The organism is Streptomyces sp. NPDC093221, assembly GCF_044753885.1.
Lineage (GTDB): Bacteria > Actinomycetota > Actinomycetes > Streptomycetales > Streptomycetaceae > Actinacidiphila.
Map to the genome: position 1 here is coordinate 1 of NZ_JBIVOA010000015.1, position 54,633 is coordinate 54,633.

Genomic DNA, 54,633 nt, shown 5'->3' on the forward strand with positions numbered 1-54,633 from the left:
CCGTGAATGTCACCGGGATATCCCGGAACAACACGCAAGAGCGGCGCGACCGGGAGGAATAATCCCCGTCGCGCACAGCGTCCTCGCTGTGTTTTGTTCTTCAAAGGAACCACGCCCCACGAACCACAATCGGTCCGCGAAGACGGGGTATCAACATATCTGGCGTTGACTTTTGGCACGCTGTTGAGTTCTCAAGGAACGGAAGCTTCCTTCAGGCCGTTTCACCGGCCCTCCGGGCTTTCCCTTCGTGTTTCCAACCCTACCAGATCCGCTGTGCGTTTCCGGCCCCTGATTGGATCGGGGTTTGTTTCCCGCCTTTCGGCGTGTCCACTACGTTAGCCCATTTCCCGGGCGACTCATAATCGAGTCCATCGAATTGGATTTTGGCGCACCAAAGTACAGCCCGATGATCGGGAAGACGTAGGTAGTGGGTGGCCGCCCGGTGCGGTAGGGGCTGATGTGAACCATCCCCACCGTTTTGGCGGCTTGGACTACGTTACGCACGAGCGGCGACCGAGTCAAGCTCGGCCGCCGCTCAAACGTAGATTTCCAGCCGTGTCAAGCGAGTTCGACCGCTCCGAGGTTCTTCTTGCCCCGGCGCAGCACCAGCCAACGCCCGTGGATCAGATCGGAGTCGGCGGGAACCGCGTCCTCGCTGGTCACCTTGGTGTTGTTGAGGTACGCGCCGCCCTCCTTGATGGTGCGGCGGGCGGCGGACTTGCTCGGGACCAGCTCGATCAGGGCCAACAGGTCGGCCACCGGGGCCAGTTCACTGACCTGCGCCTTCGGGAGTTCGCTGAGCGCGGCGGCCAGGGTGGCCTCGTCCAGGTCGGCGAGTTCGCCCTGGCCGAAAAGTGCCTTGGAAGCGGCGATCACGGCGGCGCATTGGTCGGCGCCGTGCACCAGCGTCGTCAGCTCCTCGGCGAGGGCGCGCTGGGCCGCGCGGGCCTGCGGGCGTTCCTCGGTCGAGCGCTCCAGCTCCTCGATCTCCGCCCGCGAGGCGAAGCTGAAGATGCGCAGGAAGGTGGCGATGTCACGGTCGTCGGCGTTCAGCCAGAACTGGTAGAAGGCGTACGGCGTGGTCATCTCCGCGTCGAGCCAGATGGCGCCGCCCTCGGTCTTGCCGAACTTGGTGCCGTCCGCCTTGGTGATCAGCGGGGTGGCCAGCGCGTGCACCGAGGCGCCCTCGACGCGGTGGATGAGGTCGATGCCCGCCGTGAGGTTGCCCCACTGGTCGCTGCCGCCGGTCTGGAGCGTGCAGCCGTACCGCCGGTACAGCTCCAGGAAGTCCATGCCCTGGAGGATCTGGTAGCTGAACTCCGTGTAACTGATGCCCTGGTCGGAGTTGAGGCGGCGGGCCACGGCCTCCTTGCTGATCATCTTGTTCACCCGGAAGTGCTTGCCGATGTCGCGCAGGAACTCGATGGCCGACAGGCCCGACGTCCAGTCCAGGTTGTTCACCATGGTCGCGGCGTTGGGCCCCTCGAAGGAGAGGTAGGGCTCGATCTGGGCGCGTACCCGCTCGACCCACTCCGCGACGACCTCGGGCGCGTTCAGCGTGCGCTCGGCCGACGGCTTGGGGTCGCCGATCAGACCGGTGGCGCCGCCGACCAGTCCGAGCGGGCGGTGGCCGGCGAGCTGGAGGCGGCGGATGGTCAGGATCTGGACCAGGTTGCCGAGGTGCAGGCTGGGCGCGGTCGGGTCGAAGCCGCAATAGACCGTGACAGGGCCGTCCGCGAACGCCTTGCGCAGTGCGTCCTCGTCAGTGGAAACGGCGATCAGCCCTCGCCACCGCAGCTCGTCGACGATGTCCGTCACGGGTCTCGTGTCTCCCTCTTGTGGGTGCTGGGGGTCGGATACGGCTTCGCGTACCCGGTGCGTGAAGCGTGTCCGAGGGTACGCGGTTCCGGCCAGTCGTTTATCGACGCTTGCGCGGGGCGTGGGCGCGGTAGGGGCTGACGGTGGGGTCGCCGTCGATCCAGTAGCGCCAGGGGTGGTCGGCGCCCGCGCCGCCGACGCCGGTGCGCGGGCCGGTGCGGACGAGGGCGGGCGGGGGCGGGGTCCCGGTGAGGACGCGCAGCGGTCCGCCGGGGCCGCAGGCGTCGGCTCCGTTGAGCGAGCGGTCGACGGACAGTGCGGTGGCGAGCCGGGCGGGGCCCTGGGCGAGGTCGCTGTCCTTGCGGGAGGTGGGGCGGTGGGCGCGGGCGAGGTCGGCGCCGGTGGTGATCTCGCCGCCGCGCAGCAGGACTCCGCTGGGGGTGCCTTCGGGGCCGCAGACCAGGTTGAGGCAGAACCACATGCCGTAGGTGAAGTAGACGTAGGTGTGTCCGGGTGGGCCGAACATCACGGCGTTGCGGTCGGTGCGGCCCCGGTAGGCGTGGGAGCCGGGGTCGTTGGGGCCGTCGTACGCCTCGACTTCGGTGAGGCGCAGGGTGACCGGTCCTTGGTCGGTGGTGCGGACCAGGGTGCGGCCGAGCAGGTCGGGGGCGATGTCCAGGACCGGCCGGTCGAAGAACGCCCTGTCGAGCGGGACCTGTTCGGGTGGCGTGATCACGGTTCAGGAGCGTAGTGGAACCGGACGGGGCGTCCCGGCGTTCGTAGAGTTCGCACAGCGTGAGCCAGTGGATGCGGTCAGGGAGAGTGCGTATGGGGTTCAGGAAGATGATGGCGAGTCTCGGGGCCGGCGGGGCGTCGGTGGAGACGGAGCTGCACCAGGCCGATGTGGTGCCCGGCGGGGTGGTCGAGGGTTCGGTGCGGGTGCAGGGCGGTTCGGTCGAGCAGCGGATACAGGGGCTGACGGTCGGGTTGCAGGCGCGCGTCGAGGTGGAGCGCAGGGACGCGCAGGGCAATGAGACGGAGTCCTTGCAGAACATCGAGTTCCATACGCAGCAGATCGCCGGCGAGTTCATGGTGCGGGCGGGGGCGGTGCACGATGTGCCGTTCTCGTTGGAGGTGCCGTGGGAGACGCCGGTGACGATGTTCATGGGGCGGCAGCTCACGGGGATGAACGTGGGGGTGACGACGGAGTTGCAGATCGCCCGCGCGGTGGACAAGGGGGATCTGGACCCGGTGAACGTCCACCCGCTGCCCGCGCAGGAGGCGCTGCTCGACGCGTTCGGGCGGCTGGGGTTCGCCTTCAAGAGCGCGGATCTGGAGAAGGGGACGATGCGGAACACGCGGCAGCGGCTGCCGTTCTACCAGGAGATCGAGTTCCGTACGCCGGAGCAGTACCGGGGGCTCAAGGAGGTGGAGCTGACGTTCGTCGCGGACGGCGAGGAGATGGATGTCGTCCTGGAGATGGACAAGAAGCCGGGGCTGTTCGGCGGCGGCAGTGACACGTACCGCTCCTTCACGATGAGCATGCACTCCTTCGAGGAGACGGACTGGGCGGCCTATCTGCACCAGTGGCTCGCCGAGGTGGGCGGCAAGCGGAACTGGTTCTGACCGGGGCCCTAGGCTCGGGGCGGAATCAATCGTGTGCGATCAGGAGGTGTCGAGGTGACCGAGCAAGCGCGACGGCCGCTCCCCCATGACTTCCACCCGCAGGTGCCGGAGTTCACCGTGGTGAGCGACGACGTGGAACCGGGCGGGGTACTCAAGGACGATCAGGTGTACGCGGCGGGCAATGTCTCGCCGCAGCTTCGGTGGGAGGGGTTCCCGGCCGGGACGAAGAGCTTCGCCGTCACGTGCTACGACCCGGACGCGCCGACCGGCAGCGGTTTCTGGCACTGGGTGCTGTTCGACATCCCCGCGTCGGTGACGGAGCTGCCGCGCGGTGCGGGTTCCAGTGCTTTCCCGGGGCTGCCCGCGGGCGCGACGCACGCGCGGAACGACTACGGGACGCGGGATTTCGGTGGCGCGGCGCCGCCGCCCGGTGACGGGTCGCACCGGTATGTGTTCACGGTCTACGCGGTGGACACCGAGAAGCTGGGCCCGGACGCGGACGCCTCGCCCGCGTTCGTCGGGTTCAATCTGCGCTTCCACACGCTGGGCAGGGCGCAGTTGATCGGTGAGTACGAGGTGCGGGCCGGAGGCTGAGCCCGCCGGTCTGTCGCGCTGAGCGCTCGGGATATTACGTTGCGCTCCGCCGTTCCCCGTCGCACAGTGGTGCGTGCCTGACGACGTGACCACCGTCCTCAGGCTGTCGGCACCGCGGTGGCGGGGGCGGCCGGGCGTCTGCGTCCGCCGTCTGCCGGAGTTCGGTCTGCGGGCCGGGCGTCCACGCCGACGGACGCGCTCCGGGTGCCTGTTCTACACGGGGGACGGCACCCGGAGCGCAGACCTTTCCCCGGGACGAGCCCCCGGCCGAGCCCGGAGGGACGCGGGGACGTGCCCCGGCGCGGAATCCGGGATGAACAGGACCTTTCCACCTGCCGATCTTCCGGTTGCGGCCGTGAAATTGCGTTGTCGGCGGCCGTGTCCCGGGGTCACAGTGGATCCACTTCGCCATGGGGGCGGGGCAGGGCCCGGGAGGTGGGCGGGATGCGTGAGACGCTGGTGCTGAATGCGAGCTTCGAGCCGCTGTCGACGGTGTCGCTGCGGCGTGCTGTCGTGCTGGTGATGCAGGACAAGGCCGTCGTGGAGCAGGCGCATCCCGGGCTGCGCATCCGTGCCGCCGCGGTGGAGGTTCCGGTGCCGCAGGTGATCAGGCTCTGCCGGTACGTGCGGGTGCCGTTCCGACAACGGGCCCCGTGGTCGCGGCGCGGTGTGCTGGTACGTGACCGGCACCGGTGCGCGTACTGCGGGCGCAGGGCCACCACGGTCGACCACGTGCAGCCGAAGTCGCGCGGGGGCGGTGACACCTGGCTGAACACGGTGGCCGCGTGCGGCGAGGACAATCAGCGCAAGGCGGACCGTACTCCCGAGCAGGCGGGGATGCGGCTGCTGGTCCGGCCGTTCGAGCCGACGCCGGCGGACACGCTGCTGTTGGCGCTGGGGGTGCGGGACGGGTTCGGGCTGCCGGAGTGGCTGCCCGTTCCGGCGTCGGCCTGAGCGCCCCTTCGCGTGCGGGGAATCGAGGTCGTGGGGCCGTGAGGTCCCGACGGGGCGGGGCCCTTCCCTTCGGGGAGGGGCCCTATTTCAGCAGGAGTTGGACGATCGCGGCGGTGCCGACGACGACGATGAGTCCGCGCAGGGCGGCGGGCGGGAGGCGGCGGCCGACGCGGGCGCCGATCAGGCCGCCGATGACGGCGCCGCCCGCGATGAGGCCGACGGCGGTCCAGTTCATGTGGGCGACGATGATGAAGAAGAGGGCCGCGACGCCGTTGACGACGGCGGCGAGAACGTTCTTCATGCCGTTGACGCGTTGCAGGGACTCGTTGAGCACCAGGCCCATCAGGGAGAGGTACAGCACGCCCTGGGCGGCGCCGAAGTAGCCGCCGTACATGCTGGCGAGCAGCATGCCGACGACGAGGGCGGTGCCGCCGTGGGCGGGGGCCTGGGTGCCGGTACGGTCGCGGCGGGCCTGGACGGCGCGGGCCAGGCGGGGTTGCAGCACGACCAGGACGAGCGCGATGGCGATGAGGACGGGGACGATCGCCTTGAACGCCGTGGACGGCAGGGTGACGAGCAGGACGGCGCCGATGAGTCCGCCGACGAGGGCGACGGCGCCGAGCCGCAGCAGGCGCGGTCGCTGGCCCTGGAGTTCACCGCGGTAGCCGATGGCGCCGGTGATCGAACCGGGCACCAGGCCCAGTGAGTTGGACACGTTGGCCGTGACGGGCGGCAGTCCGACGGCGAGCAGGACGGGGAAGGTGATCAGCGTCCCCGAGCCGACGATGGTGTTGATGGTGCCCGCGCCGATTCCGGCCGCGAACACGGCGAGGGCTTCCGGCAGAGTCATGCGTCGTCTCCATGATCTTCGCGCGTCCTCCCCGCCGTCGAGGTCGAGGGGTGCGCGGCGATCATGTCATAGGGGGCTGCGGCGGGCTTCCGGGCCGGGGCGGTCCTCGTCAGTGCTGGTCAGTGCTGGTCAGCGCTCGTCAGTCCTTGTCGAAGGGCGGGGACTCGCGGCGCGGGGCGGGCGCGGTGGCGGGCTCGCGTGAGCCGTTGCCGGGAGCGCCGGGGGCGCCCGGGAGGTTGACGATGCCGCCGAGGCCCTTGAGCGCGTCGTTCAGCTCGCTGGGGATGATCCACAGCTTGTTGGCGTCGCCCTCGGCTATCTTCGGCAGCATCTGGAGGTACTGGTAGGCGAGGAGCTTCTGGTCGGGGTCGCCCGCGTGGATCGACTCGAAGACCGTGCGGATCGCCTGGGCCTCACCTTCGGCGCGCAGCGCGGCGGCCTTGGCGTCACCTTCCGCGCGCAGGATCGAGGACTGCTTCTCGCCCTCCGCGGTGAGGATCTGGGACTGCCGGATGCCCTCCGCGGTGAGGATCGCGGCGCGCTTGTCACGGTCGGCGCGCATCTGCTTCTCCATCGAGTCCTGGATGGAGGTGGGCGGTTCGATCGCCTTCAGCTCGACGCGGTTGACGCGGATGCCCCACTTGCCGGTGGCCTCGTCCAGGACGCCGCGCAGTGCCGCGTTGATCTCCTCGCGGGAGGTCAGGGTCCGCTCCAGGTCCATGCCGCCGATGATGTTGCGGAGCGTGGTGACGGTGAGCTGCTCGATGGCCTGGATGTAGCTGGCGACCTCGTACGTCGCGGCGCGGGCGTCGGTCACCTGGTAGTAGATGACGGTGTCGATGTTGACCACCAGGTTGTCCTGGGTGATCACCGGCTGCGGCGGGAACGGCACGACCTGCTCGCGCAGGTCGATGCGGTTGCGGATGGTGTCGATGAACGGCACCACGATGTTGAGGCCGGCGCTGAGGGTCCGGGTGTAGCGGCCGAAGCGCTCGACGATGGCGGCGCTGGCCTGCGGAATCACCTGGACCGTCTTGATCAGCGCGATGAAGACGAGCACCACCAGGATGATCAGGACGATGATGATGGGCTGCATGTCCACTCCCCGCGCGGGTCGGCTGCGGGAGTACGACGTACTCCGGCATGATCAATTCTGGCAGAACGGCCGCTTGTCGCGGGCGGGTTCGGTGATTTCCCGGCCCTCGTCGGCGACGTTCGGATGTTCGGATGTCGGATGTTCGGATGTCGGGTGTTCAGGTGTCCGGAGGCCGGGTGTTCAGATGACGACGGCGGTCGCTCCGTCGATCTCCACCACGTCCACCTGCTGCCCCGGGTCGTAGACCCGGCCGTGCTCCAGGGCGCGGGCCGACCAGACCTCTCCGCCGAGTTTGATCCGTCCGTTGGCACCGCCGTCGACACGTTCCAGGACGACGGCCTGCTTGCCCTTGAGGGCGTCGACACCGCTGCGCTGTTCCGGGCGTTGCCGATTGCGGTACGCGATGGGCCGTACGAAGACCAGCAGCGCGACCGAGACGACGACGAAGACGATCACCTGGGCGACGATCCCGCCGCCCATTCCGGCCGTGACCGACCCGGCCACCGCTCCGACGGCGAACATCCCGAATTCGGGCATCGCCGTGATCACCAGCGGTATCCCGAGACCCACTGCCGCTATCAGCCACCACACCCATGCGTCCACGTCGCCAATCGTAGGCGTGCGGAGGGCAGTTGCGGCAGTACGCAATGGAAACCCGGACGAAAACCCTTCAGGACAGCGGCAGTCCGGCGGCCGTCCAGCGGTCGCCGCGGCGCTCGACGACCAGTGGGAGGCCGAAGCAGCGGGACAGGTTGCGGGAGGTGAGTTCGAGGTCGATCGGTCCCGCGGCGACGACCTTGCCCTGCTGGATCATCAGGACGTGGGTGAAGCCGGGGGCGATCTCCTCGACGTGGTGGGTGACCATGATCATCGAGGGGGCGATGGGGTCGCGGGCCAGCCGGCCGAGGCGGCGGACCAGGTCCTCGCGTCCGCCGAGGTCGAGGCCGGCGGCGGGCTCGTCGAGCAGCAGCAGTTCGGGGTCGGTCATCATCGCGCGGGCGATCAGGGTGCGCTTGCGCTCGCCCTCGGACAGGGTGCCGAACTTGCGGCCGAGGTACTCGCTCATCCCGAGCCGGTCGAGGAACGCGCGGGCGCGGTCCTCGTCGACCTGCTCGTACCCCTCGTTCCAGGTGGCGGTCATGCCGTACGCGGCGGTGAGGACGGTCTCCAGGACCGTCTGCCTGCGCGGCATCTTCTCGGCCATGGCGGCGCCCGCCATGCCGATCCGCGGCCGGAGTTCGAACACGTCCACGTTGCCGAGCTTGTCGCCGAGGATCTGGACGGTGCCGGTGGTGGGGAAGAGATAGCTGGACGCGACATTGAGCAGGGTGGTCTTGCCCGCCCCGTTGGGTCCGAGGATGACCCAGCGTTCCCCCTCGGCGACCGACCACGACACGTGGTCCACCAGAGCCCGTCCGTCGCGGACCACGGATACGTCCACCAGCTCCAGCACATCGCTCATGAGCGCGTTGTCTCCCATTGCAGTCTCGGCTGTCTGCCGTGTGCGCGGGTAGGCACCGGCAGAAGGATCCCCCGGGGAAAACTTACGCCACCGCGCGACGGGTCCGTTCCATAGGCTGGGGGCATGCTTGATGAACCTCGCTCAGGGCGGCTGACCGCGTGGGGAAATGCCCTGCTTGCCGGACTTGCCGCCCCCGATGACGTCGCACAGGAGATCACGGCGGACGACGCCGTGCACCGGATCTCGGGGCTGCCGGGTGAGCATGTCCCGGTGGGGCTGACGCTGGGGCTCGGCAGGCTGCGCGCGCTGGGCGTGACGGGGCTGCGGCTCGCGCTGCCGGTGGCCGGGCATCCGCTGGGGCTGAGCGGGCCGCCGGAGTTCAACGCGCGGGCGCTGGCCGCGGGCGAGGCGGTGGTCACCGTCGGCGGCGCGGCGCTCGGTCTGGTGCCCGAGGTCCGCGAGGCGGGCCCGGCCGGCGATGTGCACGTCGAGGTCGAGTGGCGGTGCCTGCCGGTACGGGACGCGCCGCCCGCCGACGTACCGTCGCTGAGCGAGGCCGAGCGGGAGCTGGCCGAGGCGCTGCGGGACGCCACGAACGCGCTGGCGCGGCTGGACGTGGCGGGCGCGGGTCCGTCCGCGCACGCGGCGCTCGAGGCGTACCGGGCGCGCGCCGAGCGCGGCGGCGAGGTGCTCGCGCCGGGGTATCCGCCGCGCGCGGTACGGGTGCTGGCGCTGGCGCAGCGGGTCGCGGCGCTGGTGGCGATCGCCTCCGACGGGCACGGCGCGGCGGTGAGCGCCTCGCAGATCGCGGCGCGGGCGGAGCTGCTGCGGCCGGTGGAGCGTACGGCGCGCAGGGCGCAGGTGGCGGCGTACAACGCGTATGTCGAGGAGGCGGAGCGGCGCAGGACCTGACATCCCACGCGAGGCGCGGCACGGGCCTGACGTCCCCGCGCGGGGCGCGGCGCGGGACCTTACATTCCACGGCGCGGCGGCGCGTGGGGAGGCCCCGCGGCTACGGGGAGGGATCCCGTGCCGCGGGGCCTTCGGCGAGGCGGGCCGGAAGTCCGCGTCGTCCGTGGTTACTTGTTGACGGCGACGTTGCCGAACGCCGGGTTCAGCAGGCCGATCACATTCACCGAGTTGCCGCTGAGGTTGACCGGGATGTGCACCGGAACCTGCACCAGGTTGCCGGAGCCCACGCCCGGGGACTTCACGGCGGTGCCGCACGCGTCGGCGCCGCTGGCGGCGGAGGCCACACCGGTACCGGCGACGGCCAGGCCGCCCGCCACGAGGGTGACGGTCGCGGCCTTCTTGAGGTTCATCACTTCGAACTTCCTCTTTGCTGGGGGCACCTCCCAGCCGTGGCTGGGGGTGCACCGCGGCAATCCGCCGCGGTACGCCCTGCAGAACGGGCCACCGTGGATCAGGTTGCGCCGTTCGGACGACATACACCCGACAGTATGAATCTCACTCCGCCGAACGGATGCCCGCACGGACAGGTGGACGGTGGCCCGCACGGGCACGTGGTGGTCGGCCCGCACGGGCACGCGGTGGTCGGCCCGCACGGACAGGTGGACACGGTGGCACCGCGAGCGGTCCCGTCAGTTCCCCACGCCGTTGCGCACCGCCCACAGCGCGGCCTGGGTGCGGTCGGCGAGGTCGAGCTTCATGAGGATGTTGGAGACGTGGGTCTTGACCGTCTTCTCGGAGAGCACCAGCGCGCGGGCGATCTCCCGGTTCGAGCGGCCGTCGGCGATCAGGCCGAGGACTTCGCGCTCCCGCTCGGTCAGCGCGTTGCCCCGGCCCTGGCCGGTGCCGCCCTGCTCCTGGGAGAGCAGCGCGCCCGCGACCTCGGGCTGGAGCAGGACGTGCCCGGCGTGCACGGAGCGGATGGCGTCGGCGAGCGCGACCGGGTCCACGTCCTTGTAGACGTATCCGGCGGCGCCCGCCCGCAGCGCGGGCACGACGGTGCGCTGTTCGGTGAAGCTGGTCACGATCAGCACCCGTGCCGGGTTCTCGGCGTCGCGCAGCAGCCGCAGCGCCTCGATGCCGTCGACACCGGGCATCTTGACGTCCATGAGGATCACGTCGGGCCGCAGTTCCTGGGCGCGGGCCACGCCTTCCTCGCCGTCGCCCGCCTCGCCGACCACCTCGATGTCGCCCTGCACCTCGAGGAAGGTGCGCAGCCCCCTGCGGACGACCTGGTGGTCGTCGACCAGCAGCACGCGGATGGTGTTCTCAGCCACCGGGCACCTCCATCTCGATGACGGTGCCCTTGCCGGGCTCCGATTGCACGGTGAGCCGGCCGCCGACGCCGCCGGCCCGGTCCCGCATGGAGACCAGTCCGAGGTGCCGTCCGGCCCGGCGGACCGCGGTGGGGTCGAAGCCGCGGCCGTCGTCGCGGATCCGCAGCAGCGCGCCCTTGCCGTGGCCTTCCAGGATGACGTCCACGGCGTCGGCGTGCGCGTGCCGCAGGGCGTTGTGCATCGCTTCCTGGGCGACCCGCAGCAGCGCCTCCTCCTGCGCGGCGGGCAGCGCCCGCACCCGGACGGCGTGGAAGGTGACGTCGGCGGAGTGGACGCGGTCCAGGACGTCGGCCTGGGTGCGCAGGGTGGCGACGAGGCCGTCCTCGTCCAGGGCGGCCGGGCGCAGTTCCACCACGACGGCGCGCAGTTCGTCGGCGGCCTCGGCGGCGAGCGCCGCGACCTGCTTCAGCTCGCCCTTGGCGCGCGCCGGGTCGCAGTCGACCAGCGCGGCGGCGGCCTGGGCGGTCAGCCGCAGCGAGAAGAGTTTCTGCGAGACGGCGTCGTGCAGTTCGTGCGCGATCCTGGCCCGCTCCCCCGCCAGCGTCAGCTCGCGGCTGCGCTCGTAGAGCCGGGCGTTGGTCAGGGCGATCGCGGCGTGGTCGGCGAGAATCCGCAGCAGGTCCTCGTCGTCCTCGGTGAAGCCGCAGGTGCCGTCGGCGCCGCGGGTCCCGCCGGGGCCGCACTTCTTGTTGGCGAGGAAGAGCGCGCCGAGGATCTCGTCGCCGTCGACCACCGGCATGCCGATGAAGTCGCGCATGTCGGGGTGGTGCTTGGGCCAGCCCTGGAAGTCCTCGAAGGTGCGGACGTCGGCGAGCCGCAGCGGGGTCGCCTCGTGCAGGATCGCGGCGAGGATGCCGTGCTGCCGGGGCAGCGGGCCGATGGCCTTCCACTCCTCGTCGCTGACGCCGTCGACCACGAACTGCGCGAAGCCGCCGTGGTCGTCGGGCACGCCCAGGGCCGCGTATTCGGCGTCGAGCAGCTCGCGGGCGGACGCGACGATCGTCTGGAGGACGTCGCGCACCTCCACCTGGCGGCTCATCGCCAGGACCGCGGCGCTGACCGCTTCGATTCCGCCTCGTGGCGGCCGGATGGGCATGTCTCCACCGTACCGGCGCCGGGTGACGGTCCGTATGCGCCGCCGGACCGACCGTCCTCGGTCGTGTGGCCTAGTTCCAAGTGACCGTGAGGCGTGCGGCGGCCGGCCGAGGCGTGTGCGGCCGGGGCGTTCCTACGGTGAGGGCACGAGGTGGTCCGGCGGACGGCCGGGCCCCGGTGCGGAGGGCTGGATCATGCCGGTAGCGATCATCACGGGAGCGTCGCGCGGACTGGGGCGGGCGCTGGCCGCCGAGCTGGCGGGGCGCGGCTGGGACCTCGTACTGGACGGGCGGAACGCGGACGCGCTGCGGTCGGCCGCGGCGGACCTGGAACGGTACGGCCCGGATCACGCCGGGGGCGCGGCGGTACGGCCACGGGTGCGGGCGGTGCCGGGCGACGTGACGGCGGCGGGGCACCGGGCGGAGCTGGTGGCGGCGGCGCGCGAGCTGGGCGGGGTGGATCTGCTGGTGAACAACGCGAGCGCGCTGGGCGCTGAGCCGCTGGTGCCGCTGGCCGAGCTGCCGGTGGCGGGGCTGCGGGAGGCGCTGGAGACGAATGTGACGGCGCCGTTCGCGCTGGTGCGGGAGGCGCTGCCGCTGCTGCGGGCGGCGGCCGGCGCGGTGCTGAACGTCAGCTCGGACGCGGCGGTGGAGGCGTATCCGACCTGGGGCGGGTACGGGGCGAGCAAGGCGGCGCTCGACCACTTGTCGGCGGTGCTGGCCGAGGAGGAACCGGGGCTGCGGGTGTGGTGGGTGGACCCGGGCGATCTGCGGACCGGGCTGTACGCGGCGGCCGTGCCCGACGACGCGGACTTCGCCGCCCGGCCGCTGCCGGAGTCGGTGGTCCCGGCCTTCCTGCGGCTGCTCGACGAGGCCGCGCCCAGCGGGCGCTACAGCGCCCCGGTCCTGCTGGAGGCGCGATGAGTGCGGTACGGGAGGGCGCGCAGGCGGCGCGGCCCGCGAAGGACTCCGGGCGGGGGGCCGCGAAGGACCCCTATATAAAGAGGACAGGAGCGGGCAATAAGGACATCGGGCGGGGCAGGGGCCCGGCCGGGGCTCCGCGGGCCGGGCTGGCGGGGCTGCGCGTCCCGGACTCGCTGCTCGCGACGGCCCCGGCCGCCCGCCGGGACGCGGTACGGCTGCTGGTCGGCGAGCAGCGCACCGGCGCGGTCACCCACCACGGCTTCCGCGACCTGCCGAAGCTGCTGCGGGCCGGTGACGTCCTGGTGGTGAACACCTCGCGGACGCTGCCCGCGGCCGTGGACGGGCGACTCGACGGACAGCCGGTGGTGGTGCACTGGTCCACCCGCCGGGACGACGGCCGCTGGGTGGTGGAGGTCCGCGACCCGGACGGGCACGGCTCGACGGTCCGCAGGGCCGGCGGTCCCGCGGGCGCGGTGGTCGAGTTGCGCGCCGGGGCCCGGCTGGTGCTGGAGGAGCCGCTCGACCCGGCCGGGGACCGGCTGTGGGTGGCCGCGCCCTCGCTGCCGGACCCGGTCGCGTACATGCGGCGGTACGGGCGGCCGATCCGGTACGGCTACACCGACCGGGACCAGCCGCTGGCGGCGTACCAGACGGTGTTCTCCGCCCGGTCGACGGACAGCCTCGGCTCCGCGGAGATGCCGAGCGCCGGGCGGCCCTTCACCACGGCGCTGGTGACGGAGCTGGTCTGCCGGGGCGTGCAGGTCGCGCCGATCACGCTGCACACCGGGGTGGCGTCGGTCGAGGCGCACGAGCCGCCGTACGCCGAGCCGTACACCGTGTCGGCGGCGACGGCCTGGCAGGTGAACGCGGCGCGCGCGGCGGGCGGCCGGGTGGTGGCGGTGGGGACGACGGCGGTACGGGCGCTGGAGTCGGTGGCGGACGAGCGCGGTGTGGTGCGGCCGGGCGGCGGCTGGACGGAGCTGGTGGTCACCCCGGAGCGCGGGGTGCGCGCGGTGGACGGGCTGCTGACCGGACTGCACGAGCCGGAGGCCACGCACCTGTTGATGCTGCGGGCGCTGTCGGGCGACCGGCTGCTGGAGCGGGTCTACGCCGAGGCGCTGCGCGGCGGTTACCTCTGGCACGAATTCGGCGACGTCAATCTCCTGCTGCCATAAACGTCACATAAAGCACCCCCTCCGTCACCTTGGGCGACGGAGGGGGCGACGGCGTGTGAGGTGACCTATAGGACGTACGTCACATACTAAGTCGCCTAGTGGAAAGGGCGCCTCACGCCACTGTCCGGGGGAATGCCGATTCCGATTTGTCCCTCGACCGTCTACGAAAGGAGTTCGTAGGAAGGCTCGTTGACCTCCGTTTTCCGACCCTCTAAGAATTCTCGGGTCCGCAAACGGAAGAGGTTAATTCCTATGCAGCTCCCCACGATCCCGAAGATCGGCCGGCTTACCAAGACCCACAAGATCACGGCGGCCGGCGCCGTCGCCGCGACCGCTGTCGTCCTGGCCGTCACCGGTCTCCAGGGGACCGGCGGGACTGCCTCCGCCGCGGTCGGTGACCCCACCGGCTTCCAGGTCTCCACCGGCGACCAGGTCAAGAGCATCGAAGCGCAGGCCGGCATCGCCTCGGAGCGCGCGATCACCGAGGCCGCGGCGAAGAAGAAGGCCGCGGACGAGGCGGCCAAGAAGAAGGCGGCCGACGAGGCCGCCGCGAAGAAGAAGGCCGCGGCCGACGCCGCGGCGCGGAAGAAGGCGGCAGCGGACGCCGCCGCCAAGAAGGCCGCCGCCGACGCGGCCGCCAAGAAGAAGGCCGCGGCCGACGCCGCCGCGCAGCGCGCCAAGGACACGGCCGCCGCGAACCGTTCCACGACGCGTACCGCCGTGCAGGCCGCCCCGCAGGCCAGCACCGCCGCCACGACCACGTACACCAACGACCTGGACGGCTGGATCAAGCAGTCGCTGGCGATCATGGCCCAGAAGGGCATCCCCGGCAGCTACGACGGCATCTACCGCAACATCATGCGCGAGTCGAGCGGCAACCCGCAGGCGATCAACCTGTACGACTCCAACGCCGCCGCCGGCATTCCGTCCAAGGGCCTGCTCCAGGTCATCGACCCGACCTTCCAGGCGTACCACGTCGACGGAACCTCGTGGGACATCTACGACCCGGTCGCGAACATCACCGCCGCCTGCAACTACGCCGCGGCGAACTACGGCTCCATGGACAACGTGAACTCCGCGTACTGATCCGCGCGTTCGGCTCCCACAGCCGCAGCGTGAAAGGGCGGCGGGACCTTTCGGGCCCGCCGCCCTTTCGGCGTATTCGGATTCGCTACTTCCGTTTCACTACTTCCGCATGACTTCCGGCTCGTGGCGGCGCAGCAGCCGCGAGACCACGATGCCGCACACGACGCCGAGCAGCACCAGGACGACCATGTCGATCGTCCACTGGCTCGCGGTGTGCTTCCACAGCGCGTCGGGGTTGCCCGGGTCCCACGGCATGATCACGTTGAGATTCGCCGTCGTGCCGAGCGCGGCCACCGCCCACCTGGCGGGCATCAGCCAGGCGAACTGCTCGATGCCGGGCGAGTCGTAGAGCTGGAAGAGCACGCCGGTGAACACCACCTGGACGATGGCGAACATGACCAGCAGCGGCATCGTCTTCTCCGCGGTCTTCACCAGCGAGGAGATGATCAGGCCGAACATCATCGAGGTGAAGCCGAGGCCGATGATGGCCAGGGTCATCTCGACCGCGGGCTGGCTCTTCATGATGACGCCCTCGGTGGGCATCGCGCGCGGCGCGAACCCGATGCCGCAGATGACGGCGCCCTGCACCGCGGTGATCAGGCCGAGCACGATGACCTTGGACATCAGATACGCCGAACGCGACAGGCCGGTGGCCCGTTCTCGTTCGTAGATGACCCGTTCCTTGATCAGCTCGCGGACGGAGTTGGCGGCGCCGGAGAAGCAGGCGCCCACCGCGAGGATCAGCAGGATCGTGCCCGCGTCCTTGTTGACGCCGTGCGCCTTGGCCGGTCCTGGGCCCAGGCCGCTGGCCGCCGGGATGACGATGCTGACCACACCGAGCACCGCGGGCAGGATGAACATCAGGGCGATGAAGCCCCGGTCGGAGGCGATCACCGACATGTAGCGGCGGATCAGGGTGACGAGCTGCGGCAGCCACGCCTGCGGCTTGGGCGGCCTGGCCACCTGGTGCGGGATGACCGGCGCCTGCTGCGGGGCCGCCTGGTCCAGGTCCGCGGCGTACATCTGGTAGTGCTGCGAGCCGTGCCAGCGGCCCGACCAGTCGTAGTCGCGGTAGTTCTCGAAGGCGGAGAAGACATCGGCCCAGGTTTCGTAGCCGAAGAAGTTCAGCGCCTCGTCCGGCGGGCCGAAGTAGGCGACCGAGCCGCCGGGGGCCATCACCAGCAGCTTGTCGCAGAGCGCCAGTTCGGCGACGGAGTGGGTGACGACCAGCACCGTACGGCCGTCGTCGGCCAGGCCGCGCAGCAGCTTCATGACGTCGCGGTCCATGCCCGGGTCGAGGCCGGAGGTCGGCTCGTCCAGGAATATCAGCGAGGGTTTGGTGAGCAGTTCGAGGGCGACCGAGACGCGCTTGCGCTGGCCGCCGGAGAGCGAGGTGATGCGCTTGTCGGCGTGGATGTCGAGCTTCAGCTCGCGCAGTACCTCGTTGATCCGCGCCTCGCGCTCCGCGGACGCGGTGTCACCGGGGAAGCGGAGCTTGGCCGCGTACCGCAGTGCCGTCCTGACCTGGAGTTCCTTGTGCAGGATGTCGTCCTGCGGGACCAGGCCGATGCGCTGCCGCAGCTCAGCGAACTGCTTGTACAGATTGCGGTTGTCGTACAGCACCTCGCCCTGGTCGGCGGGGCGGTAGCCGGTGAGCGCGCGCAGCAGCGTGGACTTGCCGGAGCCGGACGGGCCGATCACGCCGATCAGCGACTTCTCCGGTACGCCGAAGGAGACGTCCTTGAGGATCTGCTTGGTCACCTTGCCGTGCGGCACGGTGACGGTCAGGCGGCGGGCGGAGAAGGAGACCTCGCCGGTGTCGACGAACTCCTCGAGGCGGTCGCCGACCAGCCGGAAGGTGGAGTGGCCGACGCCGACGATGTCGTTGGGGCCGAGCAGATGGCGCTGGATCGGCTGGCCGTTGACGTACGTGCCGTTGTGGCTGCCGAGGTCGACGATCTCGTAGCGGCCGTCGGGGTGCGCGCGGAACTCCGCGTGGTACCGGGAGACCTGGAGGTCGGAGACGACCAGTTCGTTCTCCAGCGCGCGGCCGATCTTCATGACCCGGCCGAGGGCGAGCTGGTGGAAGGTGGTGGGGCTGCGGACGCCCTGCGGGTGTCCGCCCGCGGGCTGCTGGGGCTGCGCGCGCGGGGCGGGCGGCTGCTGGACCGGCGGCTGACCCCAGCCGCCCTGGCCGCCCTGGCCCTGCTGGGGAGGCTGCGGCTGCCGCGCGTACTGCTGCGGCGGCACCTGCGCGGGCGGCTGTCCCCAGCCGCCGGGCTGCTGCTGACGCGGCGGGGCGGCGGGCGCCTGCGCGTGCATCTGCGCCTGGGCGGGCGGCTGGGCGTGCTGCGGGGCCGGGGCCTGCGGTGCCCCGGCCTGTCCGACGGGTGCCGCGGCCCGCGCCTGCGGGTAGCGCTGCTGCGGCGTCGCGTGCGCGGTCTCCGCGCTGTACACATCGGCGCCGGCCTGCGCGCCCGCGGTGAAGTTCAGCCGGGGTCCGTCCGTGGCGTTGCCGAGGTGGACGGTCGAGCCGGCCCCCACCTCGGTCTGCTGGACCCGCTGCCCCTGTACATAGGTGCCGTTGGTGCTGCCGAGGTCCTCGATCACCCAACCGCGTTCCGCACGGCGGATGGTGGCGTGCCGCCACGACACCCTGGCGTCGTCGAGTACCAGATCCCCCGACGGATCGCGCCCCAGGCTGTACGAGCGGGACGCGTCCAGCGTCCAGGTCCGTCCGTTCAATTCGAGTACGAGTTCAGGCACCCCAAGCCCCATGTGTTGTCCCCCGAGTAGTCCCCCATGGGGGGAGTCTAGAGATAGCGAAGTTCGGGAGGAACTATTGCAGGCTCCTGTCTCGTAACAGAAAACAAGCCCGATGTACGTGTTCCGCAACGGACGTTGACGCGGCACCCGTCCGCGCCCGAGAGTGGGGCGCATTGGGTGCATGGGGGGACGAACGGCCTCGGGGGTCGGGATGAGTGCACGGACCACGCCCTGGACGAGCGTCATGCTCGCCGCTGTGGCGTCGGTGAGTTGGGCGTTCCTGGCGATGGCGGGCACCGCCGCTCTCGCCTTACATCTATTGGGCGCGGACACCGCCGGATCACTGGGGCCGATGACGGCAGCCGTGGTCGCGATGGCGGTGGGCGGCAAGGTGCGGCCGGGCGGTGACGTCGGCGCGTTCGGACTGAGCGGATCGCAGACCCAGGGCGCGATCGGTATCGCGCCGCTGGGTGTGGCACTGGTCGGCGCGCTGCTGCTGTCGTGGGTGTTCCTGCGCTCGCTGCGCAGGGCCGGTCCGACGGTCGGTGTCGGCGAACTGGCGGCGCGGGTCGTGACGACCGCCGTGCTGTTCCTGGCGGTCCTCGGCGGTCTCGCCTGGGCGGGGCAGGACACGGTGGCCATCGACGGCGCCGCGCTCGGCCCGTCCAAGGGCACCACGGACGACCTGCTGAGCAAGCTGCCCGGCGTGGGCAAGATCAGCGGCGGCCTCACCGACGGGTTGCAGGGGCTGATCCAGACCAAGGCGTCGATCACCTTCGAGGTCGCCACCGGGCGGACCCTGGCGGGCGGCCTGGTGTGGGTGCTCGGCGTGCTGCTGATCGCGCTGCTCGCCTCGCGCAGGACACCGCTGCCGGCCGGATGGGAGGGCGTGCACCGCGCGGTGCGGCCCGCCGTGTCCGCGCTGACCGTCGTCATGGTGGTCGCGGTGCTCGCGGGTGACGCGGCGGCCTGTTACGCGGCGCTGACCGGCGACGAACCGGGCCGGATCATGGGCGCGGCGCTGATCGGCGCGCCCAACGGCGTATGGCTCGCGGTACCGCTCGGCCTGTTCGTGCCGTGGAAGGGACAGGCGTCGGGGCCGCTGACGTCGTTCCTGCCCGATCCCGTCGACAAGCTGCTGGCGGGCGGTTCCGGCAAGACGATCACACCGGGCGCGCTGGCCGAACTCGACAGCCGGGTCTGGCTGCTGCCGGTCGCCATCGCGGTGATGATGCTGCTCGCGGGCGCGCTCACCGCCACCCGCACTCCGCTCGACGGTGCCGCCAAGGGCGGTTTCGTCGCACGGTGCGCGGTGCGGCTCGGCCTGGTCACGGCCGTGGCGCTGCCGCTGCTGTCGCATCTGAGCAAGGTGAAGGTCAACGCGAATCTGTCGGTCTTCGGCTTCGACGCCGTCGGCGCCGGGGTCGACCTGCACGGCAGCCTCCCGCTGGGACTGCTGCTCGGCGCCGTCTGGGGCGCGGGCATGGGCGCGGTGGGCGCGCTGCTCGCGCTGGCCACCGGGGCGGCGGGACAGCAGGTCGCGGCGCTGGCCCGGCCGGGCGGGGGCGCGCTTCCCGATACGGGGGACGGCGCCTACGACAGCGGCGGTCCGGCGCCGGGCGCCGAGGAGGGCGTGCACGTGTCCGGCTCCGCCGGGGGCGACGACGCGGGCCGTACGTATCCGGAGCTGGCCTATCGGGCGGGACCGTATCTGCCGAGCCCGGTCTACCGTCCGGAGGACGGTGAGGAGCCCAACCCGTACGCCGGGGGCGGCGGCGAGGCCAATCCCTACGCGGGCGGCGGTGCCGAGACCAATCCGTACGCGGGGGGTGGCGGCGAGCCCAATCCTTACGCCGTGCCGCGGCCCGGTGACGAGCCGAATCCGTACAAGGCCCCGGAGGCTGGCGGGGTGGACGCCGCGCCGACCATCGCGGGGCCGCCGCCGCCCGGTTTCCGTCGGCCGCGAGGCGGCTCCGGCGGGGCCGGGGCTTCGGGCCGGGCCGGGGCTTCGGGTCGGCCGGAGGAGAAGTGGCCGGAGCCGCCGCCTCCCCCGCCGCCTGCCGCGCCGCGCGGGCCCCGCTGAGCCGGCGTCCGCCGGGGGTGCGGGGATCTGCGGGGCCCCGCACGCCTCGGGCTCACGGCCCGAACGCGAACATCGTCTGCCCCATGAGGGCGGTGTTCACAGCTCGCCACCGCGAGCGCTGGTCGCGCAGTTCCCCGCGCCCCTGAAAAGCCTGGTCCCGCGCAGCCGCACCGCGCCGCCCCCCCCGCTCCTGAAGGCGAGCCTCGCGCCCCCCTGAAAAACCCGGTCCCGCGCAGCCGCACCGCGCCGCACCCCTGCTCCTGAAGGCGAGCCCCGCGGTCTTAGGGCGGTCCGCCAACCGAGACGGCCGATCATCGGGCCGGGCGGGGCGGCTACGGTGGGAGCACCATGAACGACGTCTCGCAGACCGCGCCTGTCGCCGCCGTTCCGCCGGCGGACGCGCCCACCATTCTGGTCAAGATCTTCGGCAAGGACCGTCCCGGCATCACCGCGGGGCTCTTCGACACGCTCGCCGCCTTCCGGGTGGACGTGGTGGACATCGAGCAGGTCGTCACGCGGGGCCGGATAGTGCTGTGCGCCCTGGTGACGGCGCCCTCCCCCGGCCTCGAAGGCGAACTGCGCTCCACCGTGCACAGTTGGGCCGAGTCCATCGGCATGGAGGCGGAGATCATCTCCGGCACCGGCGACAACAGGCCGCGCGGCGAGGGCCGTTCGCATGTCACCGTGCTCGGCCGCCCGCTGACCGCCGAGTCGACCGCGGCCACCGCCGCCCTGATCACCAACGCGGGCGGCAACATCGACCGCATCTTCCGGCTGGCCAAGTACCCGGTGACAGCGGTGGAGTTCGCCGTCTCCGGCGCCGAGCCCGGTGTGCTGCGCTCGGTGCTCTCGGTCGAGGCGGCGGCGCTCGGCATCGACGTGGCCGTGGTCCCCGCCGGTCTCCAGCGCAGGGCGCAGCGGCTGGTCGTGATGGACGTGGACTCCACCGTCATCCAGGACGAGGTGATCGAGCTCTTCGCCGCCCACGCGGGCTGCGAGGCCGAGGTCGCCGCGGTGACGGCCGCCGCGATGCGCGGCGAGCTGGACTTCGAACAGTCGCTGCACGCCCGGGTGGCGCTGCTGGCCGGTCTCGACGTGTCCGTGGTCGACAAGGTCCGCTCCGAGGTGCGGCTCACGCCCGGCGCGCGCACCCTGATCCGTACGCTCAAGCGGCTCGGCTACCAGGTCGGCGTGGTCTCCGGCGGCTTCACCCAGGTCACCGACGACCTGAAGGTGCGGCTCGGCCTGGACTTCGCGGCGGCCAACACCCTCGAAGTGGTGGACGGCCGCTTCACCGGCAAGGTCGTCGGCCCGATCGTGGACCGGGCGGGCAAGGCGCGCCTGCTGCGCAGCTTCGCCGAGCAGGCCGGGGTGCCGCTCAGCCAGACCGTCGCGATCGGCGACGGCGCGAACGACCTGGACATGCTGAACGCGGCCGGGCTCGGCGTCGCCTTCAACGCCAAGCCCGTCGTACGCCAGGCGGCCGACACCGCCGTGACCGTACCTTTCCTCGACACCGTGCTGTATCTGCTGGGCATCACCCGCGAGGAGATCGAGGCCGCCGACGCGCTGGACGGCGTGCCGACGCTCTGACCGCGACAATTCCCGCGCCGGGCCGGGCGCCGATACGTATCCGTACGCACGCGCACCGGTTCGCGCCGTCCCGTAGCGGCTACGGCGCCCGTACCGGCCGCGCGGGCGTCGTACCGGTCAGTCGTGCGGCGCCCAGAAGGCGGTCAGGCGGCCGACGCCGTGTTCGACGGACTTCCAGGAGCCCGAGAAGGTGACGACGGCGAAGGCGGCGGTGGGGAAGCCGCGGGTCATCCGGGCCGCGGTGTCGCCTTCGGCGGTGCCCGCGAGCGCGTCGGCGAGGGCGTGCATGCCGGGGTTGTGGCCGATCAGCAGCAGCGAGCCGACCTCGTCCGAGGTCTCGGTGAGCAGCGCGAGCAGATCGCCGAGCGAGGCTTCGTAGAGCCGCTCCTCGTAGACGGTCTTGGGGCGGTGCGGCATTTCGTGGGCGGCGAGCTTCCAGGTCTCGCGGGTGCGGACCGAGGTGGAGCACAGCGCCACGTCGGGGGTGATGCCGTCGTCGGCGAAACGGAGGCCCGCCGCAGCGGCGTCCAGCCGGCCGCGGTCGGCCAGTGGCCGCTCGTGGTCGGCGACCGACGGCCAGTCGGCCTTGGCGTGGCGGAGAAGGACGATCGTGCGGGTCGAATCGACGGTCATGTCCTTCAGCTTTCCAGAAAACCCGCTGTCAGGCGCGGGATGGCGCATCTCCACCGCCGCGGGGGCCGCCGGGGGCGCAGGTCAGAGGCCGTACGGGGGGCGGCGGGGCGGGGACGGCGGGAGGTCAGGGGTGAGGCTCACAGCAAGCGCTGGACGAGGTCCGGCAGCGAGGAGGCGATGTGGCCGAGCAGGTCGCCGGAGGAGGCCGCGGTCGAGGCGTCCGCGGTGCCTCCGCTGAGGAGGGCGAGCAGCGCGGCGAAGGCGAGCGCGGGCAGGGCGACGGCCCACCACGGCAGGCTCGTCTGCACGTTCCCGGACGACGCGTTCCCGGACGACGCGTTTCCGCGTCCGGGCTTCCCGGCCCCGGCGGACCCCGCGGCCGTGGCGGACTCGACGGTGGGCCGGGACTGCCGGGACTGCCGGGAGTAGAGGTGCGGGGACTGCGTGGTCACGGTGACCGCCTCCGTGGAAAACCGTCGAAGTGCCGTTGTCTGCTTGCACTTCGACGCTACGGGCGGGCGCCGTGCGGTCCCATCCGGCCGTCCACCCACTTGACCCTGACCCTGGCCCCCTAGGGAAGGTGGGGTTGTCCCCACCTCCGGACTCGGGGTCGTGGCCCGAACGGGCCGGTGGGCGGGGGCGGTCAGCCCATCCGGGCGGCGAAGGTGGCGACGATGGCGACCAGCGCGGGCACGCCGAGCATGAGGCCGAAGACGATCAGCAGGCGCCGCTGGCTCTGCGGGGGATTCGGTTCGAGTACGGGCATGCGTTCAGTCTCGCACCGGGCCGCGGTGCCGCCGCACCGGGGTCACAGTTCGTCCTCGATGTGTCGCCGCCGCCCGGCGAGCACCCCGCAGACGATCTGCGGCACCATCAGCGCGATCATGAAGGCGATCGGCAGCCCCCAGCCGCCGCTGGCCTGGTTGAGGGTGCCGACGAGGATCGGTCCGGGGATCGAGATCAGATAGCCGGTGCTCTGCGCGAAGGCGGACAGCCGGACGACTCCCGCGCCGGTCCGCGACCGCATCCCGATCATCGTCAGCGCCAGCGGGAAGGCGCAGTTGGCGATGCCGAGCAGCAGCGCCCACACCCACGGCGTGGCGGCCGGGGCGGCCCACAGGCCCGCGTAGCCGACCAGTCCGAAGGCGCCGAGCAGGACGACCAGCGGGCCCTGCGCCCGCATCCGGGCGGCGAGCGGCGGCAGCACGAAGGACAGCGGCACGCCCATCACCATGGTGACCGCGAGCAGCAGCCCCGCCTTGCCCGCGGACAGTCCGGCGTCCCGGAAGATCTGCGGCATCCAGCCCATGGTGATGTACGCGGCGGTGGCCTGGAGTCCGAAGAAGCAGGCGAGCGCCCAGGCGGTACGGCTGCCGGTGATACGGCCGTGGCCGCCGTCCGCGGCGCGCGCCGCGTCACTCTTCCGGGCCGCGTCGGTGTTGACGGCCGCGGCGTCCTTCCGGGCGCCGGTGGCGGGCGGCGCGCCCGTACGGTCGCGGACCAGCGCGAGCCAGGGCACCACGGCGACGGCGGCCAGCGCGGCCCACACGCCGAGGCCGAGCCGCCAGCCGTGGCCCATGGCGTGGGTCATGGGGACGGTGACGGCGGCGGCGAGGGCGGTGCCGAGGGAGAGGGCCATGGAGTACAGGCCGGTCATCGCGCCGACCCGGTCGGGGAAGTAGCGCTTGACGATCACCGGCATCAGCACGTTGGAGACGGCGATGCCGCCGAGGGCGAGGGCGCTGAGGGCCAGGAAGACCGCGGTGTTCCCGGCCAGCGGGCGCAGCGCGAGCCCGGCGGTGATGGCGGCCATGCCGACGCAGATCACGGCGCCGGGGCCGTGGCGGCGGGCCAGCCTCGGGGCGGCGAAGCCGAAGAGCGCGAAGCACGCGGAGGGCACGGAGGTGAGCAGGCCCGCCATGGTGCCGCTCATGCCGAGGCCGTCGCGGACCTCCTTGAGCAGGGCGCCGAGGCTGGTGATGCCGGGGCGGAGGTTGAGCGCGGCCAGGACGAGACCGGCGACGACGAGGCGGCGCAGCCAGGGGTTCCCGGCGAGACCGGCGGCGGGCGCGGCGGCGGATGCGGCGGCGGATGCGGTGCCGGTACGGTCCCGGGCCGGGGCGGCGGTCGGGCCGGTGGCCGGGACCAGGCCGGAGCCCGTGTCCGGTACGGGTTCCGCGGCCGTCACGGGGGCCGTCGTTCGTGCCGTCGGCGGGGCCGTCTGCGGCGTCCGGGCGGGGTCGAGGGCGAGGGATTCGTCGTCACGCATTTCCCCATCATAGAATGATGGGATGAATCTCGGTCCAGTGCCCAGGCACACCACGCTCGCCGACCGTACGATCGGCAGCCTCCGCGCCCAGATCACCTCGGGCGCCTGGCCCGTCGGCTCCCGTATCCCCACAGAACCGGAGCTGGTGGAGCAACTGGGGGTGGCGCGCAACACCGTCCGCGAGGCGGTGCGGGCGCTCGCCCACAACGGTCTGCTCGACATCCGGCAGGGCTCCGGCACCTATGTGGTGGCCACCAGCGAACTGGCCGGGGTGATGCGGGCGCGCTTCGCCGACTCCGACCCGCTGCACGTGGCCGAGCTGCGCGGCTCGCTGGAGGGGACGGCCGCGGGTCTGGCGGCGCAGCGCCGTACCGACGCCGACCTGGCGCAGCTCGACGCGGCGCTCGACCGGCGCGAACGGGCCTGGGAGTCGGGCGACGCGGAGTCCTTCGTCGAGGCCGACGCGACCATGCACCTGGCGGTGGTGGCCGCCTCGCACAACGACGTGCTCACCGCGCTCTACGCCGACCTCGGCGAGGTGCTGCGGGACTTCCTGCGGGCCGACGTCGGCACCGACCTGCGGCCCGAGGACCATCTCGACCACGCGCGGCTGGTCGACGCGATCCGCGCGGCCGACCCGGAGCGCGCCGCGGCCGAGGCCCGTGACCACGCCTTCCACTGCCGCTTCGGCACGACGCTGGCCTGACCCGCCTGGCCTTCGTGAGCTGCCTGACCTGGCGGGGCCGTACACGGCGGAGCCCCCGCACCGGTCGGTACGGGGGCCCTGCCACAGTCCTCGGGGAGGTCAGCCGCCGACGGCGTGCAGGCCGCCGTCCACGTGGATGATCTCGCCGGTCGTCTTCGGGAACCAGTCGGAGAGCAGCGCCACGACACCGCGCCCGGCGGGCTCGGGGTCGGCGGTGTTCCACTCCAGCGGGGAGAGGTGGTTCCAGGTGTCCGACAGCTCGCCGAAGCTCGGGATGGACTTGGCGGCCATCGAGCCGATCGGACCGGCCGAGACCAGATTGCAGCGCACATTGCGCGGGCCGAGGTCACGGGCGAGGTAGCGGGAGGTGGCCTCGAGTGCCGCCTTGGCCGGGCCCATCCAGTCGTAACCGGTCCAGGTGTACTGCGCGTCGAAGGTGAGGCCGACGACCGAGCCGCCGCCCGCGCCGGTGGCGCTGTCGTACGCGGGCATGAGCGGCATGCACGCCATGGTGAGCGACTTCAGCGAGAACGCGGAGACGTGCATGGCCGTCGCGACGGACTCGAACGAGGTGTTGAGGAAGTTGCCGCCCATGGCGTCCTGGGGGGCGAACCCGATGGAGTGCACGACACCGTCGAGGCCGCCCAGCTCCTCGCGGACCACCTTCTCAAGACGCTCCAGGTGCTCGGTGTTGGTGACGTCCAGCTCGATGACCTTGACCGGCTTGGGCAGCTTCTTGGCGACGCGCTCGGTGAGGGTGGGCCGGGGGAAGGCGGTCAGGATGATCTCGGCACCCTGCTCCTGGGCCAGCTTGGCGGCGTGGAAGGCGATGGAGGACTCCATCAGCACACCCGTGATGAGGATGCGCTTACCGTCGAGGATTCCGCTCATGTTCTCAGTGACCCATGCCCAATCCGCCGTCAACGGGGATGACGGCTCCAGTGATGTACGAGGCGTCGTCCGAGGTGAGGAACCGCACCGTCGCGGCGATCTCCTCGGGCTTCGCGTAGCGGCCGAGGGGCACCTGCGCCACGATGCCCTCGCGCTGCTCGTCGGTGAGCGCCTGGGTCATGTCGGTGTCGACGAAACCGGGCGCCACGACGTTGAAGGTGATGTTGCGCGAGCCCAGTTCACGGGCGAGCGAGCGGGCGAAGCCGACCAGCCCCGCCTTGGAGGCCGCGTAGTTGGCCTGCCCCGCGGAGCCCAGCAGCCCGACCACGGAGGAGATCAGGACGACGCGGCCCTTCTTGGCCCGCAGCATGCCGCGGTTCGCGCGCTTCACGACCCGGAAGGTTCCGGTGAGGTTGGTGTCGAGGACGGACGTGAAGTCTTCCTCCGACATCCGCATGAGGAGCTGGTCCTTGGTGATGCCGGCGTTGGCGACCAGCACCTCCACGTTCCCGTGCTTCTCCTCGATCTCCTTGTAAGCCTGTTCCACCTGCTCGGGGTCGGTGATGTCGCAGCGGACGGCCAGGCAGCCGAGCGCCACCAGTTCGGCGGGCGGCTCACCCGAGCGGTAGGTGATGGCGACCTTGTCGCCCGCGTCGGCGAAGGCACGCGCGATGGCGAGGCCGATGCCCCGGTTGCCTCCGGTGACGAGAACCGAGCGGCTCAACGGATCACTCCCTCAGTCGTGAGTTTCTCCGTGAAAAGCTATCGGTCCTCGCACCGATCCGGGGAATCGGCCCCGACAGGCTGCTCCCGTGGTCCCTGTGGGTTTCCTACAGAACCATGGGTCAGCCGTTCGCGCGGGCGGCGGCCCTGCGGCGGCTCCAGAGCAGCAGTCCCACGGCGCCCGACGCCAGAACGGCGCTGCCGGACAGGGCGGTCTCCAGGGTGCCGGTGGCCGCGCGGTTGTCGGTCACGTCGCTGGTCGCGAGCTTCGCCGTGGTGGATGTCACGGCGACGTCGCCGCCGTGACCGTGGTGGCTGACGGTGGACTTGGACGCGCCGGCCGCGATCTGCCGGTCGGTCGGCGCCTGGGGCGCGGCGACCGCCGCCGCTTGTACCCCCTGGCCGAAGACGACATCGGAGCAGCCGTAGAAGGCCTCGGGGCTGTCACTGCGCTGCCACACCTGGTAGATGAGCTGCCTGCCGGTGCGGCTGGGCAGGGTGGCGTTGAAGGTGTAGTAGCCGTTCGTCGCGGAGGCGACGGTGTTGTAGACGGCGATCGGGGTGGCGTCCAGGTCGGACCACTTGAGCGGCTTGGTCGGGTCGTATCCGGCCTTGGTGATGTAGAGCGTCATCGTGCCCTTGTGCGGCGCGGTGACACGGAAGTTGACGGTGGTGGTGCCCGCCGAGACCGCGGTGGCGGGCCAGTCGGTGCGGGCCCAGTCCAGCGCCCGGTACTTGTCGCGGTTGGCCGAGCAGAGGTGGCCGTCGGGGATGATCGTGCGGCTCTGGCCGTTGGCGTTGGCGATGTTCACCTCGTTCCAGTCGTACAGCGGCTGGGTGCCGCTGTCGGCGACCAGGTCCTTGCAGACCTGCGACTGGGGGTGTTCGGGGCCTTCGGCGAAGCAGCCGGAGATCCGGCTGACCGGTGCGCTGAGCGCGCCGTGGGCGCTGGCGGTCACCGGCGTGAGCGCGGCGATCGTCAAGGCGGCGGCGCCGACCGCGCCGACCGCGGCGGCATTACGGCGTACTGACATGTGGGGGGCTCCTCGTCGTGCGGAGTGTGGTGCAGCGGACAGGAGTGAGGGCGGCGTCATGAGCATAGAGATTGGTCTGGACCAACCTCAAGGTCTCGGCACGGATTGGCATCTGACGATTCGCCGGCCGCCCGCCCCGGCACACGCCGCGTCCTGCGGAAAAGCACGCGCTGGCGGTCGGCGGGACATGATTCACTGCGGATACCTGTCGAACGGTCGAAGGGGAAGTTCGTCGTGCCTCATGAGGTCGATCAGTCATTCCTGGCGCTGCCCCTGCGGGCACTCGCCGACGCCGCACTGGCCCGCGCCCGCGCGCTGGGCGCGGACCACGCCGATTTCCGGCTGGAGCGGGTGCGCGGCGCGACCTGGCGGCTGCGCGACGCGCGCCCGTCGGGCACCTCCGACACCACCGATCTGGGGTACGCGGTACGGGTGGTGCACGGCGGCGCCTGGGGCTTCGCCTCCGGGGTCGACCTGACGATGGACGCGGCGGCCAAGGTCGCCTCGCAGGCGGTCGCGATGGCCAAGCTGTCCGCGAAGGTGATCGCGGCGGCGGGGTCGCGGGAGCGGGTGGAGCTGGCCGACGAGCCGGTGCACGCGGACCGGGTGTGGGTGTCGGCGTACGACATCAACCCGTTCGACGTGCCGGACGCGGAGAAGACGGCGCTGCTCGCGGAGTGGAGCGCCCGGCTGCTGGCGGCCGACGGGGTCGACCACGCGGACGCCTCGCTGATGACCGTGCAGGAGAACAAGTTCTACGCGGACACCGCGGGCACCACGACCACGCAGCAGCGCGTCCGCCTCCATTCGCAGCTCACCGCGGTCGCCGTCGACGGCGACAGCGGCGACTTCGACTCGATGCGCACGCTCGCGCCGCCGGTCGGCCGCGGCTGGGAGTATCTGACCGGCGCGGACCACGGCTGGGACTGGGACGCGGAGCTGGCCCGTATCCCGGAGCTGCTGGCCGAGAAGATGCGCGCGCCCTCGGTCGAGGCGGGCGCGTACGACCTGGTGGTCGACCCGTCCAACCTGTGGCTGACGATCCACGAATCGATCGGCCACGCCACGGAGTTGGACCGCGCGCTGGGGTACGAGGCGGCGTACGCGGGCACCTCCTTCGCCACCTTCGACCAGCTCGGCACGCTCAAGTACGGCTCGCCGCTGATGAATGTGACCGGTGACCGTACGGCGGAGCACGGCCTGGCCACCGTCGGCTTCGACGACGAGGGCGTGGCGGGACAGTCCTGGGACCTGATCAAGGACGGCACGCTCGTCGGCTACCAGCTCGACCGGCGGATCGCGAAGCTCACCGGCTTCGAGCGGTCCAACGGCTGCGCGTACGCCGACTCCCCCGGCCATGTCCCGGTGCAGCGGATGGCGAACGTCTCGCTGCGGCCCGCGCCCGACGGTCCTTCGACCGAGGAGCTGATCGGCGGCGTCGAACGCGGCATCTACGTGGTCGGCGACCGCTCGTGGTCCATCGACATGCAGCGCTACAACTTCCAGTTCACCGGGCAGCGGTTCTTCCGGATCGAGAACGGGCGGCTCGCGGGCCAGCTCAAGGACGTCGCCTACCAGGCCACCACCACCGACTTCTGGGGCTCGATGGACGCCGTCGGCGGCCCGCAGACGTATGTGCTCGGCGGTGCCTTCAACTGCGGCAAGGCCCAGCCGGGCCAGGTCGCGGCCGTCAGCCACGGCTGCCCGGCCGCCCTCTTCCGGGGCGTCAGCATTCTCAACACCACCCAGGAGGCCGGACGATGAGCAGCGTGACGACCAAGCCGCACGAGATCGTCGAACGGGCGCTTGAGCTGTCGAACGCGGACGGCTGCGTGGTGATCGCCCAAGAGGAGTCCAGCGCGAATCTGCGCTGGGCGGCCAACTCCCTGACCACCAACGGCGTCACGCGCGGCCGTACCCTCACCGTGATCGCCACCGTGGACGGCGCCGAGGGCACCGCGTCCGGTGTGGTGTCCCGCTCGGCCGTGACCGCCGACGAGCTGGAGCCGCTGGTACGGGCGGCCGAGGCGGCGGCCCGCGAGGCCGGTCCCGCCGAGGACGCGCAGCCGCTGGTGACGGGCGTGCCGCACTCGGCGGCCTTCACCGACGGGCCCGCCGAGACCAACTCCGATGTCTTCGCGTCCTTCGCGCCCGCGCTCGGCGAGGCGTTCGCGACGGCGCGGGCGGGCGGCCGTGAGCTGTACGGCTTCGCCTTCCACTCGGTGACGTCGACGTATCTGGGCACCTCGGCCGGGCTGCGGCTGCGGCACGACCAGCCGACCGGCACCCTTGAGGTGAACGCGAAGTCCCCCGACCGCAGGCGCTCGGCGTGGGCGGGCGCGGCCACCCGCGACTTCACCGACTTGGACCCGCTGGCGATGGACGCCGACCTGGCCCGCCGGCTGGTCTGGGCCGAGCGCCGGATCGACCTGCCCGCGGGCCGGTACGAGACGCTGCTGCCGCCGTCGGCCGTCGCGGACCTGATGATCTACCAGTTCTGGTCGGCCGCCGCCCGGGACGCCGCCGAGGGCCGTACGGTCTTCAGCAAGCCCGGCGGCGGGACCCGGGTCGGCGAGAAGCTGTCGCCGCTGCCGCTGACCCTGCGCAGCGACCCGGCGGAGCCCGGCCTGGAGGCGGCGCCGTTCGTGATCGCGCACTCCTCGGGCGACGACACCTCGGTGTTCGACAACGGGCTGCCGGTGGAGCCGGTGAACTGGATCCACGAGGGCTCGCTCGCCCGGCTCACCACCACCCGGCACAGCGCCGGGCTGACCGGCCTGCCGGTCGCGCCCGCCGCCGACAACCTGGTGCTGGACGGCGGCGGCGAGCGGTCGCTGGACGAGATGGTCGCGGCCACCGAGCGCGGTCTGCTGCTGACCTGCCTGTGGTACATCCGCGAGGTCGATCCGGCCACGCTGCTGCTGACCGGCCTCACCCGCGACGGCGTCTACCTGGTGGAGAACGGCGAGGTGACCGGCGAGGTCAACAACTTCCGTTTCAACGAGTCCCCGGTGGACCTGCTCGGCCGCGCCGCCGAGGCGGGCCGCACCGAGCGGACGCTGCCGCGCGAGTGGAGCGACTACTTCACCAGGGCCGCCGCCCCGGCCCTGCGGATTCCGGACTTCAACATGAGTTCGGTCAGCCAGGGGGTCTGACGCCCGTGCCCGACGAGAAGAAGACGGTCAGGATCTCCAGGTTCCTGTCGATGGTGCTGCGGCACCGGCCCGACAGCGTCGGCCTCACTCTCGACGAGGCCGGATGGGTGGACGGGACGCGGAGACGGCCGTGCGCGTGGGATCACGGCACGGCCGTCCTGTGGTGCTCGCGGTGGACGCCAGGGGGCTGGCCGCCGAGGGCCATGTCTTCCGGATCAGCGCCAACGGCATGTGGCTGACCGACCGGGTGCCGCCGCGGTGGCTGCGGCGGCACCCCACGGGCTGAGCGTCACCGCGGTGCGGGCGTCACCGCGGTGCGGCGGTCTTGCGCGTGCCCTTGAACATCGACCACAGGGCGTCGCCGATCGCCACGACGACGACGGCGCCGATGAGTTGCAGCACGTGCCGGGTCCAGTCGATGCCCTTGGTGTCGTTGACGCCGATCCAGGTCGACACGGCGTTGCCGAGAATGCTGCCGCCCATACCGCAGATCACGGTGAGCCACAGCGGCAGGGACTGCTTGCCGGGGAGGATCGCCTTGGCGATCAGACCCAGCACCAGACCGACGATGATCGCCCACAACCAACCCATGTCACTCGCCTCCTCGCGTCCGGACGGCGTACGCCCGGAACTCGTCCGGCCAGTCTGTGCCCGCTCCGGCTACGCCGCATGTCGAGTGGGCCGTCCGCCGTACGGCCCGACAGCGGCGCCGCACGGATGGTGCCCCCGCTATCGAAGGCGGGCGGTACGCGGCGTACCGTGGTGAGGCCGGGCCGGGCGCCGACCCGTGCTCAGGAGAGTCCGGCGGAGCGAGCGGGTGGTGGAGCGCGATGCGGAAGCAGGGCGGGCCTGAGGTCTTCCAGATCACGGGAGCGCGTACCGGTCTGACCGAGGACGTGGCCGGACGGCAGCGCAGGTACATCATCTCGATGTCGATCCGTACTCTCTCGGTGATCCTCACCGTGGTGCTCTGGGACGTGGAGCGGGTACTGGCCTGGGGGATGCTCGTGGTCGGGCTGCTGCTGCCGTACGTGGCGGTGGTGTTCGCGAACGCGGGCCGGGAGAACGTGCCCTCACTGCCGTCGTCGTTCGTCCTTCCGCAGGCCAGGCCGATGCTCGAAATGGGCGATCCGTCCGATCCTGAGGGCTACGGCGAGCCGGTGCCGGTACCCGTGCCGCCGAACCTCAAGAAAAGCTCAGATCAATCGTGAAGTTCCACTCCACGGACGGTTGAGCGCGTGACATACTTCGTACGCGCTCCGCATCCCCCGTCGGAGCGACGGACCGACGCCGGGCGGCTCCCCCCGTGGCTGCCCGGCGTCGCCATGTCCAGCGGCGGTTCTGTTTACTGGGCGTCGTGAGCGATGCCGGGAACACTGTGAACGAGAACGAGAAGCCGATCTGCTCGGCCAAGGACTGCCGTACCCCCGCCGCGTGGGTGCTGGCCTGGAACAACCCCAAGATCCACACGCCTGAGCGGCGCAAGACGTGGCTGGCGTGCGACGAGCACCGCGAGCACCTGTCGCAGTTCCTGGGGATGCGCGGGTTCCTGAAGGACGTCGTGCCGCTGGCGGAGTGGGAGCGGGGAGAGCGGGAGCGGTAGCGGCGGGACGGGGCTCCGGGGGCGGCGGTTCTCCGAGGAGCCTCAGGGTGCGGCGGTTCTCCGAGCGGCCTCAGGGAGCGGTGGTTCAGCCGCCGATGGCCGACATGGGGCGGTCGGGCTGGAGGAAGGCCGGGTCGTCGAGGCCCGAGCCCGCCTTCTTGCCCCACATCGCCGCCCGCCACAGCTCCGCCATCCGCTCGTCGTCGGCGCCGGAGCGCAGCGGGCCGCGCAGGTCGGACTCCTCGCGGGCGAACAGGCAGTTGCGGACCTGGCCGTCGGCGGTGAGCCGGGTGCGGTCGCAGGCGCGGCAGAACGGCCGGGTGACCGAGCCGATGACGCCGACCGTGGCCGGGCCGCCGTCGACCAGCCAGCGCTCGGCGGGCGCGGAGCCGCGGACCGTCTCGCCCTCGGGGGTCAGGGTGAAGCGGGTCCGCAGGCGGTCGAGTATCTCGTCGGCGGTGACCATGTCGGTGCGCTGCCAGCCGTGCTGCGCGTCCAGCGGCATCTGCTCGATGAACCGCAGCTCGTAACCCCGCTCGACGGCCCAGGCCAGCAGGTCGGGCGCCTCGTCGTCGTTGACACCGCGCATCAGCACCGTGTTGATCTTCACCGGGGTCAGGCCCGCGTCGGCCGCCGCCGCCATGCCCGCGACGACGTCGTGGTGCCGGTCGCGGCGGGTGAGGGTGTGGAAGACCTCGGGGCGCAGGGTGTCGAGGGAGACATTGACCCGGTCGAGACCCGCGGCGCGCAGCGCGTCGGCGGTGCGGCGCAGGCCGATGCCGTTGGTGGTCAGCGACAGCCGGGGGCGCGGCTCCAGGGCGGCGCAGCGCTCGACGATGCCGACCAGGCCGGGCCGCAGCAGCGGCTCGCCGCCGGTGAAGCGGACGTCGGTGACGCCCAGCTCGTGGACCGCGATCCCGACCATCCGGACGATCTCGTCGTCCGTGAGCAGGTCGGGCTTGGCCAGCCACTGGAGGCCCTCTTCCGGCATGCAGTAGGTGCAGCGCAGATTGCAGCGGTCGGTGAGGGAGACGCGCAGGTCGGTCGCCACTCGGCCGTAGGTGTCGATCAGCACGGGCTCCGCCTCCCTCCTGGACGCTTGTGCGCGCCGTCGCTCCTGCGGCGGGCGCTCGGCGCGCCGCCGTTCCTCCACCCTATGACGTCGCACGGACAACCCGGCGGGGCCGATGGGCGGGTGGGGGCCTGTCGGTGCAGCGTACGCGACGGGCGCCAAATTACAACAGTTTGTTGAAACGGCTGCTCGGCGTCCGGTCCCGTCGGCTCGGCGTCCGGTCCCGTCGGCTCACCGTCCGGCCCGGCGTCCGCCCGCCCGGCCGGGGCGCCCGTGTCCTGCGACCAGGTCACCGGGCGCCGCACACCGACACCGCGGCGCGGCCGGTTCGTTGGACAGCCCGGCGGCGCCCACCACGCCGTCACCGTCCCCCGCCGCTCCGCGGGCCGGGGACCGCCGCCCAGGACCGCCGAGGACTCGCCGCGATGACCCCACCCACGCCCCCGCCCCCTCCTCCCCCGTCGCACCGGCCGCAGCTCCCGGCCCGCAGGCCATACGGGAGCGTACGGCTGCCCGCCGACCTGCCCGCCGACCTGTTCACGGGACCTGCCGCCGCCCGGCCGGGAACCGGCGCCGCCGCGCCCACCGGCTGGTACGCGCGGCGGGTCCGACTGCCGCCGCTGAGCATCGCCGCGCTGCGATCCGGCCGCCGGTATGGCTGAACCGCCGTCGGCGACGGGGAAATTCCGACCGATCCATGGAATTGCGCTTCTTTGACCGGCCGTTGGGCACTAGTTTCCTTCGTCATGCACACGTCGGACGGCAGACCCTGCCGTCCCACGGCTGATGGACGATTGGAGATCCCATGGTTCCGCTTCCCGGCCTCCCCCGGCGCCGCCGCGCGCTCGCGGCCGGTCTCGGTCTGGTGACGGCAGCCGCCCTCGCCGTACTCCCCGGAGCCGCCCCGGCCTCCGCTTCCTCCGCTTCCTCCGCTTCCTCCGCCTCCGGCGCCTCCTCCGCCGCGCACGGCTCTCAACCGCCGCGCACGGACGGCCCGTTGCTGTCGTACGTCGTCAACATCGACGGCGGGCGCGGCACGCAGCGGTCGGTGGAGCGCGCGATAGAGCGGGCGGGCGGCCAGGTGGTGATCGCGTACGACCGGATAGGCGTCATCGTCGTGCACTCGGCCAACCCGGACTTCGGCGCGACGCTGCGGCGCGTCCACGGCGTACGGAGCGCGGGCGCGACCAGGACCGCCGCCATCGAGCCGTCCGCGACGACGCAGGCGGGCGGGGTACGGACGCTGACCGCGGCCGAGGTGGCCGCCGCCTCGACGCACCAGGCGCCCGGCCAGGAGCCGCTTGAGGCGGACCAGTGGGACCTGCGGGCGATCCGGGCCGACAAGGCGGCCGGGGTCAATCCGGGCAGTTCCAAGGTGACCGTCGGCATCATCGACACCGGCGTGGACGACACCCACCCCGACCTGGCGGCGAACTTCTCCGCCAAGCAGTCCGCGAGCTGTGTGGGCGGCGTCGCCGACACCTCACCGGGCGCCTGGCACCCCTGGGACCCGGCGGCCGACTACCACGGCACCCACGTGGCCGGTGAGATCGCCGCCGCGCGCAACGGGATCGGCGTGGCCGGGGTCGCGCCCGGCGTGAAGATCGCGGCGATCAAGGTCAGCGAGCCGGGCACCGCGCTGTTCTACCCGGAGAGCGTGGTCTGCGCCTTCGTCTTCGCCGCCGACCACGGCATCGCGGTCACCAACAACAGCTACTACATCGACCCGTGGCTCTACAACTGCCCGAGCGACCCCGACCAGCGGGCCATCGTGGACGCCGTGCGACGCGCCGCCGCGTACTCCGAGCGCAAGGGCGTACTGAACGTCGCCGCCGCGGGCAACAGCGACGACGACCTCAACTCCCACGCCCTGACCGACACATCGAGCCCGGACGACTCCACCGCGGTCACCCGCACCGTCGACCCGCACGTGTGCCTCGACCTCCCGACCCAACTGCCCGGCGTCGTCACGGTCTCCGCGACCGGCGCCCAGAACCTCAAGTCGTACTACTCCAGTTACGGCCTGACCGTGATCGACGTGGCCGCGCCCGGCGGCGACGGCAGGCAGATCCCCGACACCCCGTCCGGCAACGGCCGCATCCTGTCGACGCTGCCCGGCGGCACGTACGGCTACCTCCAGGGCACTTCGATGGCCAGCCCGCACGTGGCGGCGGTCGCGGCGCTGATCAAGAGCCGTCACCCGCACGCCTCGCCCGCGCAGCTCCAGGCGCTGCTCAAGATCGAGGCGAACAACCCCGGCTGCCCGACCGGGCCCGCGCAGGACGCCACCTGCACCGGGCCGAAGGCGTACAACAGCTTCTACGGTCACGGCATCGTGGACGCGCTGAACGCCGTCACCCGGTAACGCCCGCCAAGACGGCCCGCACGCACGGCCGTTACCGGCCGCGTACCGCCCTCAGGGCTTCACCAGCACCTTGAGGGCGGTGCGCTCGTCCATCGCGCGGTAGCCCTTCGGCACGTCCTCGAGACCGACCGTCAGGTCGAAGACCGGGGACGGGTCGACGGTGCCGTTCAGCACGTCGGGGAGCAGTTCCGGGATGTACGTGCGGACGGGCGCGACGCCGCCGCGCAGGGTGATGTTGCGGTCGAACATCTCGCCGAGGTCGAGACCGGTGCCGCTGCCGTGCGGGACGCCGACGTAGCCGATCGCGCCGCCGTCGCGGGTGATGCCGACGGCGGTGCGCATCGACTGCTCGGTGCCGACCGCCTCGATCACCGCGTGCGCGCCCTGGCCGCCGGTCAGTTGACGTACCGCCGCCACGGCCTCGTCGCCGCGCTCGGCGACCACGTCGGTGGCGCCGAAGTCCCGCGCGATGTCGGTGCGCGACGTGTGCCGTCCGAGCGCGATGATCCGCTCGGCGCCCAGCCGCTTCGCGGCCAGGACCCCGCACAGGCCGACCGCGCCGTCCCCGACCACCGCCACCGTCGCGCCGGGCCGCACGCCCGCGCCGACCGCCGCGTGGTGGCCGGTGCCCAGCACGTCGGACAGCGACAGCAGGGCGGTCAGCAGCCGCTCGTCGCTGAGCGCCGCCGCGGGCAGCTTCACCAGCGTGGCGTCGGCGTACGGCACCCGGACGGCCTCGCCCTGGCCGCCGTCGGACTGCCCCTCCTCGCCGATCGAGCCCCAGAAGCCGCCGTGCGCGCACGACGTGGTCAGGCCCTCGACGCAGTACGCGCACACGCCGTCCGACCACACGAAGGGCGCCACCACCAGGTCGCCGGGGCGCAGCCCCGCCACCTCGGCGCCGGTCTCCTCGACCACCCCGAGGAATTCGTGGCCGATCCGCTGGCCGGGCTTGCGCGCCGACTCGCCGCGGTACGCCCACAGGTCGCTTCCGCAGATGCAGGCGCGCACCACGCGGACCACCGCGTCGCCGGGCCGCCGGATCCTCGCGTCCGGCACCTCCTCCACCCTGAGGTCGTGGGGTGCCTGGATCACGGTGGCGCGCATGGCGGTGTCCTCGCTGGTCAGCTCGTTGTCGGTGGGGCGTCTCCACGGTACGCCAGGGGCCCGCGGTCCTCACATCCCGGACGGGCTGGACGCGAGGTCGGGCGCGGCGGGCGTCAGGGCCGGCCCGGCCGCGTCCGCGGGGCGCCAGCCGGGGCCGCGGAAGAGGTAGCCGGCGCGGGCGCGCCAGGTGGGGGCGGCGCGGAGGTCGCGGGCGAGGGCGGCGTACTCGTGGGTGGCGACCCGCAGCGGGTTGTAGGTGGCGATGTTCTTGGTGAGGCCGTAGACGGGGGCGTCGGTCTCGGGGGTGAAGGAGCGGAAGAGGCGGTCCCAGACGATGAGGATGCCGCCGAAGTTGCGGTCGAGGTAGCCGCCCTGCGAGGCGTGATGGACGCGGTGGTGCGAGGGGGTGTTGAGGGTGAACTCCAGCGGGGCGGGCAGCTTGCCGACGCGTTCGGTGTGGATCCAGAACTGGTAGACGAGACTGACGGCGGTGCAGAACGCGAGGGCGGCCGGGTGCACGCCGAGGGCGATCAGCGGGAGGTAGAACGGCCAGGAGGTGAGGCTGGTCCAGGGCTGCCGCAGCGCCGTGGAGAGGTTGAACTTCCGGCTGGAGTGGTGCACGACGTGGCAGGCCCACAGGACGCGGATCATGTGGTGGCCGCGGTGCGACCAGTAGTAGAAGAAGTCCTGCGCGAGCAGTATCAGGGGCAGCGTCCACCACTCGACGGGCACCCGCAGCGGGGTCACCGCGTAGAGCCCGGAGTAGACCGCCACGATCGGGATCTTCCACAGCGCGTCGGTGACCAGACTGCCGAGACCCATCGACAGGCTCGCGGCGGTGTCCTTGGTGCCGTATCCGGCGGAGACCTCGTCGGGGTGAAAGCGGTAGCTCACCATCTCGACGACGGTGAGCAGTACGAAGGCGGGTATCGACCACAGCACGACATCGGGGAGTTGGGGCATGAGCGCACCATAAAGGCGCGTACAGGGCACCCGCCAGACCTTGTTACCGACAAGTAAGGAAAGCGGGTGGCGGTAGCTGTCAGTGGCGAGCCGTATTCTCTGTGACCATGCTCGACAACCTGGCCGCCCAGACACCGCCGCCGTCCCCGTGGCCTCCCGCCTATCCGGACGGTTACGCCGTGGTCGACGTCGAGACCACGGGGCTCGGCCGGGACGACCGGATAGTGTCCGCGGCGGTGTACCGGCTGGACGCCCGCGGCGAGGTGCAGGACCACTGGTATTCGCCCGTCAACCCGCTGCGCGACCCCGGCCCGGTGTGGATCCACGGACTCACCAGCGCGATGCTCGCCGACGCCCCGCTCTTCCCCGAGATCGCCGACCAGCTCGCCGAACGCCTCGCGGGGCGCGTCCTGGTGGCGCACAACGCGGTCTTCGACTGGTCGATGCTCGCCCGCGAGTACGCGCGCGCCCGGTCCGTCGCACCCGTCGAGCAGCGGCTGTGCACCATCGTCCTGGCCAAGGAGCTGCGGCTGCCCCTGGCCAACCACAAGCTGGAGTCGCTGGCCGCGCACTACGGGGTCGAGCAGCGCCGCGCCCACCACGCCCTCGACGACGCGCGCGTCCTGGCCGAGGCGTTCCGCCCGAGCCTGCACCTGGCCGCCGCGGCCGGTCTCCCCCTGCCGCTGCACACCTGCCGCCCGCTGACCGAGTGGGTCGACGGCTCCGACACGGTCCCCTCGCCGCGCCCCGGCGCCTCCTACGGGCCCGGCTCGTACCGCGCCACCGGCTGGCGCCCGGCCCGCAAACGGCCCGCGTGCCCGTATCCCAACCCCGGCCGCCTCGCTCCCGACGGGCCCCTGGTCCAGGGAATGCGGGTCGCCTTCTCCGGTGACACCGGCATCGACCGCGAGCTGCTGGAGGACCGCGCCACCGACGCCGGGCTCCACGTCGCCTCCAGCGTCAGCCGCCTCACCAGCCTGCTGGTCACGAACGACCCGGACTCCCCCACCTCGAAGGCCGTCAAGGCCCGCCAGTTCGCCACCCCGGTCATCGACGAGGCCCGCTTCACCGAACTCCTGAAGGCCGTCACCCCCGCGGCGGGCGTGCACGGCTAGGGCGTCGGACCGGGCGGACCGGGCGAGCGCGGCTAGCGGGCCGGGCGGGCCGTGCGGGGCTCCATCCAGGTGACTCTCGCGCGACGCAGGGCCTCCCGCGTTGCCCCGGCGCGCTCAGGGCAGCAGCCTGGGCACATGGCCCGATGCGAGGTTTGCGGAAACGACTACGTCATGAGCTTCGAGGTGCACGCCCAAGGCGCGGTGCACGTCTTCGACAGCTTCGAGTGCGCCATCCACCGTATGGCGCCGATCTGCGAGCACTGCCGGGTGCGGATCGTCGGCCACGGCGTGGAGGTGGACGGCCACTGGTACTGCGGCGGGCACTGCGCGAAGGCGGAGGGCGCGGCCGGGATCGTGGACAAGGTCGGCTCGATCGCCTGAGCCCGGCCGGCCGCTCCGCACCCCGTCCGACCACGGCCGCCCCCGCCTGAGGCCCCCCTCCGGAAGCCCCGCCCCGGCCGAGTTGTACCGTCGTGGGGTGTACCGCTTCCTCTGGTCCCGCCAATGGGTGATCCTCACCCTCCTCGGTCTGGTCATGATGCCCACCATGGTCAGACTGGGCTTCTGGCAGCTCCATCGGCACGAGCACCGGGTGGCGAACAACAAGATCATCGCGGCGAGCCTGAAGGCCGCCCCGGTCGAGGTCGAGTCGGTGACACATCCGGGTGCCGTGCTGCCGAAGACCGATCTGTACAAGTCGGTGACGGCGACCGGGCACTTCGACACGGCGCACGAGGTGGTGGCCCGGCACCGGACGGCGGGCAACGACGGCTCGGACGACACGTCGGGCGGCGGCCAGGAGGTCGGCTACCACGTGATCACCCCGCTGGTGCTGGCCGACGGCCGCGCGGTGCTAGTGAACCGGGGCTGGATCTCGCCGGGCAACGACCCGACCGCGTTCCCGAAGATCACGCCGCCGCCGTCCGGCGAAGTGACGGTCACCGGGCGGCTGCGCCCCGACGAGACGACGTCGTCGACGGGCATCCGCAACCGCTCGGGCCTGCCGGACCGGCAGATCATGCTGATCAGCAGCACCGTGGACGCGAAGTACATGCCGCAGACGCTGCTTTCGGGCTACATGGAGCTGGTGTCCATCACGCCGAAGCCGGGTCCGCACCAGCCCGCGCTCATCCCCGAGCCCGACCACAGCAGCATCGGCCCGCACATGGCGTACGCGATCCAGTGGTGGCTGTTCACGGGCATGGTGCCGGTCGGCTGGGTGGTGCTGCTGCGCCGCGAGCGCGCCGAACGGCTCGCGGCCCGCGAGAAGCAGGACAATCCGGAGAGCCCGCAGGAACCCGAGGGCAGCGTTCCGGTAGCGGTCTGACGCTCCGCCCCCGCACGCTACGGAGACGAGGGCCCGGCGCACACCGTGTCCGGGCGAGGCGAGGACCACCGGAAGGCGGCGAGGCGGCACCGTGCCAGGACGTATCGAGGATTACGCGCTCATCGGCGATCTCCAGACCGCCGCGCTGGTGGGCAGGGACGGTTCCATCGACTGGCTGTGCCTGCCCCGCTTCGACTCGGCCGCCTGCTTCGCCGCGCTGCTCGGCGACGAGGGCAACGGCCGCTGGCTGCTGGCGCCGACGGGCGCGCGGACCTGTTCGCACCGCTCGTACCGGGGCGACACGCTGGTGCTCGACACCTTCTGGGAGACCCCGACCGGGACCGTCAAGGTCACCGACTTCATGCCGCAGCGCGACCGGGCGCCCGATGTGATCAGGATCGTCGAGGGCGTGTCGGGCCAGGTCGACATGCGGGCCGAGCTGACGCTGCGGTTCGACTACGGCGCGGTCGTGCCGTGGATGCGGCGCGCCGACGGGCACCGGGTGGCCGTCGCGGGCCCCGACTCGGTCTGGCTGCGCAGCGACCCGCCGGTCCGGGCGTACGGCAAGGACATGCGCACGTACTCCGACTTCACCGTCGCCGAGGGCGACCGGGTCGCGTTCATACTGACCTGGCACCCCTCGCACGAGAAGCGCCCGCGCCGGTTCGACCCGTACGAGGCGCTGGACCACAGCCTGGCCGACTGGGACGAGTGGTCGGCCCGCTGCCGTTACCAGGGGCCGTGGCGGTCGGCCGTGGTGCGGTCGCTGATCACGCTCAAGGCGCTGACGTACGCGCCCACCGGTGGCATCGCCGCCGCCGCGACCACGTCGCTGCCCGAGGAGATCGGCGGGGTCCGCAACTGGGACTACCGCTACTGCTGGCTGCGTGACGCGGCGCTGACCCTCAACGCCCTGGTGGAGGGCGGCTATCTCCAGGAGGCGGGCGCCTGGCGCGACTGGCTGCTGCGCGCGGTGGCGGGCAACCCGGCCGACCTCCAGATCATGTACGGCATCGGCGGCGAGCGGCGGCTGACGGAGTACGAGGTGCCGTGGCTGCGCGGCTACGAGGGCTCGGCGCCGGTCCGGATCGGCAACGCCGCCGCGGGACAGCTCCAACTCGACGTGTACGGCGAGGTGTTGGACTCGCTGTTCCTGGCACGGGCGGCCGGGATGCGCGACGAGCCGCACGCCTGGAATCTGCAACGCGCCCTGATGGACTTCCTGGAGTCCGCGTGGCACCAGCCGGACGAGGGCATCTGGGAAGTCCGCGGCCCGCGCCGCCACTTCGTGCACTCCAAGGTGATGGCCTGGGTCGCCGCCGACCGCGCGGTGCGGACCGTGGAGGCGCTGCCGCGGCTCAAGGGCGATGTGGGGCTGTGGCGTTCGATGCGCGCCCAGGTGCACGCGGAGGTCTGCGAGAAGGGCTACGACGCGCGGCGCAACACCTTCACGCAGTCCTACGGCTCCGAGGAGCTGGACGCGGCGACGCTGCTCATCCCGCAGGTGGGATTCCTGCCGCCCACCGACCGCCGCGTGATCGGCACGGTGGAGGCGGTCCGCCGCGAACTGGACCTCGGCGGCTTCGTCCGCCGCTACACCCCGGACGCGGTCGGCGTGGACGGGCTGCCCGGCTCCGAAGGGGCCTTCCTGGCCTGCTCGTTCTGGCTCGCGGACGCGCTGTACGCGATCGGCCGCCAGGACGAGGCGACCGAGCTGTTCGAGCGGCTGCTGACGTTGCGCAACGACGTCGGGCTGCTCGCCGAGGAGTGGGACCCGGTCGCCGGGCGGCTGCTGGGCAACTTCCCGCAGGCGTTCAGCCACGTCGGACTCGTCAACACCGCGCTCGCCCTGTCGGGCGTGCCTGCCATAAGGGACTGCTGACCATGGATCTCGGACTCGACGGACGGGTGTACGTCCTCACCGGCGCCAGCCGCGGCCTGGGCTTCGCCACGGCCCGCGAACTGGTCGCCGACGGCGCGAAGGTGGTGGTCTCCGGGCGCACCGCCGAGGCGGTGGCCGCCGCGGCCGGGCAACTGGGCGGCCAGGACACGGCGTTGGGCGTCGCGGCCGACAACTCCGCCCCGGACACGGCGCAGCGGCTGCTGACGGCGGCCCGCGAGCGCTTCGGCCGGGTCGACGGGGTGCTGATCAGCGTCGGCGGACCGCCGGCCGGCGCCGCCGCCGACAGCACCGACGAGCAGTGGCTGCGGTCCTTCGAGACGGTGTTCCTGGGCGCGGTGCGGCTGGCCCGCGCCGCCGCGGCCGAGCTGTCGGACGGCGGTGTCATCGGCTTCGTGCTCTCCGGTTCGGTCCGCGAGCCGATCCCCGGCCTCGCCATGTCGAACGGTCTGCGGCCCGGCCTCGCGGGCTTCGCCAAGACCCTCGCCGCCGAGCTGGGGCCGCGCGGCATCCGGGTGGTCGGCCTGCTGCCGTCGCGGATCGACACCGACCGGGTACGGGAGCTGGACGCGCTCGGCGGCGACGAGGCGGCGGCCAGGGCCAGGGCGAGCGCGACGATCCCGCTGCGGCGCTACGGCACGCCCGAGGAGTTCGGCCGGGCCGCGGCCTTCCTGCTCTCGCCCGCCGCGTCGTATCTGACCGGTGTGCTGCTGCCGGTGGACGGCGGCGCCCAGCGCGCCCTGTGACGGGACGCGAAGAGCCCCCACCGACGGCTCGGTGGGGGCTCCGCGAGAGCGGGGCGGGCGGGCGGGTCAGCTGACCCGCGCCGCGCGGTGCCTGACCGCGCGCAGCCGCGCCTCGGCGGGCAGCTTGTCCAGACCGGCCGACGTACGGGCGCGGTGGAGCACCGCGCTGTCGAGACCGGCGACCACCTCGTCCGGGGTGGCGTCGGCCGCCAGGCCCAGCACTATCCGGGCGACCGGTGCGCCGCGCTTGCCGCGCAGCGCCGCTCTGGCCCACTCCACGCCGTCGTACGCCTCGGTCTCCGAGGTCAGCACGTTCTCCACGGCCCGGCCGCGCAGCAGCGCGCCCTGTCCGTCGCCGCTGTCGACCCGGAGCTGGCGCAGCCGCCGGGTGCGGGCCTGGGCGAGCAGCCACCACAGGGCGGCGAGCACGAGCACGCCGAGCACGGCGATGACCACCGGCCACCACCAGCCGTCCGAGCGGTAGCGGGTCCTGTCGTGCGCGGTGAGCAGCACGTCCTTGGGGCCGGTGAAGGGCCACCAGTGCGGCATCGTGAAATTCCACCGGCGTTGCAGGTCGAGCCCGCCGAGCAGCACGGACAGGCCCACGACCAGCAGGACGAGTCCGGTCAGCGCGAGCAGGACCCGGTTCAGTACGGTACGCATCCGCCCGGTCACCCCTTCTTCTCTGCGCGCTGGACATGGACGTGGAGCTGTGGCGGTTTGGCGAGGCCGAGCTGGCGTACGGCGTTGCCCAGCGCGGTCGTCAGGTCCGTGCGCACCGCATCGAGTTCGCGGAAGTGCGAGGAGCCGTGCGCCGTGATCCGGCGGCGGCCGACCTTGACCCGTACCCAGCGGATGCCCGGTACCTCCATCGCCCGGTCGCGCAGCACCAGTTCGGCCGCGTGCCGGTCGAGTCCGGCGCGGACGCCGTTCTCGCCGCGCCGGGTCATCGGCAGCAGTCCGCGCTCGCCCGGTGTGAGGGCGAGCAGGATCAGCCAGAGGCCGAGCACGGCGGCCACGGCGGCGCCGACGATCACCCAGACGTTGTCCAGGTGGCGGGTGGCCAGCTCGTCGGCGAGCCGGGTCCGCCAGGCCATCGCGCGCCGGTCGGCGCGGACGGCGGCGATGTCGTACAGGAAGAGACCGGCGATCCCGAGGAGCACCGCGGCGGTGATCGCCGCGGGCACCCGGCGTCCGGCCCAGAACCGGCGCGCCTTGACCGGGGTCTGATCCGCGGTCAGGGCGTACGGCTCAAGGGTGCGGGTGGCGGGGTCCGTGAGCGTGTCGCCTCCGGCGAGGACGCCGGGGGTACCGCCCGCGGGGGTCGATCCCGGACCGGACGCCGGACCGTACCCCGCGCCCGGCCCCTGCTCGGCCGCCGCGTATCCGGACTCCGAGCCGTGTTCGGCGCCGCCGTCGTCCCCTTCGGAAGCCTGCTCGTAAGCCTGCTCGGAGCCGTACTCGGAGGCCCCGTATTCCTGGTCCTGAGCGTGTTCCGAGCCGTGCTCGGGAGTCCGCCGGGAGCGGTCGTCGTCGGGACCCTGCTCGGGGCCCCGCCGCTCCCCCTGCCCCGGCTCAGCGCCGGCGTTCGGCTTCTTCCAGGGACTCTCGCTGTCGCTCACTGGACCCTTCCCTCGTCCTTGCGGCGGTCGGCGGCCGAGTGCAACCGCTCCACCTCGACCGCGACCTCGGGAACCGACATGCCGGTCAACGCCTCGACGCGGGAGGTGACATGGCTGCGCACCGAGCCGCACACCGAGCCGATGTCGGTGGGGTAGCCCAGTTCAAGGGTGAGCCGCAGCCGCGCGCTGTCCTTGCGGACCGAGACCGAGGCGTGCGGGGAGTGGTCCTTCGGCACCAGTGCGGCGCCCGGCGCGTCCGTCAGGACCTCGCCGGCCGCCTGGGCGGCGATCTTCGCGACCACCCGGTCCGCGATCCGCAGTGCCCCGCGGTCGGCCGCGGGCAGCGGTGCGGGGACGGCTGTCCCCATCAGCGCCGCCGGTCGCGGTCGCGGCCACGGTCACGCGAGCGGAAGAACTCCCCAGGTTCCAGGTCGCCGTCGAGGAATTTGCCCGCCACGAAACCGACCGCGCCGAGCGCCGCCACCAGCAGAAAAGCACCGAACCCGCCGAAATAGCCGGCGAATCCGAGCGCCATTCCGACGGCCAGGCCGATCACCGCCATGCTCATCGTCCGCACTCCGTCCCATTGGTCGTGTTGACCATCTCCGTCTGCACTGGCTTGGACCCTTACTGGACCCGTTGCTCACGCTCGTCGTCGTCATCTTCGTCGGGAAGTTTCACGTCGCCCACGGCGACGTTGACCTCGACGACCTCGAGACCGGTCATCCGCTCCACGGCGTTGACCACGTTCTCCCGTACGGCGCGGGCCACTTCGACGATCGACACGCCGTATTCGACGACGATGTCCAGGTCGAGCGCGGTCTGCACCTCGCCGACCTCGGCCTTCACGCCGCGCGACACCGACTTGGTGCCGCCGGGCACGCGGTCGCGGACCGCGCCGAAGGTGCGCGACAGGCCGGTGCCCATCGCGTGCACGCCGACCACGTCACGGGCGGCGAGTCCGGCGATCTTCTCCACCACGCCGTCGGCGATCGTCGTGCGGCCGCGCGTGGCCGGGTCGCCGAGCGCTTTGCGCCCGCCCGCGCTGCCCTTGTCCAGGGTCCTGCCCTCGGCCGCTGACGAGCCCTCGGGCTCCGGCCGGTCGTACTGTGCGGTGTCCGTCATCGCGAGTCGTCCCTTCGTATGGGCTGCTCCGTGCCCCACACTATGTGCGCATGCCCCCGCGCGCTGCGGGGAACCGGCGAGAGGGCTGTTCCGACCCCCCAAGAGAGTGGTCGGCCTGCGGAAGGCGATATCTGGTGACCATGGACCGACTGGCCCGGACCGTACGGGAGCAGGTCGCGCTGGGCCGCCTGCTCCCGCTCGGCACCCCCGACGACAACGCCTGGATGACCGAGCGCGCGGCCGTACGCGCGCTGCGGTGGACGACCGCGGGGCTGTCCGGGGTACGGCTGGGCGGGGTGTCCCTGGCGCTGGCCGAAAGCGGGGGCGAGGCGCCGGAGTCCGGTCCGGTGGGCGCGCTGCCGCACCTGCCGGTACGGATCGAGGCGTCGTTCGAGGCGACCGCCGACGAGCCGCTGCCGCAGGCCGCCGACCGGCTGCGCGACGTGCTGTGGACGACCGCGCGCGACGGGCTCGGCATCGCCGTGACGGAGGTTGACCTCCAGGTCACCGGGTTGCTGGACGGTGACGACGCGCCCGTGAGCGAGCTGGCGGGCGCCGAGGACGCGGAGCCGGACGGCGACGAGGCTCCCGTACCGCTCGACCCCAGTGGCCTCGCGGAAGCCGTGGCAACCGCGGCGCTGACCGTGCCCGGTGTCGTACGGCTGAGCAGGCGGCCGGTCGGCCTCGGCTCCGGTGTGCGGATCCAGGACACGGCGGCGGACCCGGCCGGGGATTCGGCGGGCTCCGACGAGGCGCCGGGCCGCCGCGTCCAGGTGCAGATCGCGGTGTCGCCGGGCCACCGGCCGCTGGAGGTGGCCCGGTCGGTGGCCGCCGCCGTCGCGGTCGCGGCGGCCGAGGGCGCGCCCGGTCCGGTGCGTACCGCCATCGTGGTGACGGACGCGGGCTGATTCCTCCCGGACCCCGCGAAACGTCCGGCGCGGACGGGCGGCTACTCGCCCACGCCCGCCAGATCGCGCAGGCGGCGGCCCTGGGCGGCGCGTTCGGCCGCGTACTGCTCCTTCTCGGTATGGGAGGCGGCGCCGCGCAGCAGGCCCTTGGTCTCGACGACCGCGTCGCGCGGCGGCGCGAGCAGGGCGCCGACCAGGTCGGTGACGGCGGCGTCGAGTTCGGCGGCGGGCACGACGAGGTTGGCCAGGCCGGTGCGCTCGGCCTCGTCGGCGTGCACGAAGCGGCCGGTGGCGCAGATCTCCAGGGCGCGGCCGTATCCGACCAGTTCGACCAGCGGCTTGGTGCCGGTGAGGTCGGGGACCAGGCCCAGACCGGTCTCGCGCATGGCGAACTGCGCGTCGTCCGCGCAGACGCGCAGATCGCAGGCGAGGGCGAGCTGGAAGCCCGCGCCGATGGCGTGGCCCTGGACCGCGGCGACCGTGATCACGTCGGTCCGCCGCCACCAGGTGAAGGCGTCCTGGTACGTGGCGATGGCAGCGTCGAGTCCGGCCTCCGAGCCACGCGCGAGGTCGAGGAACGACGGCTCACCGTCGAAGCCCTCGGGCGTGAACGCCTGGCGGTCGAGGCCCGCGGAGAAGGACACGCCCTCACCGCGCAGCACGACGACGCGTACCTGTCCCGGCAGCAACTGGCCCGCCTCGGTCAGGGCACGCCACAGGGCGGGCGACTGAGCGTTGCGCTTGGCCGGATTGCACAGGGTGATGTGCGCGACGGAGTCGTCGACGGCTAGCCGGACTCCGTCACGTTCGAGCAGGATCTTGGCGTCGGGCACTGGGCACCTCCGAGCGGACCGGACTGGATTACCGAAGAGTAACCAACCGGACCCGCCGGACCGCCCCCGGCCCTTGATACTCGCGGAGCCCTCAGGCCGTGGCGGCCTTCTTGCCCCGTGTGGCACCGCCGCGACCGCGCAGGGTCACGCCGGACTCGCTGAGCATCCGGTGCACGAATCCATAGGAGCGGCCGGTCTCTTCGGCCAGCGCCCGGATGCTCGCACCGGAGTCGTACTTCTTCTTCAGGTCTGCCGCGAGCTTCTCGCGCGCGGCGCCGGTCACCCGGCTGCCCTTCTTCAGAGTCTCGGCCACCCGTGCCTCCTCCAGGGAAGTGCGCTATGGACTCTCATGATCACCCCTAAGGGCGTTCCTGGCCACCCATTCGACAAGGTCCATCACGGGACATTCACCGGAGGAATGCCTGGATACGCCGGTGCGAAGGGGCCGGGAGCGGCTTTTCCGGGGCGGCAATTCCGTACGGAGAAGGGTGTGCGGGCAATAGCGGCAGGTCAGCCGTGGTCGGTAAGGAGTTCTCCGACGTCACACCACTGATCACGGCGGCGGTCGCCCGTACCGCGCCCCGTGGGCGCGCGGTACGAGCCGGACTCACGCAGATGAAGGATGATCAGTGGGCCGAATGATCGAATCGACATGATCACTTCGTGCGGGTGCGGGCCTCTGAGCCGCCCGCGCCCCGCGCGGGGCGGCGCCCGGCCGGGCGCCGCCGGGGCTCAGGCCAGCGAGACCAGGTCCTTGTAGTCCTGGCCCCACAGGTCCTCCACGCCGTCCGGCAGCAGGATGATCCGCTCCGGCTGGAGCGCGTCCACGGCGCCCTCGTCGTGGGTGACCAGGACGACCGCGCCGGTGAAGGTGTGCAGCGCGCCCAGGATCTCCTCGCGGCTGGCGGGGTCGAGGTTGTTGGTGGGCTCGTCGAGCAGCAGCACATTGGCGCTGGAGACGACGAGCGAGGCGAGCGCGAGCCGGGTCTTCTCGCCGCCGGAGAGCACCCCGGCGGGCTTGTCGACGTCGTCGCCGGAGAAGAGGAACGAGCCGAGGATCTTGCGGATCTCCACCAGATCGGTGTCGGGCGCGGCCGACCGCATGTTCTCCAGCACGGTGCGGTCCGGGTCGAGCGTCTCGTGCTCCTGCGCGTAGTAGCCGAGCTTGAGGCCGTGTCCGGGCGTCACCTGGCCGGTGTCGGCCTGCTCGACACCGGCCAGCAGGCGCAGCAGCGTGGTCTTGCCCGCGCCGTTCAGACCGAGGATGACGACCCGCGAGCCGCGGTCGATCGCGAGGTCGACGTCGGTGAAGATCTCCAGCGACCCGTACGACTTGGACAGGCCCTCGGCCATCAGCGGGGTCTTGCCGCACGGGGCGGGGTCGGGGAAGCGCAGCTTGGCGACCTTGTCGGAGGCGCGTACCGCCTCCAGGCCGGACAGCAGCTTCTCCGCGCGGCGCGCCATGTTCTGCGCGGCGACCGTCTTGGTGGCCTTGGCACGCATCTTGTCGGCCTGTGAATTCAGGGCGGCGGCTTTCTTCTCCGCGTTGGCCCGCTCGCGCTTACGGCGCTTCTCGTCGGCCTCGCGCTGTTGCTGGTAGAGCTTCCAGCCCATGTTGTACACATCGATTTGCGACCGGTTGGCGTCCAGGTAGAAGACCTTGTTCACCACGGTCTCGATGAGGGTGGCATCGTGCGAGATCACGATGAATCCACCGCGGTACGTCTTCAGGTAGTCGCGCAGCCAGGCGATGGAGTCGGCGTCGAGGTGGTTGGTGGGCTCGTCCAGGAGCAGGGTGTCGGCGTCCGAGAAGAGGATCCTGGCCAGTTCGACGCGGCGGCGCTGACCGCCGGAGAGGGTGTGGAGCTGCTGCCCGAGGATGCGGTCGGGCAGTCCGAGCGCGGCGGCGATGGTGGCGGCCTCGGCCTCGGCGGCGTATCCGCCCTTGGTGAGGAATTCCGTCTCCAGACGCGAGTACTTCTTCATCGCGTTCTCGCGGGTGGCGCCCTTTCCGTTGGCCATCCGCTCCTCGTTCTCCCGCATCTTGCGCAGGACGGTGTCGAGGTCGCGGGCGGACAGGATGCGGTCGCTGGCGAGGGTGTCGAGATCCCCGGTGCGCGGGTCCTGCGGCAGATAGCCGACCTCGCCGCTGCGGGTGACGGTGCCTGCGGCGGGCTGGCCCTCCCCCGCGAGCACCTTGGTCAGGGTGGTCTTGCCCGCTCCGTTGCGGCCGACCAGGCCGATGCGGTCGCCCTTGGCGACGCGGAAGGAGGCGGACTCGATGAGGATGCGGGCGCCGGCGCGCAGCTCAAGGCCGGTGGCAGTGATCACGGGAAAAGCTCCAGGACAGGACGGACGACGGAAACGGGCGCGAGGTCGTACGCCGTGGCTAATCGAGGAATAGAACTGCCATGGGGCTCAGTCTACCGGCGGCCGGCAAACGGTTTACCGCGCCGGGGGGCGCGGGCATCGCGGGGCCGACTGCCCCGGCCCCCGGTCAGGGGCGCGCCGGTACCCGGCCACCGGTGCGCCGAAGTGGGGCACATCACCCATAATCGGCACATGCGGTTCGACGACGACACTCCGCTCGACACCTCGCAGGTCCAGGACCGGCGGGGCGGTTCGGGCGGCGGCCCCAGCGGGAAGATGGTGGGCGGCGGAATCGCCGGGCTGCTCGCGGTCGTGATCGGCCTGGTGCTGGGCATCAGCCCCGACCAACTCGGCCTCAGCGGCGGCTCCGACACCGTCTCGGACACGCGCGCGGCCGACGCCGGTCTGGCGGGGAACTGTTCGACCGGGCGGGACGCCAACGCGCAGGAGCAGTGCCGGATCGTGGCCGTGGTCAACAGCGTGCAGGCGTACTGGACCGCCGAGTTCAGCCGCCGCGGCGCCGCGTACCGGACCGCGCCGACGGTGTTCTTCGACGCTCCGGTGAGCACCGGCTGCGGTCCGGCCGACCCGCGGACCGGGCCGTTCTACTGCCCGGCGGACCGCAAGGTCTATATCGACTTGAATTTCTTCCAGACGTTGCAGACCCAATTCGGCGCCAAAGGCGGGCCGTTCCCAGAAAGCTATGTCGTCGCGCACGAATACGGCCACCATGTGCAGAATCTGACGGGTGTTCTGAGCGCGGCCCAGGACGGCCGCAGCGGGGCCGACAGCGCCTCCGTACGCGTGGAGTTGCAGGCCGACTGCTATGCCGGGCTGTGGGCGAAGAACGCCACCAGGACCCTCAATCCGGCCACCGGCACCTCGTTGATCACGGCGGTGACGCCCGACGACATCGCGCGCGGTCTCGACGCGGCGGCGGCCGTCGGCGACGACACGATCCAGTCGCGGGCGCAGGGGCGGGTGACGCCGGACGCCTGGACGCACGGGTCCGCGGCGCAGCGTCAGCAGTGGTTCACCACCGGGCTGAGGACCGGGGACCTGGCGGCCTGCGGCACCTTCGGCTGAGGACCGGCGGGCGGTACGGGTCCCCGCGCGCTGTACGGCGCGGGGGTCGCGTACCGCTCGCGGCGGCTCAGGTCTCGCCGGTGTGGACCTGGAAGGCGGCCCTGCGCATCGCCTTGGCCAGGGCGGGGTCCGGGTGCGCGGCGGCGAGCGCCACGAGCACCTGGACGGTCCGGGGGTGGCCGACGTTGCGGACCTCTTCGAGCAGCCCGGGCACCGAGCCCTGGACGGCGGTCTCCAGGTGGCTGACGAGCAGGTGGTCCTCGCCGTGGTCGGCGACGGCCGCGGCCGTGTCGATCCACAGCCAGGTGGCCTCCTCGCGGGTCAGCAGGCCGGTCGCGGTGTCCGGGTCGCCGCCGTCCAACTCCGCCAGCCACAGCACCGCGTAGGGGCGCAGGGTCGGCTCCTCGACCACGCCGCGGACGGCCGGCTCCGCGGGGTCGCCGACCACGCGCAGCGCCTCGAAGGCGAGGCCGCGCAGCAGGGCGTCGTCGCCGCGCGCGGTGTCCAGCAACTCGCCGACGGCCAGCGCGACCGGGCGGGCGGCCAGCCAGGCGCGGTACTCGGCGCGGGCCGGACCCGGCGAGAGGCGGGCGCTGGCCCGCAGCATGGTCTCGGCGGACTGCTCCATGTGTCCCGCGGGGCCCTGCGCGGCCACGCAGATCTGCTCCAGCTTGACCCACACCGCCCAGGAACCGATCGCGGTGAGCGTGACCTCGTCGGGACGCTTGGGGTCGCGGGGGCGCAGCGCGCCAACCCGGGCGACGGCGTCCAGCGTCCAGTCGAGCAGCGCGGGCAGCGGGTCGGGGGCGTCGCCCGCGCCGTCGGCGGGCGGTTCGTGCCGCTCGGCGCGCAGCTCCGCGACGCGCTGCCGCAGCAGGTCGAGCAGGGTGTCGATCGGCACCGGCTCGTTGGACAGGTGCAGGAAGGACAGCAACTGCGGTGCGGCCTCGATGACTTCGGCGACCAGCGCCGGATCGGGGCCGGCCTGCGGGCCCGGCAGGAAGGGGTGGGCCAGCGACCAGGCGTCGAAGAGCGCGACCCAGCCGCGCAGCACGGCGGTGTCGTCGGTGTCCCAGGCCCGCAGCCGCCAGCCGGGCCGTGCGGTGCCGCCGTGCAGTTCGATCAGCCCCGACAGCCGCGCCCGGTCCCATGCGGTACGGATCTGCGGCCGGGTCAGGTCGAGCGCCGCTGCTGCCTGCGCGGCGGCGTCGTCGGGCAGTATGCCGGTCGGTCCCGCGGTGCCGGGGCCGGTACCGGCCCAGCGCGCGAGCCGTGCGGCGTCGGCCAGTTCGGCGCGGGCCAGCCGGGCGAGCTGCGGCAGCGGCGGCGTGCCCTCGGGCGGCCGCGGGGGTCTGGACCGGCGCGTCGTTGCGGTCCGGCGGGCGGCGGTGAGCGGCCGTCGGGGGACAAGGCGGAGCGGAGTGTCTCGCGGGCTACGGGACGTCACTGGAGAAGTCTCTCCGGTGAGCGCCCATAATCCCAAACGGAACCCGGCCCGATGATCTACAAGGGTGCCCCGGGGACGCTCTTCCGGGCCCCTTCGGGCGCGCGTCGTCGCAGCTCAGCGGGGGTTTCCGGGGCGGCTCTCACCCCGATGGGGCGGTCTTGACACCGGTCACATCAGTGGTGTGAGGAATCGTCGCAACGTCTCCTCGTAGTCCGCCGGGTTGACGTTCCACATTGCCGCGTGCGGCGCGTCGGGCACGGCGTGGAGGGTCACCAAGTCGGCTCGGAGCGCCGCGAGTTCGCGGGAGGCGGCCCACGGGGCGAGGGTGTCGCCCGGTCCGTGCACGAGCAGGGTGGGGACGGTCAGCCGCGCCGGGTCCGCCGCGGCGGCGACCGGCTCGGGGAGCAGGCCGGTACGGCCCTCGGCGGCGCGGACGGCGAGCGGCATCAGCGCGTCGGGGACGCCGTTGGACTCGGCGGCGGCGCGGACGGTGGCCTCCCAGTCGAGGACCGGGGAGTCCAGCACCAGGCCGCTGACCCGGTCGCGTACCGGGGACCCGGCCAGCGCGTGCAGGGCCATCGTGGCGCCGGTGGACCAGCCGAAGAGCACCAGCCGCTGGGCGCCGTACTCGACCGCGTACCGCATCGCCGCGTCGAGGTCGCGCCATTCGGTGGCGCCGAGGTGGCCGATGCCGTCGGGGGACGCGGGGGCGCCGGGGTCGTTGCGGTAGGCGAGCAGGAGCTGCGGGAGGCCGTGGGCGTGCAGGGCGGTCGCCACGTTCAGCGGGTGCTCGCGGGTGGCGCCGAGGCCGTGCACCGCGATCACCCAGGTGTCGCGGGCGCCGGGCACGAACCAGGCGGGCAGCGGGCCGAGTTCGCCGCGCAGCAGGACCTCGGTGTGGTCCAGGCCGAGCGCGCTGCCGGGGTCGCCCGCGCACGCCTGCGGGGTCAGCCGGACCCGGGCGCCGGGGGTGAGGGCGCCGCGCTGGACGCTCAGCAGCCGCCGGGTCACCGAGTACGGGGTCAGGTCGAGCACGTCGCCGACGGCGGCGTGCAGATCGTCGCCGGTCAGGCCCCAGACGCCGGGGCGGGCCGAGGACAGGGTGCGGGTGAGCACCACCTGGTCCGCGGCCACGCTGTGCAGCGTCACGTCGCCCTCGGGCACCGGGCCTCTCAGCGACGGCCTCAGGGCGAAGCGGGATCCGTACCGGCCGGCCGCCAGCGCGGCCGTTCCGGCACCCAGCACGGTGGTGGCTGCCATGGCCACCGCGGTTCGGGTACGCATCTCTTCCAGTGTGAGCGCGTCGGCCGAAAGCGGCCAGGCGACGGCGGCGGCCGGGTGACGGACGGGCGAGGGACGGCGGCCGGGTGACGTACGGGGGCCGGGTGACGTACGGGCGAGTGGCGTACGGCGGGTGCGGGGCGGCCGGGCGCGGCGGGCGCGGGGAGAAGCGTGTGTGGAGACGGTGGAGAAGCGGCGGCCCGAGTCGTCTAGTCGGCGGGCTCCGGCGCGCCCTGCCCGTAGCCGCGCAGCTTTTCCGCGACTTTGGCCAGCTCGCGGCCGGGGAGCGTACGGGGCTCGTGGCCGTTGGCCGATCCGGCCAGCAGCCAGACGCGGCACATCCACTCCAGCTGGGCGGTGTTGTCGTACGCCTTGTCGAGGGTGTCGGCGTACACGAGGGTGCCGTGGTTGCGCATCAGGCAGCCGGTGCGGTCGCGGAGCGCCTTGAGGACGGCGGCGGCCAGCCTCTCACTGCCGTAGGTGGCGTAGTCCGCGACCCTGACCTGGCCGCCGAGGGCCGCCGCCATGTAGTGGATGACGGGCAGCTTGTCGACGAGGGTGGAGACGGCGGTGGCGTGCGCGGCGTGGGTGTGCACGATCGCGCGGGCGTCGGTGGCGCGGTAGACGGCCAGGTGCATGGGCAGTTCGCTGGTCGGCCGCAGCTCCCCCATGAGCCGGCGGCCCGTGAGATCCACCACTACGGCGTCCGCCGGGCCGAGCCGGTCGTAGGGGACGCCGGTCGGGGTGACCAGCACGAGATCGCCGACGCGGGCCGAGACATTGCCCGACGTGCCGACCACCAGCCCGTCGGCGACCGTGCGCCGGGCGGTGTCCACCACGTCCGACCAAGCCTTCTCCAAGGAGTCCTGCACACGGGCATTATCACCGCCCGGCCCCCGACGGGCGCGGATCGCCTCCCCGAGGG

54 protein-coding genes and 2 pseudogenes are annotated in these 54,633 nt (G+C 72.3%); 24 read left to right on the forward strand and 32 right to left on the reverse strand.

Features of this window, described 5'->3' with window-relative positions; translation table 11 throughout:
* Positions 1 to 558: 558 nt before the first annotated feature.
* Positions 559 to 1,818 carry a tyrosine--tRNA ligase gene (tyrS, locus tag ACIQCJ_RS34555; protein ID WP_355333623.1) on the reverse strand — a complete coding sequence of 420 codons (1,260 nt, stop codon included), beginning with the start codon at positions 1,816 to 1,818 and terminating at the stop codon, positions 559 to 561.
* Between the two features lie 100 nt (positions 1,819 to 1,918).
* A complete protein-coding gene (locus ACIQCJ_RS34560; RefSeq protein ID WP_391044243.1) occupies positions 1,919 to 2,554 on the reverse strand; it encodes a DNA-3-methyladenine glycosylase in 636 nt (211 codons plus the stop codon).
* A gap of 92 nt (positions 2,555 to 2,646) precedes the next feature.
* On the opposite strand from ACIQCJ_RS34560, the gene ACIQCJ_RS34565 reads away from it, so the two are divergent.
* The 3 genes from ACIQCJ_RS34565 (at position 2,647) to ACIQCJ_RS34575 (ending at position 4,992) form a co-directional block, all read left to right on the forward strand.
* Positions 2,647 to 3,444, forward strand: a complete 798-nt coding sequence (locus tag ACIQCJ_RS34565; RefSeq protein WP_401313153.1) for a sporulation protein — start codon at positions 2,647 to 2,649, stop codon at positions 3,442 to 3,444.
* Between the two features lie 54 nt (positions 3,445 to 3,498).
* Positions 3,499 to 4,038, forward strand: a complete 540-nt coding sequence (locus ACIQCJ_RS34570) for a YbhB/YbcL family Raf kinase inhibitor-like protein (protein WP_401313156.1) — start codon at positions 3,499 to 3,501, stop codon at positions 4,036 to 4,038.
* 444 nt (positions 4,039 to 4,482) lie between these two features.
* A complete protein-coding gene (locus ACIQCJ_RS34575; RefSeq protein ID WP_188279862.1) occupies positions 4,483 to 4,992 on the forward strand; it encodes an HNH endonuclease in 510 nt (169 codons plus the stop codon).
* 82 nt (positions 4,993 to 5,074) lie between these two features.
* Here the strand turns inward: ACIQCJ_RS34575 and ACIQCJ_RS34580 are convergent, their stop codons facing one another.
* From ACIQCJ_RS34580 to ACIQCJ_RS34595, 4 genes are all read right to left on the reverse strand, one after another.
* Complete coding sequence (locus ACIQCJ_RS34580) at positions 5,075 to 5,842, reverse strand: sulfite exporter TauE/SafE family protein (protein WP_355333633.1); 768 nt, start codon at positions 5,840 to 5,842, stop codon at positions 5,075 to 5,077.
* 139 nt (positions 5,843 to 5,981) lie between these two features.
* Complete coding sequence (locus ACIQCJ_RS34585; RefSeq protein ID WP_355333636.1) at positions 5,982 to 6,938, reverse strand: SPFH domain-containing protein; 957 nt, start codon at positions 6,936 to 6,938, stop codon at positions 5,982 to 5,984.
* Positions 6,939 to 7,118: 180 nt separating this feature from the next.
* Complete coding sequence (locus tag ACIQCJ_RS34590) at positions 7,119 to 7,550, reverse strand: NfeD family protein (RefSeq protein ID WP_317452506.1); 432 nt, start codon at positions 7,548 to 7,550, stop codon at positions 7,119 to 7,121.
* A gap of 58 nt (positions 7,551 to 7,608) precedes the next feature.
* Positions 7,609 to 8,400, reverse strand: a complete 792-nt coding sequence (locus ACIQCJ_RS34595; protein WP_355333638.1) for an ABC transporter ATP-binding protein — start codon at positions 8,398 to 8,400, stop codon at positions 7,609 to 7,611.
* A 123-nt stretch (positions 8,401 to 8,523) separates the two neighbouring features.
* Between ACIQCJ_RS34595 and ACIQCJ_RS34600 the strand changes: the two genes are divergently transcribed.
* Entirely contained in the window at positions 8,524 to 9,312 is a 789-nt protein-coding gene (locus ACIQCJ_RS34600; protein WP_355333641.1) for a hypothetical protein, read from the forward strand.
* Between the two features lie 167 nt (positions 9,313 to 9,479).
* Here ACIQCJ_RS34600 and ACIQCJ_RS34605 read toward each other — a convergent pair whose 3' ends face one another.
* The 3 genes from ACIQCJ_RS34605 to ACIQCJ_RS34615 form a co-directional block, all read right to left on the reverse strand.
* Entirely contained in the window at positions 9,480 to 9,725 is a 246-nt protein-coding gene (locus ACIQCJ_RS34605) for a chaplin (RefSeq protein ID WP_188279867.1), read from the reverse strand.
* 276 nt (positions 9,726 to 10,001) lie between these two features.
* Positions 10,002 to 10,646 (reverse strand): response regulator transcription factor, encoded by a 645-nt coding sequence (locus ACIQCJ_RS34610; protein ID WP_093714340.1) that lies wholly within the window; start codon positions 10,644 to 10,646, stop codon positions 10,002 to 10,004.
* Complete coding sequence (locus ACIQCJ_RS34615; RefSeq protein ID WP_355333645.1) at positions 10,639 to 11,802, reverse strand: GAF domain-containing sensor histidine kinase; 1,164 nt, start codon at positions 11,800 to 11,802, stop codon at positions 10,639 to 10,641. The genes ACIQCJ_RS34610 and ACIQCJ_RS34615 overlap by 8 nt, the downstream gene beginning before the upstream one ends.
* A 193-nt stretch (positions 11,803 to 11,995) precedes the next feature.
* On the opposite strand from ACIQCJ_RS34615, the gene ACIQCJ_RS34620 reads away from it, so the two are divergent.
* The 3 genes from ACIQCJ_RS34620 to ACIQCJ_RS34630 all read left to right on the forward strand — a co-directional run bounded on the left by ACIQCJ_RS34620 (position 11,996) and on the right by ACIQCJ_RS34630 (position 14,985).
* Positions 11,996 to 12,724 (forward strand): SDR family NAD(P)-dependent oxidoreductase, encoded by a 729-nt coding sequence (locus tag ACIQCJ_RS34620; protein WP_402713790.1) that lies wholly within the window; start codon positions 11,996 to 11,998, stop codon positions 12,722 to 12,724.
* Positions 12,721 to 13,899, forward strand: a complete 1,179-nt coding sequence (locus ACIQCJ_RS34625; RefSeq protein ID WP_402713792.1) for an S-adenosylmethionine:tRNA ribosyltransferase-isomerase — start codon at positions 12,721 to 12,723, stop codon at positions 13,897 to 13,899. Before ACIQCJ_RS34620 ends, ACIQCJ_RS34625 begins: the two co-directional genes overlap by 4 nt.
* Before the next feature lie 252 nt (positions 13,900 to 14,151).
* On the forward strand, positions 14,152 to 14,985 hold the full coding sequence (locus ACIQCJ_RS34630; protein ID WP_355333654.1) for a lytic transglycosylase: 834 nt from the start codon (positions 14,152 to 14,154) through the stop codon (positions 14,983 to 14,985).
* Between the two features lie 99 nt (positions 14,986 to 15,084).
* Here the strand turns inward: ACIQCJ_RS34630 and ACIQCJ_RS34635 are convergent, their stop codons facing one another.
* The gene (locus ACIQCJ_RS34635) at positions 15,085 to 17,763 is read right to left on the reverse strand and encodes an FHA domain-containing protein (RefSeq protein ID WP_402713794.1); all 2,679 of its coding nucleotides are present in this window, start codon (positions 17,761 to 17,763) and stop codon (positions 15,085 to 15,087) included.
* 199 nt (positions 17,764 to 17,962) lie between these two features.
* On the opposite strand from ACIQCJ_RS34635, the gene ACIQCJ_RS34640 reads away from it, so the two are divergent.
* Together ACIQCJ_RS34640 and serB are read left to right on the forward strand one after the other, a co-directional pair.
* A complete protein-coding gene (locus ACIQCJ_RS34640; protein ID WP_402713796.1) occupies positions 17,963 to 19,834 on the forward strand; it encodes a streptophobe family protein in 1,872 nt (623 codons plus the stop codon).
* Positions 19,835 to 20,182: 348 nt separating this feature from the next.
* The gene (gene serB, locus ACIQCJ_RS34645) at positions 20,183 to 21,427 is read left to right on the forward strand and encodes a phosphoserine phosphatase SerB (RefSeq protein WP_402713798.1); all 1,245 of its coding nucleotides are present in this window, start codon (positions 20,183 to 20,185) and stop codon (positions 21,425 to 21,427) included.
* Positions 21,428 to 21,544: 117 nt separating this feature from the next.
* On the opposite strand, the gene ACIQCJ_RS34650 is transcribed toward serB, so the two are convergent.
* The 4 genes from ACIQCJ_RS34650 to ACIQCJ_RS34665 form a co-directional block, all read right to left on the reverse strand.
* The gene (locus ACIQCJ_RS34650) at positions 21,545 to 22,060 is read right to left on the reverse strand and encodes a histidine phosphatase family protein (protein ID WP_355333665.1); all 516 of its coding nucleotides are present in this window, start codon (positions 22,058 to 22,060) and stop codon (positions 21,545 to 21,547) included.
* Positions 22,061 to 22,197: 137 nt separating this feature from the next.
* Complete coding sequence (locus tag ACIQCJ_RS34655) at positions 22,198 to 22,512, reverse strand: hypothetical protein (protein WP_402713800.1); 315 nt, start codon at positions 22,510 to 22,512, stop codon at positions 22,198 to 22,200.
* A 191-nt stretch (positions 22,513 to 22,703) separates the two neighbouring features.
* The gene (locus ACIQCJ_RS34660) at positions 22,704 to 22,826 is read right to left on the reverse strand and encodes an SGM_5486 family transporter-associated protein (RefSeq protein ID WP_262928365.1); all 123 of its coding nucleotides are present in this window, start codon (positions 22,824 to 22,826) and stop codon (positions 22,704 to 22,706) included.
* Positions 22,827 to 22,868: 42 nt separating this feature from the next.
* Positions 22,869 to 24,329 carry a CynX/NimT family MFS transporter gene (locus ACIQCJ_RS34665; RefSeq protein ID WP_402713802.1) on the reverse strand — a complete coding sequence of 487 codons (1,461 nt, stop codon included), beginning with the start codon at positions 24,327 to 24,329 and terminating at the stop codon, positions 22,869 to 22,871.
* Positions 24,330 to 24,351: 22 nt separating this feature from the next.
* Between ACIQCJ_RS34665 and ACIQCJ_RS34670 the strand changes: the two genes are divergently transcribed.
* Positions 24,352 to 25,035: an FCD domain-containing protein gene (locus ACIQCJ_RS34670; RefSeq protein WP_391044216.1), complete on the forward strand. Its 684-nt coding sequence runs from the start codon at positions 24,352 to 24,354 to the stop codon at positions 25,033 to 25,035.
* A 99-nt stretch (positions 25,036 to 25,134) separates the two neighbouring features.
* Here ACIQCJ_RS34670 and fabI read toward each other — a convergent pair whose 3' ends face one another.
* The 3 genes from fabI to ACIQCJ_RS34685 form a co-directional block, all read right to left on the reverse strand.
* Complete coding sequence (gene fabI / locus ACIQCJ_RS34675) at positions 25,135 to 25,926, reverse strand: enoyl-ACP reductase FabI (RefSeq protein ID WP_355333673.1); 792 nt, start codon at positions 25,924 to 25,926, stop codon at positions 25,135 to 25,137.
* Positions 25,927 to 25,930: 4 nt separating this feature from the next.
* On the reverse strand, positions 25,931 to 26,650 hold the full coding sequence (gene fabG / locus ACIQCJ_RS34680) for a 3-oxoacyl-[acyl-carrier-protein] reductase (protein ID WP_188281889.1): 720 nt from the start codon (positions 26,648 to 26,650) through the stop codon (positions 25,931 to 25,933).
* A gap of 121 nt (positions 26,651 to 26,771) precedes the next feature.
* Positions 26,772 to 27,683, reverse strand: coding sequence for a lytic polysaccharide monooxygenase (locus ACIQCJ_RS34685; RefSeq protein WP_355333676.1), 912 nt, complete (start codon positions 27,681 to 27,683; stop codon positions 26,772 to 26,774).
* Positions 27,684 to 27,917: 234 nt separating this feature from the next.
* On the opposite strand from ACIQCJ_RS34685, the gene ACIQCJ_RS34690 reads away from it, so the two are divergent.
* The 3 genes and pseudogenes from ACIQCJ_RS34690 (at position 27,918) to ACIQCJ_RS34700 (ending at position 31,124) form a co-directional block, all read left to right on the forward strand.
* Positions 27,918 to 29,447: a TldD/PmbA family protein gene (locus ACIQCJ_RS34690; RefSeq protein ID WP_355333678.1), complete on the forward strand. Its 1,530-nt coding sequence runs from the start codon at positions 27,918 to 27,920 to the stop codon at positions 29,445 to 29,447.
* Positions 29,444 to 30,838 (forward strand): metallopeptidase TldD-related protein, encoded by a 1,395-nt coding sequence (locus ACIQCJ_RS34695; RefSeq protein ID WP_402713805.1) that lies wholly within the window; start codon positions 29,444 to 29,446, stop codon positions 30,836 to 30,838. The genes ACIQCJ_RS34690 and ACIQCJ_RS34695 overlap by 4 nt, the downstream gene beginning before the upstream one ends.
* Positions 30,839 to 30,888: 50 nt before the next feature.
* A pseudogene (locus tag ACIQCJ_RS34700) lies at positions 30,889 to 31,124 on the forward strand (RNA 2'-phosphotransferase).
* A 20-nt stretch (positions 31,125 to 31,144) separates the two neighbouring features.
* On the opposite strand, the gene ACIQCJ_RS34705 reads toward ACIQCJ_RS34700, so the two are convergent.
* Positions 31,145 to 31,429, reverse strand: a complete 285-nt coding sequence (locus ACIQCJ_RS34705) for a GlsB/YeaQ/YmgE family stress response membrane protein (protein ID WP_355333683.1) — start codon at positions 31,427 to 31,429, stop codon at positions 31,145 to 31,147.
* Between the two features lie 239 nt (positions 31,430 to 31,668).
* Between ACIQCJ_RS34705 and ACIQCJ_RS34710 the strand changes: the two genes are divergently transcribed.
* Positions 31,669 to 32,049 carry a DUF3099 domain-containing protein gene (locus tag ACIQCJ_RS34710; RefSeq protein ID WP_355333686.1) on the forward strand — a complete coding sequence of 127 codons (381 nt, stop codon included), beginning with the start codon at positions 31,669 to 31,671 and terminating at the stop codon, positions 32,047 to 32,049.
* 146 nt (positions 32,050 to 32,195) lie between these two features.
* Positions 32,196 to 32,441 carry a hypothetical protein gene (locus ACIQCJ_RS34715; protein WP_402713808.1) on the forward strand — a complete coding sequence of 82 codons (246 nt, stop codon included), beginning with the start codon at positions 32,196 to 32,198 and terminating at the stop codon, positions 32,439 to 32,441.
* Between the two features lie 85 nt (positions 32,442 to 32,526).
* On the opposite strand, the gene moaA is transcribed toward ACIQCJ_RS34715, so the two are convergent.
* Positions 32,527 to 33,516 (reverse strand): GTP 3',8-cyclase MoaA, encoded by a 990-nt coding sequence (moaA, locus tag ACIQCJ_RS34720; protein WP_355333688.1) that lies wholly within the window; start codon positions 33,514 to 33,516, stop codon positions 32,527 to 32,529.
* Positions 33,517 to 33,938: 422 nt separating this feature from the next.
* On the opposite strand from moaA, the gene ACIQCJ_RS34725 reads away from it, so the two are divergent.
* Positions 33,939 to 34,175: a hypothetical protein gene (locus ACIQCJ_RS34725; protein ID WP_402713810.1), complete on the forward strand. Its 237-nt coding sequence runs from the start codon at positions 33,939 to 33,941 to the stop codon at positions 34,173 to 34,175.
* Positions 34,176 to 34,318: 143 nt separating this feature from the next.
* A complete protein-coding gene (locus ACIQCJ_RS34730; protein ID WP_402713812.1) occupies positions 34,319 to 35,878 on the forward strand; it encodes a S8 family peptidase in 1,560 nt (519 codons plus the stop codon).
* 51 nt (positions 35,879 to 35,929) lie between these two features.
* Here ACIQCJ_RS34730 and ACIQCJ_RS34735 read toward each other — a convergent pair whose 3' ends face one another.
* Complete coding sequence (locus ACIQCJ_RS34735; RefSeq protein WP_402713814.1) at positions 35,930 to 36,985, reverse strand: zinc-dependent alcohol dehydrogenase family protein; 1,056 nt, start codon at positions 36,983 to 36,985, stop codon at positions 35,930 to 35,932.
* 69 nt (positions 36,986 to 37,054) lie between these two features.
* Positions 37,055 to 37,948 (reverse strand): sterol desaturase family protein, encoded by an 894-nt coding sequence (locus ACIQCJ_RS34740; protein WP_402713815.1) that lies wholly within the window; start codon positions 37,946 to 37,948, stop codon positions 37,055 to 37,057.
* Between the two features lie 107 nt (positions 37,949 to 38,055).
* On the opposite strand from ACIQCJ_RS34740, the gene ACIQCJ_RS34745 reads away from it, so the two are divergent.
* The 5 genes from ACIQCJ_RS34745 (at position 38,056) to ACIQCJ_RS34765 (ending at position 43,036) form a co-directional block, all read left to right on the forward strand.
* Positions 38,056 to 39,063, forward strand: a complete 1,008-nt coding sequence (locus ACIQCJ_RS34745; protein ID WP_391044202.1) for a DEDDh family exonuclease — start codon at positions 38,056 to 38,058, stop codon at positions 39,061 to 39,063.
* Positions 39,064 to 39,198: 135 nt separating this feature from the next.
* Complete coding sequence (locus tag ACIQCJ_RS34750) at positions 39,199 to 39,444, forward strand: hypothetical protein (RefSeq protein WP_188281880.1); 246 nt, start codon at positions 39,199 to 39,201, stop codon at positions 39,442 to 39,444.
* A 97-nt stretch (positions 39,445 to 39,541) separates the two neighbouring features.
* Positions 39,542 to 40,390: an SURF1 family protein gene (locus tag ACIQCJ_RS34755; protein ID WP_355333702.1), complete on the forward strand. Its 849-nt coding sequence runs from the start codon at positions 39,542 to 39,544 to the stop codon at positions 40,388 to 40,390.
* A gap of 91 nt (positions 40,391 to 40,481) precedes the next feature.
* Positions 40,482 to 42,272 carry a glycoside hydrolase family 15 protein gene (locus tag ACIQCJ_RS34760; RefSeq protein WP_401714560.1) on the forward strand — a complete coding sequence of 597 codons (1,791 nt, stop codon included), beginning with the start codon at positions 40,482 to 40,484 and terminating at the stop codon, positions 42,270 to 42,272.
* A 2-nt stretch (positions 42,273 to 42,274) separates the two neighbouring features.
* A complete protein-coding gene (locus ACIQCJ_RS34765; protein WP_391044197.1) occupies positions 42,275 to 43,036 on the forward strand; it encodes an SDR family oxidoreductase in 762 nt (253 codons plus the stop codon).
* 66 nt (positions 43,037 to 43,102) lie between these two features.
* On the opposite strand, the gene amaP is transcribed toward ACIQCJ_RS34765, so the two are convergent.
* The 5 genes and pseudogenes from amaP to ACIQCJ_RS34790 form a co-directional block, all read right to left on the reverse strand.
* Entirely contained in the window at positions 43,103 to 43,699 is a 597-nt protein-coding gene (gene amaP / locus ACIQCJ_RS34770; protein WP_391159633.1) for an alkaline shock response membrane anchor protein AmaP, read from the reverse strand.
* A gap of 8 nt (positions 43,700 to 43,707) precedes the next feature.
* A pseudogene (locus ACIQCJ_RS34775) lies at positions 43,708 to 44,250 on the reverse strand (DUF6286 domain-containing protein); the annotation flags it as partial.
* 404 nt (positions 44,251 to 44,654) lie between these two features.
* Positions 44,655 to 45,026: an Asp23/Gls24 family envelope stress response protein gene (locus ACIQCJ_RS34780; RefSeq protein ID WP_355333713.1), complete on the reverse strand. Its 372-nt coding sequence runs from the start codon at positions 45,024 to 45,026 to the stop codon at positions 44,655 to 44,657.
* Positions 45,026 to 45,226, reverse strand: a complete 201-nt coding sequence (locus ACIQCJ_RS34785; protein WP_188281874.1) for a hypothetical protein — start codon at positions 45,224 to 45,226, stop codon at positions 45,026 to 45,028. The genes ACIQCJ_RS34780 and ACIQCJ_RS34785 overlap by 1 nt, the downstream gene beginning before the upstream one ends.
* Before the next feature lie 59 nt (positions 45,227 to 45,285).
* The gene (locus tag ACIQCJ_RS34790; protein ID WP_355333717.1) at positions 45,286 to 45,783 is read right to left on the reverse strand and encodes an Asp23/Gls24 family envelope stress response protein; all 498 of its coding nucleotides are present in this window, start codon (positions 45,781 to 45,783) and stop codon (positions 45,286 to 45,288) included.
* Between the two features lie 140 nt (positions 45,784 to 45,923).
* Between ACIQCJ_RS34790 and ACIQCJ_RS34795 the strand changes: the two genes are divergently transcribed.
* Positions 45,924 to 46,691, forward strand: a complete 768-nt coding sequence (locus ACIQCJ_RS34795) for a nucleopolyhedrovirus P10 family protein (RefSeq protein WP_401715782.1) — start codon at positions 45,924 to 45,926, stop codon at positions 46,689 to 46,691.
* 41 nt (positions 46,692 to 46,732) lie between these two features.
* Here the strand turns inward: ACIQCJ_RS34795 and ACIQCJ_RS34800 are convergent, their stop codons facing one another.
* The 3 genes from ACIQCJ_RS34800 to ACIQCJ_RS34810 all read right to left on the reverse strand — a co-directional run bounded on the left by ACIQCJ_RS34800 (position 46,733) and on the right by ACIQCJ_RS34810 (position 49,855).
* Positions 46,733 to 47,524, reverse strand: a complete 792-nt coding sequence (locus ACIQCJ_RS34800; protein WP_402713820.1) for an enoyl-CoA hydratase/isomerase family protein — start codon at positions 47,522 to 47,524, stop codon at positions 46,733 to 46,735.
* 91 nt (positions 47,525 to 47,615) lie between these two features.
* Positions 47,616 to 47,837, reverse strand: coding sequence for a helix-turn-helix domain-containing protein (locus ACIQCJ_RS34805; protein ID WP_188281871.1), 222 nt, complete (start codon positions 47,835 to 47,837; stop codon positions 47,616 to 47,618).
* A gap of 419 nt (positions 47,838 to 48,256) precedes the next feature.
* Positions 48,257 to 49,855 carry an ABC-F family ATP-binding cassette domain-containing protein gene (locus ACIQCJ_RS34810; protein WP_355333726.1) on the reverse strand — a complete coding sequence of 533 codons (1,599 nt, stop codon included), beginning with the start codon at positions 49,853 to 49,855 and terminating at the stop codon, positions 48,257 to 48,259.
* A 231-nt stretch (positions 49,856 to 50,086) separates the two neighbouring features.
* On the opposite strand from ACIQCJ_RS34810, the gene ACIQCJ_RS34815 reads away from it, so the two are divergent.
* Positions 50,087 to 50,980: a neutral zinc metallopeptidase gene (locus ACIQCJ_RS34815; RefSeq protein WP_402713823.1), complete on the forward strand. Its 894-nt coding sequence runs from the start codon at positions 50,087 to 50,089 to the stop codon at positions 50,978 to 50,980.
* 67 nt (positions 50,981 to 51,047) lie between these two features.
* Here ACIQCJ_RS34815 and ACIQCJ_RS34820 read toward each other — a convergent pair whose 3' ends face one another.
* The 3 genes from ACIQCJ_RS34820 to ACIQCJ_RS34830 form a co-directional block, all read right to left on the reverse strand.
* Positions 51,048 to 52,427: a hypothetical protein gene (locus ACIQCJ_RS34820; protein WP_391044183.1), complete on the reverse strand. Its 1,380-nt coding sequence runs from the start codon at positions 52,425 to 52,427 to the stop codon at positions 51,048 to 51,050.
* A 168-nt stretch (positions 52,428 to 52,595) separates the two neighbouring features.
* Entirely contained in the window at positions 52,596 to 53,711 is a 1,116-nt protein-coding gene (locus tag ACIQCJ_RS34825; protein WP_402713825.1) for an alpha/beta hydrolase, read from the reverse strand.
* 206 nt (positions 53,712 to 53,917) lie between these two features.
* Positions 53,918 to 54,580, reverse strand: a complete 663-nt coding sequence (locus tag ACIQCJ_RS34830; protein ID WP_401313225.1) for a class II aldolase/adducin family protein — start codon at positions 54,578 to 54,580, stop codon at positions 53,918 to 53,920.
* Positions 54,581 to 54,633: the final 53 nt, after the last annotated feature.

Coding starts and splice junctions, on each gene's coding strand:
- ACIQCJ_RS34630 (WP_355333654.1), top strand. CDS start 14,152: ATGCAGCTCCCCACGATCCCGAAGATCGGCCGGCTTACCAAGACCCAC.
- ACIQCJ_RS34695 (WP_402713805.1), top strand. CDS start 29,444: ATGAGCAGCGTGACGACCAAGCCGCACGAGATCGTCGAACGGGCGCTT.
- ACIQCJ_RS34765 (WP_391044197.1), top strand. CDS start 42,275: ATGGATCTCGGACTCGACGGACGGGTGTACGTCCTCACCGGCGCCAGC.
- ACIQCJ_RS34685 (WP_355333676.1), bottom strand. CDS start 27,683: ATGTCAGTACGCCGTAATGCCGCCGCGGTCGGCGCGGTCGGCGCCGCC.
- ACIQCJ_RS34705 (WP_355333683.1), bottom strand. CDS start 31,429: ATGGGTTGGTTGTGGGCGATCATCGTCGGTCTGGTGCTGGGTCTGATC.
- amaP (WP_391159633.1), bottom strand. CDS start 43,699: ATGCGTACCGTACTGAACCGGGTCCTGCTCGCGCTGACCGGACTCGTC.
- serB (WP_402713798.1), top strand. CDS start 20,183: ATGAACGACGTCTCGCAGACCGCGCCTGTCGCCGCCGTTCCGCCGGCG.
- ACIQCJ_RS34825 (WP_402713825.1), bottom strand. CDS start 53,711: ATGCGTACCCGAACCGCGGTGGCCATGGCAGCCACCACCGTGCTGGGT.
- ACIQCJ_RS34580 (WP_355333633.1), bottom strand. CDS start 5,842: ATGACTCTGCCGGAAGCCCTCGCCGTGTTCGCGGCCGGAATCGGCGCG.
- ACIQCJ_RS34635 (WP_402713794.1), bottom strand. CDS start 17,763: ATGGGGCTTGGGGTGCCTGAACTCGTACTCGAATTGAACGGACGGACC.
- ACIQCJ_RS34750 (WP_188281880.1), top strand. CDS start 39,199: ATGGCCCGATGCGAGGTTTGCGGAAACGACTACGTCATGAGCTTCGAG.
- ACIQCJ_RS34740 (WP_402713815.1), bottom strand. CDS start 37,948: ATGCCCCAACTCCCCGATGTCGTGCTGTGGTCGATACCCGCCTTCGTA.
- ACIQCJ_RS34710 (WP_355333686.1), top strand. CDS start 31,669: ATGCGGAAGCAGGGCGGGCCTGAGGTCTTCCAGATCACGGGAGCGCGT.
- ACIQCJ_RS34600 (WP_355333641.1), top strand. CDS start 8,524: ATGCTTGATGAACCTCGCTCAGGGCGGCTGACCGCGTGGGGAAATGCC.
- ACIQCJ_RS34575 (WP_188279862.1), top strand. CDS start 4,483: ATGCGTGAGACGCTGGTGCTGAATGCGAGCTTCGAGCCGCTGTCGACG.
- ACIQCJ_RS34670 (WP_391044216.1), top strand. CDS start 24,352: ATGAATCTCGGTCCAGTGCCCAGGCACACCACGCTCGCCGACCGTACG.
- ACIQCJ_RS34615 (WP_355333645.1), bottom strand. CDS start 11,802: ATGCCCATCCGGCCGCCACGAGGCGGAATCGAAGCGGTCAGCGCCGCG.
- ACIQCJ_RS34745 (WP_391044202.1), top strand. CDS start 38,056: ATGCTCGACAACCTGGCCGCCCAGACACCGCCGCCGTCCCCGTGGCCT.
- ACIQCJ_RS34665 (WP_402713802.1), bottom strand. CDS start 24,329: ATGCGTGACGACGAATCCCTCGCCCTCGACCCCGCCCGGACGCCGCAG.
- ACIQCJ_RS34595 (WP_355333638.1), bottom strand. CDS start 8,400: ATGAGCGATGTGCTGGAGCTGGTGGACGTATCCGTGGTCCGCGACGGA.
- ACIQCJ_RS34565 (WP_401313153.1), top strand. CDS start 2,647: ATGGGGTTCAGGAAGATGATGGCGAGTCTCGGGGCCGGCGGGGCGTCG.
- ACIQCJ_RS34730 (WP_402713812.1), top strand. CDS start 34,319: ATGGTTCCGCTTCCCGGCCTCCCCCGGCGCCGCCGCGCGCTCGCGGCC.
- ACIQCJ_RS34790 (WP_355333717.1), bottom strand. CDS start 45,783: ATGACGGACACCGCACAGTACGACCGGCCGGAGCCCGAGGGCTCGTCA.
- ACIQCJ_RS34780 (WP_355333713.1), bottom strand. CDS start 45,026: ATGGGGACAGCCGTCCCCGCACCGCTGCCCGCGGCCGACCGCGGGGCA.
- ACIQCJ_RS34815 (WP_402713823.1), top strand. CDS start 50,087: ATGCGGTTCGACGACGACACTCCGCTCGACACCTCGCAGGTCCAGGAC.
- ACIQCJ_RS34660 (WP_262928365.1), bottom strand. CDS start 22,826: ATGCCCGTACTCGAACCGAATCCCCCGCAGAGCCAGCGGCGCCTGCTG.
- ACIQCJ_RS34650 (WP_355333665.1), bottom strand. CDS start 22,060: ATGACCGTCGATTCGACCCGCACGATCGTCCTTCTCCGCCACGCCAAG.
- ACIQCJ_RS34725 (WP_402713810.1), top strand. CDS start 33,939: ATGACCCCACCCACGCCCCCGCCCCCTCCTCCCCCGTCGCACCGGCCG.
- ACIQCJ_RS34585 (WP_355333636.1), bottom strand. CDS start 6,938: ATGCAGCCCATCATCATCGTCCTGATCATCCTGGTGGTGCTCGTCTTC.
- ACIQCJ_RS34785 (WP_188281874.1), bottom strand. CDS start 45,226: ATGAGCATGGCGGTGATCGGCCTGGCCGTCGGAATGGCGCTCGGATTC.
- ACIQCJ_RS34735 (WP_402713814.1), bottom strand. CDS start 36,985: ATGCGCGCCACCGTGATCCAGGCACCCCACGACCTCAGGGTGGAGGAG.
- ACIQCJ_RS34625 (WP_402713792.1), top strand. CDS start 12,721: ATGAGTGCGGTACGGGAGGGCGCGCAGGCGGCGCGGCCCGCGAAGGAC.
- ACIQCJ_RS34620 (WP_402713790.1), top strand. CDS start 11,996: ATGCCGGTAGCGATCATCACGGGAGCGTCGCGCGGACTGGGGCGGGCG.
- fabI (WP_355333673.1), bottom strand. CDS start 25,926: ATGAGCGGAATCCTCGACGGTAAGCGCATCCTCATCACGGGTGTGCTG.
- ACIQCJ_RS34795 (WP_401715782.1), top strand. CDS start 45,924: ATGGACCGACTGGCCCGGACCGTACGGGAGCAGGTCGCGCTGGGCCGC.
- ACIQCJ_RS34640 (WP_402713796.1), top strand. CDS start 17,963: ATGAGTGCACGGACCACGCCCTGGACGAGCGTCATGCTCGCCGCTGTG.